This is a genomic window from Roseibium sp., from assembly GCF_965233565.1.
GTDB lineage: Bacteria > Pseudomonadota > Alphaproteobacteria > Rhizobiales > Stappiaceae > Roseibium.
In genome coordinates, this window is record NZ_OZ247494.1 from 734802 (window position 1) to 790682 (window position 55881).

The 55881-nt window shown below is 59.0% G+C and carries 56 protein-coding genes (2 of these 56 running past the window's edge); 35 read left to right on the forward strand and 21 right to left on the reverse strand.

The window, feature by feature from the left end; all coding sequences use genetic code 11:
- From ACO6TG_RS03525 to ACO6TG_RS03545, 5 genes are all read left to right on the forward strand, one after another.
- Nucleotides 1-655, forward strand: partial view of an RNA polymerase sigma factor gene (locus tag ACO6TG_RS03525; protein ID WP_422376887.1) — the 3' portion only. It extends 161 nt beyond the left edge of the window; the window shows 655 of its 816 coding nt (coding positions 162-816); the start codon falls outside the window, past its left edge; its stop codon occupies nt 653-655.
- Between the two features lie 65 nt (nt 656-720).
- Nucleotides 721-2805 (forward strand): S9 family peptidase, encoded by a 2085-nt coding sequence (locus tag ACO6TG_RS03530; protein WP_422376888.1) that lies wholly within the window; start codon nt 721-723, stop codon nt 2803-2805.
- 124 nt (nt 2806-2929) lie between these two features.
- A complete protein-coding gene (locus ACO6TG_RS03535) occupies nt 2930-4522 on the forward strand; it encodes an ABC transporter substrate-binding protein (protein WP_422376889.1) in 1593 nt (530 codons plus the stop codon).
- Between the two features lie 282 nt (nt 4523-4804).
- Nucleotides 4805-5884, forward strand: a complete 1080-nt coding sequence (locus ACO6TG_RS03540; protein ID WP_422376890.1) for a hypothetical protein — start codon at nt 4805-4807, stop codon at nt 5882-5884.
- A 191-nt stretch (nt 5885-6075) separates the two neighbouring features.
- Nucleotides 6076-6462: a hypothetical protein gene (locus tag ACO6TG_RS03545; RefSeq protein WP_422376891.1), complete on the forward strand. Its 387-nt coding sequence runs from the start codon at nt 6076-6078 to the stop codon at nt 6460-6462.
- On the opposite strand, the gene ACO6TG_RS03550 is transcribed toward ACO6TG_RS03545, so the two are convergent.
- Nucleotides 6459-7379, reverse strand: coding sequence for a LysR family transcriptional regulator (locus tag ACO6TG_RS03550; RefSeq protein WP_422376892.1), 921 nt, complete (start codon nt 7377-7379; stop codon nt 6459-6461). The genes ACO6TG_RS03545 and ACO6TG_RS03550 overlap by 4 nt on opposite strands.
- Nucleotides 7380-7477: 98 nt before the next feature.
- Between ACO6TG_RS03550 and ACO6TG_RS03555 the strand changes: the two genes are divergently transcribed.
- Genes ACO6TG_RS03555 through ACO6TG_RS03565 form a run of 3 tightly spaced genes read left to right on the forward strand, consistent with a single transcriptional unit; the run spans nt 7478 to nt 8408 of the window.
- Nucleotides 7478-7786 (forward strand): putative quinol monooxygenase, encoded by a 309-nt coding sequence (locus ACO6TG_RS03555; protein ID WP_422376893.1) that lies wholly within the window; start codon nt 7478-7480, stop codon nt 7784-7786.
- Nucleotides 7779-8012, forward strand: coding sequence for a DUF2798 domain-containing protein (locus tag ACO6TG_RS03560; RefSeq protein ID WP_422376894.1), 234 nt, complete (start codon nt 7779-7781; stop codon nt 8010-8012). The genes ACO6TG_RS03555 and ACO6TG_RS03560 overlap by 8 nt, the downstream gene beginning before the upstream one ends.
- A gap of 18 nt (nt 8013-8030) precedes the next feature.
- The gene (locus ACO6TG_RS03565; RefSeq protein ID WP_422376895.1) at nt 8031-8408 is read left to right on the forward strand and encodes a RidA family protein; all 378 of its coding nucleotides are present in this window, start codon (nt 8031-8033) and stop codon (nt 8406-8408) included.
- 292 nt (nt 8409-8700) lie between these two features.
- On the opposite strand, the gene ACO6TG_RS03570 is transcribed toward ACO6TG_RS03565, so the two are convergent.
- From ACO6TG_RS03570 to ACO6TG_RS03585, 4 genes are all read right to left on the reverse strand, one after another.
- Nucleotides 8701-9192, reverse strand: a complete 492-nt coding sequence (locus tag ACO6TG_RS03570; RefSeq protein WP_422376896.1) for a GNAT family N-acetyltransferase — start codon at nt 9190-9192, stop codon at nt 8701-8703.
- Nucleotides 9193-9221: 29 nt separating this feature from the next.
- Nucleotides 9222-10154 (reverse strand): c-type cytochrome, encoded by a 933-nt coding sequence (locus tag ACO6TG_RS03575; RefSeq protein WP_422376897.1) that lies wholly within the window; start codon nt 10152-10154, stop codon nt 9222-9224.
- 55 nt (nt 10155-10209) lie between these two features.
- Entirely contained in the window at nt 10210-10671 is a 462-nt protein-coding gene (locus tag ACO6TG_RS03580; RefSeq protein ID WP_422376898.1) for a c-type cytochrome, read from the reverse strand.
- A 201-nt stretch (nt 10672-10872) separates the two neighbouring features.
- Nucleotides 10873-11472 (reverse strand): superoxide dismutase, encoded by a 600-nt coding sequence (locus ACO6TG_RS03585; RefSeq protein ID WP_422376899.1) that lies wholly within the window; start codon nt 11470-11472, stop codon nt 10873-10875.
- A gap of 294 nt (nt 11473-11766) precedes the next feature.
- On the opposite strand from ACO6TG_RS03585, the gene ACO6TG_RS03590 reads away from it, so the two are divergent.
- Nucleotides 11767-12147 (forward strand): DUF1761 domain-containing protein, encoded by a 381-nt coding sequence (locus ACO6TG_RS03590; protein WP_422376900.1) that lies wholly within the window; start codon nt 11767-11769, stop codon nt 12145-12147.
- Nucleotides 12148-12217: 70 nt separating this feature from the next.
- On the opposite strand, the gene ACO6TG_RS03595 is transcribed toward ACO6TG_RS03590, so the two are convergent.
- Nucleotides 12218-12994, reverse strand: a complete 777-nt coding sequence (locus tag ACO6TG_RS03595) for a substrate-binding periplasmic protein (RefSeq protein WP_422376901.1) — start codon at nt 12992-12994, stop codon at nt 12218-12220.
- Nucleotides 12995-13083: 89 nt separating this feature from the next.
- Complete coding sequence (locus ACO6TG_RS03600; protein WP_422376902.1) at nt 13084-13785, reverse strand: substrate-binding periplasmic protein; 702 nt, start codon at nt 13783-13785, stop codon at nt 13084-13086.
- Nucleotides 13786-14072: 287 nt separating this feature from the next.
- On the opposite strand from ACO6TG_RS03600, the gene ACO6TG_RS03605 reads away from it, so the two are divergent.
- Nucleotides 14073-15242, forward strand: a complete 1170-nt coding sequence (locus ACO6TG_RS03605) for a YbfB/YjiJ family MFS transporter (protein WP_422376903.1) — start codon at nt 14073-14075, stop codon at nt 15240-15242.
- Between the two features lie 24 nt (nt 15243-15266).
- On the opposite strand, the gene ACO6TG_RS03610 is transcribed toward ACO6TG_RS03605, so the two are convergent.
- Nucleotides 15267-16124 carry a branched-chain amino acid aminotransferase gene (locus tag ACO6TG_RS03610; protein ID WP_422376904.1) on the reverse strand — a complete coding sequence of 286 codons (858 nt, stop codon included), beginning with the start codon at nt 16122-16124 and terminating at the stop codon, nt 15267-15269.
- Nucleotides 16125-16448: 324 nt separating this feature from the next.
- Here ACO6TG_RS03610 and ACO6TG_RS03615 point away from each other — a divergent pair, with 324 nt between their 5' ends.
- Nucleotides 16449-16865: a VOC family protein gene (locus ACO6TG_RS03615; RefSeq protein ID WP_422376905.1), complete on the forward strand. Its 417-nt coding sequence runs from the start codon at nt 16449-16451 to the stop codon at nt 16863-16865.
- A 112-nt stretch (nt 16866-16977) separates the two neighbouring features.
- Entirely contained in the window at nt 16978-17640 is a 663-nt protein-coding gene (locus ACO6TG_RS03620; protein ID WP_094071260.1) for a haloacid dehalogenase type II, read from the forward strand.
- A 95-nt stretch (nt 17641-17735) separates the two neighbouring features.
- Here ACO6TG_RS03620 and ACO6TG_RS03625 read toward each other — a convergent pair whose 3' ends face one another.
- Nucleotides 17736-18413 (reverse strand): outer membrane protein, encoded by a 678-nt coding sequence (locus tag ACO6TG_RS03625; RefSeq protein WP_422376906.1) that lies wholly within the window; start codon nt 18411-18413, stop codon nt 17736-17738.
- Between the two features lie 269 nt (nt 18414-18682).
- Here ACO6TG_RS03625 and ACO6TG_RS03630 point away from each other — a divergent pair, with 269 nt between their 5' ends.
- The 6 genes from ACO6TG_RS03630 (at nt 18683) to ACO6TG_RS03655 (ending at nt 21781) form a co-directional block, all read left to right on the forward strand.
- A complete protein-coding gene (locus tag ACO6TG_RS03630; protein ID WP_422376907.1) occupies nt 18683-19258 on the forward strand; it encodes a DUF2975 domain-containing protein in 576 nt (191 codons plus the stop codon).
- Between the two features lie 7 nt (nt 19259-19265).
- Nucleotides 19266-19847, forward strand: a complete 582-nt coding sequence (locus tag ACO6TG_RS03635) for a DUF2975 domain-containing protein (protein WP_422376908.1) — start codon at nt 19266-19268, stop codon at nt 19845-19847.
- A 19-nt stretch (nt 19848-19866) separates the two neighbouring features.
- On the forward strand, nt 19867-20448 hold the full coding sequence (locus ACO6TG_RS03640; RefSeq protein ID WP_422376909.1) for a DUF2975 domain-containing protein: 582 nt from the start codon (nt 19867-19869) through the stop codon (nt 20446-20448).
- Nucleotides 20449-20484: 36 nt separating this feature from the next.
- Nucleotides 20485-21066 carry a DUF2975 domain-containing protein gene (locus ACO6TG_RS03645; protein ID WP_422376910.1) on the forward strand — a complete coding sequence of 194 codons (582 nt, stop codon included), beginning with the start codon at nt 20485-20487 and terminating at the stop codon, nt 21064-21066.
- 27 nt (nt 21067-21093) lie between these two features.
- On the forward strand, nt 21094-21315 hold the full coding sequence (locus tag ACO6TG_RS03650) for a helix-turn-helix domain-containing protein (RefSeq protein WP_422376911.1): 222 nt from the start codon (nt 21094-21096) through the stop codon (nt 21313-21315).
- A 154-nt stretch (nt 21316-21469) separates the two neighbouring features.
- Nucleotides 21470-21781 (forward strand): hypothetical protein, encoded by a 312-nt coding sequence (locus ACO6TG_RS03655; protein ID WP_422376912.1) that lies wholly within the window; start codon nt 21470-21472, stop codon nt 21779-21781.
- A 69-nt stretch (nt 21782-21850) separates the two neighbouring features.
- On the opposite strand, the gene scpA is transcribed toward ACO6TG_RS03655, so the two are convergent.
- Together scpA and ACO6TG_RS03665 are read right to left on the reverse strand one after the other, a co-directional pair.
- On the reverse strand, nt 21851-24016 hold the full coding sequence (gene scpA / locus ACO6TG_RS03660) for a methylmalonyl-CoA mutase (protein WP_422376913.1): 2166 nt from the start codon (nt 24014-24016) through the stop codon (nt 21851-21853).
- On the reverse strand, nt 24016-26025 hold the full coding sequence (locus tag ACO6TG_RS03665; RefSeq protein WP_422376914.1) for a methylmalonyl-CoA mutase family protein: 2010 nt from the start codon (nt 26023-26025) through the stop codon (nt 24016-24018). Before ACO6TG_RS03665 ends, scpA begins: the two co-directional genes overlap by 1 nt.
- 503 nt (nt 26026-26528) lie before the next feature.
- Between ACO6TG_RS03665 and ACO6TG_RS03670 the strand changes: the two genes are divergently transcribed.
- Nucleotides 26529-27230: a helix-turn-helix domain-containing protein gene (locus ACO6TG_RS03670; protein ID WP_094074618.1), complete on the forward strand. Its 702-nt coding sequence runs from the start codon at nt 26529-26531 to the stop codon at nt 27228-27230.
- Between the two features lie 97 nt (nt 27231-27327).
- Here ACO6TG_RS03670 and ACO6TG_RS03675 read toward each other — a convergent pair whose 3' ends face one another.
- Both ACO6TG_RS03675 and ACO6TG_RS03680 read right to left on the reverse strand, forming a co-directional pair.
- Nucleotides 27328-27735 carry a DUF4332 domain-containing protein gene (locus tag ACO6TG_RS03675; protein ID WP_094071269.1) on the reverse strand — a complete coding sequence of 136 codons (408 nt, stop codon included), beginning with the start codon at nt 27733-27735 and terminating at the stop codon, nt 27328-27330.
- A 45-nt stretch (nt 27736-27780) separates the two neighbouring features.
- Entirely contained in the window at nt 27781-28173 is a 393-nt protein-coding gene (locus tag ACO6TG_RS03680; RefSeq protein ID WP_094071270.1) for a DUF2780 domain-containing protein, read from the reverse strand.
- 232 nt (nt 28174-28405) lie between these two features.
- Between ACO6TG_RS03680 and ACO6TG_RS03685 the strand changes: the two genes are divergently transcribed.
- From ACO6TG_RS03685 to ACO6TG_RS03710, 6 genes are all read left to right on the forward strand, one after another.
- Entirely contained in the window at nt 28406-29965 is a 1560-nt protein-coding gene (locus tag ACO6TG_RS03685; RefSeq protein WP_422376915.1) for a helicase HerA-like domain-containing protein, read from the forward strand.
- Between the two features lie 9 nt (nt 29966-29974).
- Complete coding sequence (locus ACO6TG_RS03690) at nt 29975-30922, forward strand: cation transporter (RefSeq protein ID WP_422376916.1); 948 nt, start codon at nt 29975-29977, stop codon at nt 30920-30922.
- A gap of 152 nt (nt 30923-31074) precedes the next feature.
- Nucleotides 31075-32943, forward strand: a complete 1869-nt coding sequence (locus tag ACO6TG_RS03695; RefSeq protein WP_422376917.1) for a mechanosensitive ion channel domain-containing protein — start codon at nt 31075-31077, stop codon at nt 32941-32943.
- A gap of 145 nt (nt 32944-33088) precedes the next feature.
- The gene (locus tag ACO6TG_RS03700) at nt 33089-34477 is read left to right on the forward strand and encodes a dipeptidase (RefSeq protein ID WP_422376918.1); all 1389 of its coding nucleotides are present in this window, start codon (nt 33089-33091) and stop codon (nt 34475-34477) included.
- 56 nt (nt 34478-34533) lie between these two features.
- On the forward strand, nt 34534-35115 hold the full coding sequence (locus tag ACO6TG_RS03705; protein ID WP_422376919.1) for a TIGR00730 family Rossman fold protein: 582 nt from the start codon (nt 34534-34536) through the stop codon (nt 35113-35115).
- A gap of 151 nt (nt 35116-35266) precedes the next feature.
- The gene (locus ACO6TG_RS03710; protein WP_422376920.1) at nt 35267-35857 is read left to right on the forward strand and encodes a DUF1131 family protein; all 591 of its coding nucleotides are present in this window, start codon (nt 35267-35269) and stop codon (nt 35855-35857) included.
- A gap of 513 nt (nt 35858-36370) precedes the next feature.
- Here the strand turns inward: ACO6TG_RS03710 and ACO6TG_RS03715 are convergent.
- Complete coding sequence (locus tag ACO6TG_RS03715) at nt 36371-37408, reverse strand: phytanoyl-CoA dioxygenase family protein (protein WP_422376921.1); 1038 nt, start codon at nt 37406-37408, stop codon at nt 36371-36373.
- A 188-nt stretch (nt 37409-37596) separates the two neighbouring features.
- On the opposite strand from ACO6TG_RS03715, the gene meaB reads away from it, so the two are divergent.
- Both meaB and ACO6TG_RS03725 read left to right on the forward strand, forming a co-directional pair.
- Nucleotides 37597-38595, forward strand: coding sequence for a methylmalonyl Co-A mutase-associated GTPase MeaB (gene meaB, locus ACO6TG_RS03720; RefSeq protein WP_422376922.1), 999 nt, complete (start codon nt 37597-37599; stop codon nt 38593-38595).
- Nucleotides 38592-39203, forward strand: a complete 612-nt coding sequence (locus tag ACO6TG_RS03725) for a peptidase C15 (RefSeq protein ID WP_422376923.1) — start codon at nt 38592-38594, stop codon at nt 39201-39203. Before meaB ends, ACO6TG_RS03725 begins: the two co-directional genes overlap by 4 nt.
- A 132-nt stretch (nt 39204-39335) precedes the next feature.
- Here ACO6TG_RS03725 and ACO6TG_RS03730 read toward each other — a convergent pair whose 3' ends face one another.
- Complete coding sequence (locus tag ACO6TG_RS03730; protein ID WP_422376924.1) at nt 39336-39911, reverse strand: TetR/AcrR family transcriptional regulator; 576 nt, start codon at nt 39909-39911, stop codon at nt 39336-39338.
- A gap of 206 nt (nt 39912-40117) precedes the next feature.
- On the opposite strand from ACO6TG_RS03730, the gene ACO6TG_RS03735 reads away from it, so the two are divergent.
- From ACO6TG_RS03735 to ACO6TG_RS03745, 3 genes are all read left to right on the forward strand, one after another.
- The gene (locus ACO6TG_RS03735; RefSeq protein ID WP_422376925.1) at nt 40118-40591 is read left to right on the forward strand and encodes a YHS domain-containing (seleno)protein; all 474 of its coding nucleotides are present in this window, start codon (nt 40118-40120) and stop codon (nt 40589-40591) included.
- 157 nt (nt 40592-40748) lie between these two features.
- On the forward strand, nt 40749-42119 hold the full coding sequence (locus ACO6TG_RS03740) for a TIGR03808 family TAT-translocated repetitive protein (RefSeq protein ID WP_422376926.1): 1371 nt from the start codon (nt 40749-40751) through the stop codon (nt 42117-42119).
- A 121-nt stretch (nt 42120-42240) separates the two neighbouring features.
- On the forward strand, nt 42241-43452 hold the full coding sequence (locus ACO6TG_RS03745) for a hypothetical protein (protein ID WP_422376927.1): 1212 nt from the start codon (nt 42241-42243) through the stop codon (nt 43450-43452).
- A 55-nt stretch (nt 43453-43507) separates the two neighbouring features.
- Here ACO6TG_RS03745 and ACO6TG_RS03750 read toward each other — a convergent pair whose 3' ends face one another.
- Nucleotides 43508-44308, reverse strand: coding sequence for a dimethylarginine dimethylaminohydrolase family protein (locus ACO6TG_RS03750; RefSeq protein ID WP_422376928.1), 801 nt, complete (start codon nt 44306-44308; stop codon nt 43508-43510).
- Nucleotides 44309-44320: 12 nt separating this feature from the next.
- On the opposite strand from ACO6TG_RS03750, the gene ACO6TG_RS03755 reads away from it, so the two are divergent.
- Entirely contained in the window at nt 44321-44770 is a 450-nt protein-coding gene (locus ACO6TG_RS03755; protein WP_422376929.1) for a GNAT family N-acetyltransferase, read from the forward strand.
- Between the two features lie 159 nt (nt 44771-44929).
- Here the strand turns inward: ACO6TG_RS03755 and ACO6TG_RS03760 are convergent, their stop codons facing one another.
- Nucleotides 44930-45958 carry an asparaginase gene (locus tag ACO6TG_RS03760; protein WP_422376930.1) on the reverse strand — a complete coding sequence of 343 codons (1029 nt, stop codon included), beginning with the start codon at nt 45956-45958 and terminating at the stop codon, nt 44930-44932.
- Nucleotides 45959-45995: 37 nt separating this feature from the next.
- Nucleotides 45996-47174 (reverse strand): aminotransferase, encoded by a 1179-nt coding sequence (locus tag ACO6TG_RS03765; RefSeq protein ID WP_422376931.1) that lies wholly within the window; start codon nt 47172-47174, stop codon nt 45996-45998.
- A 134-nt stretch (nt 47175-47308) separates the two neighbouring features.
- On the opposite strand from ACO6TG_RS03765, the gene ACO6TG_RS03770 reads away from it, so the two are divergent.
- Complete coding sequence (locus tag ACO6TG_RS03770) at nt 47309-49132, forward strand: hypothetical protein (protein ID WP_422376932.1); 1824 nt, start codon at nt 47309-47311, stop codon at nt 49130-49132.
- Between the two features lie 116 nt (nt 49133-49248).
- On the opposite strand, the gene ACO6TG_RS03775 is transcribed toward ACO6TG_RS03770, so the two are convergent.
- Complete coding sequence (locus ACO6TG_RS03775; RefSeq protein WP_422376933.1) at nt 49249-50001, reverse strand: substrate-binding periplasmic protein; 753 nt, start codon at nt 49999-50001, stop codon at nt 49249-49251.
- 126 nt (nt 50002-50127) lie between these two features.
- A complete protein-coding gene (locus ACO6TG_RS03780) occupies nt 50128-50877 on the reverse strand; it encodes a substrate-binding periplasmic protein (protein WP_422376934.1) in 750 nt (249 codons plus the stop codon).
- A 475-nt stretch (nt 50878-51352) separates the two neighbouring features.
- Here ACO6TG_RS03780 and ACO6TG_RS03785 point away from each other — a divergent pair, with 475 nt between their 5' ends.
- Nucleotides 51353-52891, forward strand: coding sequence for a SulP family inorganic anion transporter (locus ACO6TG_RS03785; protein WP_422378835.1), 1539 nt, complete (start codon nt 51353-51355; stop codon nt 52889-52891).
- A 154-nt stretch (nt 52892-53045) separates the two neighbouring features.
- Nucleotides 53046-54860, forward strand: a complete 1815-nt coding sequence (locus ACO6TG_RS03790; RefSeq protein ID WP_422376935.1) for an adenylate/guanylate cyclase domain-containing protein — start codon at nt 53046-53048, stop codon at nt 54858-54860.
- A gap of 85 nt (nt 54861-54945) precedes the next feature.
- On the opposite strand, the gene ACO6TG_RS03795 is transcribed toward ACO6TG_RS03790, so the two are convergent.
- A complete protein-coding gene (locus tag ACO6TG_RS03795) occupies nt 54946-55545 on the reverse strand; it encodes an MAPEG family protein (RefSeq protein WP_422376936.1) in 600 nt (199 codons plus the stop codon).
- 178 nt (nt 55546-55723) lie between these two features.
- Here ACO6TG_RS03795 and ACO6TG_RS03800 point away from each other — a divergent pair, with 178 nt between their 5' ends.
- Nucleotides 55724-55881 carry the start of a curlin gene (locus tag ACO6TG_RS03800; RefSeq protein ID WP_422376937.1) on the forward strand. Its footprint extends 277 nt past the window's final position, so 158 of the gene's 435 nt are visible here — the first part of the coding sequence; the start codon lies at nt 55724-55726; its stop codon lies beyond the right edge, outside the window.

Here is a 55881-nt window from a genome sequence, read left to right on the forward strand (position 1 = left end):
GGAGGTTCTGATCCGGCTGGCGACAAACCTGTCAACCTTTCGCGGCGACGCCCGGTTTTCGACCTGGGCCTGGACGATTGCCACCAGATGCATTCTCGATTTTCGTGGCGGCAAGGCCCGGCAGGCCCCGGTCAGCGCCGAAGGCTTCGCGTCGGACCTGCAAGACGGGCTGGATGTGACCGCCACGGACAATCCGGAAACCGCATTGCTGGTCGCCCAGGTCAAGCTCGGCTGCTGCCGGGCCATGCTGCAGGTACTCGACGGCGACCATCGGCTGGCCTACATCCTGGGCGAAATCCTTTGCCTTGATCAGTCTGAAGCCGCCGCCGCGCTCGGCCTGTCGCCAGCCAATTTCCGTAAGCGCCTGTCCCGGGCCCGGACAAAAATCCAGTCACTTCTGCGTGCCAGTTGTGGCATTGCCGCCCCCCAGAATGCCTGTCGATGCAGTCGGCGCGCTGCCCCGGCAACGCAGCTTGGAAGGCTGGATCCCAGGGACGCAGTCTCGCTGGACCTCCCGGCGTTGAGCCAAAAGATCGCTGCCCTCGACGAGCTTGAACGCACCGCCGCTCTTTTTCAGGCTGATCCCGACACCACGATCTCCGAACTTCTCCTGCCCCGCATCACCGCGGTTTTCGCGAGTGGAACACAGTCATAGGCACGCGGGACTTTGACAGCCTGCACCTCTTGCCATCGCCCCGCAAAGCGCCTACCTCCCAGACCATGAAACAGGATGCTTTTCCCCCGCGCGCCGAAGCGCGCCCCGCCACCTTTGAAACCCATGGCATCAAGCGGCAGGACGATTATGCCTGGCTGCGCGCCGACAACTGGCAGGAGGTCATGCGTGACCCGTCAGTTCTCGACGCCGATATCCGTGCCTACCTGGAAGCGGAAAACGCCTACCAGGAAGCCCAGATGGCTCCGACCAATGCGCTTCAGGAGCAACTCTTTGCCGAGGCGCGCGGCCGCATCAAGGAAGATGACAGTTCCGTCCCCTCTCCGGATGGCCCTTACGCCTATGGCCTGAAATTCGAGACCGGTGGCCAGCAGCCGATCTTCTTCCGCACCCCGCGGGACGGCGGCAGGGAAACCATCCTCCTGAACGGCGACCAGGAAGCCGAAGGCAAGGCCTATTTCAAGTTTGGTGGGGTCAGCCAGGCGACCGGCCACAAGCTTCTGGCCTGGGCCTATGACGACAAGGGCTCGGAATATTACACGCTGCGCCTGCGCGATACCGAAACCGGCCAGGATCTCGATGACAAGATCGAGGACACGGGTGGCGGCGGTGTGTTTTCGTCAGACGACAAATATGTCTTCTACATCCGCCTGGACGCCAATCACCGGCCATCGAAGCTGTTCCGCCACGAAATCGGTACGGACCCGGCAAAGGACGCACTTGTCTTTGAGGAAAAGGATGCCGGCTTTTTCATGGGGGTCGGCAAGACCCAGTCGGGCGACACGATCATCATCGACATCCATGATCACGAAACCTCGGAAGTCTGGACCATCCCCGCGGATGAACCGACTGCCGCTCCAAAACTGATCGCGGCGCGCGAAACCGGAGTTGAATACTCCGTCGATGATCACGGCGATCAGTTCTATATCCTGACCAACGCGGGCGATGCGGAAGACTTCAAGATCGTCACTGCACCGAAATCGGATCCGGGCCGAGACAACTGGACCGACCTGGTCGCCCACAAGCCGGGCTGCCTGATCCTGTCCCATTGTGTCTTCAAGACCTTCATGACCCGGCTGGAGCGGGAGGACGGCCTGCCGCGCATCGTCATCCGCCGCCTGGCGGACAATGTCGAACACGAAATCGCCTTTGACGAAGAAGCCTATTCCCTCGGTCTCAGCGACGGTTATGAATTCGACACGACCACGATCCGCTTCACCTACTCGTCCATGACAACCCCGTCGCAGACCTTCGACTACAATGTCGAGACGCGGGAAAGAGTGTTGCGCAAGGAACAGGAAGTGCCGTCCGGACACGAGGCGTCCGACTATGTCACGCGCCGGCTGATGGCGCCTGCGCCGGACGGGGAAACCGTGCCGGTGTCGCTGCTCTATCACAAGGACACCAGGCTCGACGGCTCCGCGCCGCTGCTGCTCTATGGCTACGGCTCCTACGGCATCACCATTCCGGCCAGCTTCAACACCAACTGCCTGTCTCTGGTCAATCGCGGCTTTGTTTATGCGATTGCGCATATCCGCGGCGGCAAGGACAAGGGTTTCCGCTGGTACAAGGATGGCCGGCGCGAGCAAAAGAAGAACACGTTCACCGATTTCATCGCCGCCGCCGATCATCTGGTCTCGGAGAAATTCACAACTCATGACCGGATCGTCGCCCATGGTGGTTCGGCCGGCGGCATGCTGATGGGAGCGATCGCCAACATGGCACCGGACAAATTTGGCGGCATCATCGCCGAAGTGCCCTTCGTTGATGTCCTCGCCACCATGCTGGACGACACGCTGCCGCTGACACCGCCGGAATGGCCGGAATGGGGCAATCCGATTGCCGACAAGTCGGCCTATGACTACATCGGTTCCTATTCCCCTTATGACAATGTCGAGGCAAAGGACTATCCGGCCATTTTCGCGATCGCCGGCCTGACCGACCCGCGTGTCACCTACTGGGAACCGGCCAAATGGGTTGCCAAATTGCGGGCAACCAAGACCGGTGACAGCCTTCTGATGCTGACCACCAACATGGATGCCGGCCATGGCGGTGCTTCCGGACGGTTCGATCGTCTGAAGGAAGTCGCCCGCAACCAGGCCTTCGCCCTGATGGTGACCGGCAAGACCTGATCGCCTTTCATCACGCGTTTTTGAAAAGAGGACCGGGTCCGCGTGCGGGCCCGGTATTTCTTTTGCCCTGAAATGGCTTAGGCTGATTTCCAACCACAAAGTCAAAACCACCAATGGGGATGTCATGACCAAGTCATCACGCCGAGCCGGACATGTTGCTGCAGGTTTTACACTCGCAGCTGCCCTGCTCTCTTCCGTTTCCGTCGCCTCTGCCGCCGAATTGCGCTGGTCGTCGCCGACCGACCCGCAGACGATGGACCCTCACGCCGTCAGCTCCGCGCCGGTGCTGGGCTTTCTGAACAATGTTTATGAAGGTCTTGTGCGGCGCGACAAGAACATGGCCATTGAAGGATCTCTGGCGGAAAGCTGGGAACCGCTTGGCGAAGACGGCTGGCGCTTCAAATTGCGTGAAGGCGTCAAGTTCCACGACGGCGCCGATTTCACGGCAGAAGACGTGCTGTTTTCCTATGAACGGGCTTCCTCGGAAGCGTCCGACGTCAGTTCCTGGTTTGCGCCGGTAAAGGAAGTCAAGATCGTGGACGACTATACCGTCGACTTCCTGACCCATGCGCCCAACCCGATCTTTCCCGATTCCATCGCCAACTTCATGATCCTGGACAAGGGCTGGGCTGAAGCGAATGGTGCGGAATTGCCGGCGAGAGACACGGAAACCTACGCCACCTTGAACACCAACGGCACCGGTCCCTTCAAGCTGGCGTCGCGCGAACCGGGTGTGGAAACCGTGCTGGAACCCTTCGACGGCTGGTGGGACGAGAAACAGCACAATCTGACAAAGGCAACGTTCCTGCCGATCGCCAACCCGGCAACTGCGGTTTCCGGCCTGCTCAGCGGTCAGGTGGACCTGATTGAACCGGTTCCGGTCCAGGATGTCAGCCGCATCGAAGATCAGGACGGTCTCACCCTGCACCGGGGCATCGAGGCTCGGGTGATCATGCTCGGCTTTGCCCATGGCCACGACGCCCTGAAATATTCCAAGGAAACGGCCGACAAGAACCCGTTTCAGGACGTGAAGGTGCGCACCGCCGTGCAAAAGGCGATCAATGCGGAAGCGCTTGTCGACAAGATCATGCGCGGCAATGCGGAAGTCGCCAGCCAGCTGGTCAGCCCGCAGATGAAAGGTTATAGCGCTGCTGCTTCCGAGCGCATTGGCTATGATCCGGAAGGCGCCAAGGCACTGCTGGCGGAAGCCGGTTATCCGGACGGATTTTCATTCGGCCTCAAATGCCCGAACGACCGCTACATAAACGACGAAGCCCTGTGCAAGGCCATGGCGGCCCTTCTGACCCAGTCCGGCATGAAAGCCAACCTGAATGCCATGCCAGTCAGGACGTATTGGCCGGAGCTGCGCGCGGGCAATTTCGACATGTATCTGCTTGGCTGGTCGCCCGGCACCTTCGACGCGGAGCACCCGGTCCGCTTCCTGGTCACCACCAAGAATGACGAGAAGAAGCTCGGCAGCTGGAACTTTGGTGGCTACTCCAACGCCCGGGTCGATGAACTCCTGCCGCAGATCCAGCGCGAAATCGATCCGGAAAAACGCCAGGCCATGCTGGAGGAAGTCGCGACAATTGTCCGCGACGACGTGGTTTATGTGCCCTTGCACATTCAGCCGCTGCTGTGGGGGTCAAAATCGAATATCGACCTGACACAGCGTGCGGACAATTTCCTGATGCTGCGTTGGGTGACGGTGAATTAAGCCCTCCCCGAGTACAAATCATGAAGAATCGGCGCTTCCGGCGCCGATTTTTTTATCTCGGTAGATTTCGCTAGATTTTTTCAAATATATCTTCGCTGGTGTTTTTCGTTTTCAGAAATTTCCTGATTTTTGTATCTGTCCTTTTTTCTTCGAACCGAAATATTTCCAATAGTTCATGAAACAAAGTTAAATTGATCGCACCACCTCTGCTCACCAACTCTAGGGCTCCGGACGAAACAAAATTTCAACCGGGCGCAACTTTCGAATTGGAGAGGAGACAACATGACCAAGCATCAAGTATTCGGCAACAGCACCCGCATCGACCTGGACACCCTGCTGGACATCGACCTGGAAACCGGCACGACATCGTCCCAAAATACGCCCCCCCCTGTACTGCATCTTACGGATCAAGACGGCGACCTTTACATCGCTCCAGTCGCCTCATCCTCCCAGAACCAGGACCTTGCACCGCCGGGTGACGGCGCCACCAACGATCTGCCGTTCCTGAACCTCGACCCCTATGATCTCGACGGCAAGGGGAACCTGCCCGGTGGTGAACTGGAAAAAGGCGCACAGGGCGGCATCAGTGCCCAGGTTGATTCTTCAAATGCTGCCGGAGAACAGCAATTGGGTTTCGGCCTTGAGATGATGGATTATACCTTCCGCACCTCGGAGGGAACGCTGGACATCATGACGCTGGCGGAGGAACGGGCGACCGAAATCAAGTCCAGTTTCTACAATGGCCAGGAAGTCCCCGTCGAATATCAGAGCGGCCTCATGCATGAGTTTGAGGGCAATTTCTACGACAACCAATTCAGACAGCTTTACATCGAAATGGCCTCCGAGGTCGGCACCACGATCCAGGCTGAAACCTTCAACGAACATGGCGACCCGGTCCTGACGGCCTTCGGCCAGGAGCAGATGCTTGAAATCTACGGCGAAGCGTTCGACTACGGGATTGAAGAATTCGAGATGGTCTTCGAATTGGCTGTCGAGATTCAACTGAACGATTTCGGTCAGTACGAAATGACCATGTCGGTTCTGTTCGAGGGTGAAATCGTCTACCTGAACGGCGCCGAACGGGCCTATCATTTTGAGTACGAAACGCCGTTCCCGTTCTACTTTTCCAGCCTCGACGAGATCGAGATCGGCGACCTGCCGCAAGGCTTTTACGAAGAAATTGCCCGGTTTGCGGCCGGCATGGGCGATGCCTGGGACGCGGTCGGAACGATCAGCGACCACCTGGAAGCCGTCTTGCTGCAGCTTCAGGAAGACGGCCACTACCAGCCGTGGGAAGATGCCGGCCAGGGACTGGAGAACCCCTTCGACTTCAATCTGCCCAATATCGATCCGTTTGCCTGACCCGGTCTGGCCGCTCCGGGAGCCGGCCGTCCACTGGCACTATCGGTCCCCCTTCCCGTCCCTCGCGCGCAAGTGCGGGGGGCTTCGTTTTCGTGACTTGATTTTGCCCCTGTCTTCGGCTCATCTGACGCAAAAGCAAATCAGTTTCTGAGATGGCCGCCAGTCGGCCGCCGCGATCACTGGAGCCCAGAATGCCCGTTTCGACACGCCTTGCCCGCCCCGACAGCTCCGGATTGAAGGCACGCCTGCGTGTCGTGGCAACACTGTCAGCGGCCCTTCTGATGGCCGGCTGCCAATCACAGTTTCAGCAGCCCTCGGATCTGCTGTTCGCGCCGACCTTCTCCAAAACCCGGCAGAACATTCCCTATACCTACAACACGCCCTACGATTGCCGGACATTCACCGGCAGCGGCTGGAAGGGCATTGCCAGCGGCAAGGTCAACAATTTCGACCAGAATTACCTGATTTCGCAGGCCGGCTGTTTCAAGACCCAGCAGGAATGCGAAGCCTGGATCTTCTACATGCGCGGCTATATCGACATCCCGCGTTTCATGCGCTGCAACACCTACACCGCCTAAAGCCGGGGGCCGCTCTCTGGCACCTCTCCGCGGAAGATCGGTCGTTCACTCAGATAGTCGGCGATGTAATCTCGCAGGCACTTTGCGCGGGCACTTAACAAGCGGCCTGTCGGCCAGACAGCGAAGATATCCCGCCTTTGGCCCTGCCACCCTGGCAGCACCGGAACAAGCCGGCCGGTTTGCAGGTCCGCCGACAATTCGCTGACGGGCAACAGAGCCAGTCCATGGCCGTCTGCGGCCAGTTGCCGGGCCAGGCCGATATCGTCGACCGTGATCCTGGCAGAGATGGGTATTCTTGCCCGCTCCCCGCTCGTTGTGTTCTGCAGCAGCCATTCCGGCAAGGCAGCCACGCGGATCTGGGCGTGGGATTCGATCTCTGCCGGATTGGTCGGCGTACCAGCCTGGTTGAGATAACCGGGTGACGCCACAAGGATCGTCGCAACGGTACCAAGGCGTTGCTGATACAGGCGTTCATCCGTTTGCGGTCCGGCGCGCAAGGCCAGATCCACCTGGTTGGCCAGAAGATCCTGGTTCTCGTTGCTCAGTGTCAGCGTCAGGCGGATGTCCGGATATTCCTTCAGAAAACCGGACCACATCGGCTGCAGGATACCAACGGAAATGTTGGTCGGGGCTGCCGCCTTCAGGCTGCCCTGCAAGGCACTCATATCGGTGTCCAGGCTGCGAAGCGTTGCCTCCGCGTGCTGCACCAGATCCGCAAAGGCCTCGAAATAGGCCTGCCCTGCCGATGTCAGGGCAAATTTGCGCGCCGACCGGTGAACAAGTTGCGCTCCGATCCGCTCTTCGAGCTTGCGCAAACGACGGGTAACGGTTGCCGGCGGCAGCCCGACCCGATCCGCCGCCGCCTTCAGGCTGCGCAGCTGGGCAATCTGAACAAACAGGGCAACATCATCCAACATGATTTCATTTTCTCAATTTAAACTCTCATTTACGCATATAGATTTTGAAAAATGAAATCAATATGTCTGTCTTGCACTCACACGCAAGGGAGATTGAAATGACCCGATATTTCATCAGTGCAGGCATTGAACTTCAGGACGGTGCGGACTTGAGGGAAACCGAAGCCGGACTGCGTGACCTGGCGTTACAGACACAGACTGAACCGGACTGCCATCTGTTCGAGATCAGGCAAAACCGGAAGGATCCGCGTAAATTCACTTTGTGGGAAAGCTGGACCGACAAGAAAGCACTGGAAGCCCATTTTGAAATGCCACACACAAAGGCGTTCCTTGCGCGCAACCTGACCAAAGTCAACTACATCGAGGAACTGTCAGAGATCGGTGCGCTTGAAGCAGCCGATGCCTGACCAGGTCCTGAAAACCCGGCTGATTGCAGCCCTGCTGATGTCATTCAGCCTGTCTTTGCTCATGTCCTGCTGGGTGACCTTCATCAATCTGGGCCTGACGGAAGCCTTTGTCGCTCAGTGGATGAAAGCCTTTCAGCTGGCCTGGCCAGCGGCTGCCCTCATCGCCTTTTTCCTCGGACCTGCTGTCCAGAAGGCAACAGCCTTCCTGGTCCAGCGTCTTTCCTGATCTTCAAAAGGAAGCAAGATGCCTGTCTCCAGACAGAATTTCGAACAGCTCGGCCTGCCGGTCGGGCCCTATACCCATGCCGTCGTCCATGGCGATACGCTCTATACGTCAGGCTTTACCGCCTTTGGCACGGATGCCCAGCCACTTGATGCCAAGGCACAGACCGCGGCCGTGCTCGATCAGCTTGAGGTCATTGCCGAACAGTACGAGCGTTCCTTGCGCGATCTGGTCAAGGTAACGGTCTTTGTCTGCGATCCCGCAGATATTCCCGGCATCCGGACCGCGCTGACGGAGCGCTATGGTGATGCCATTCCCGCCAGCTCGCTGGTCATGGTTTCCGGCCTGTTCGCGCCGGAGCTCCGTGTCGAGATCGAGGCCCTGATTGCCTTACAGTGAGCTTGCTCCCCGGCCCCACAGGCGCTGACAGACTGATTGCACCCGAGAACGGGTCGCAAATGCCGGGCAGTTCGGCAATTGAATTCATCCTTTGTTGAGGCTGGTTGAAAACTTGCGGGACATTGCAAGAAAACGTGATGTCCCGCGCCTGTTCCGGAATACACCCACGCCACAACCTGTGTTAGATTGGATTCGATTAAAAAGATAACTGTGCACGGGCAATGCGACCCAAAAAATAAAAAACAACAACTGACCACCTGCTTGCGGGTGGTTTTGTTTGAAGTGCGCCTGATCAGCTTACAATGCGTTTTCTGAAGAACACGGTCTCAGCGATGGGCGTGTCATAATAGGCATCGACCTTCTCAAATCCCGCCGCTCTGTAGAGTTTGATTGCACCCGTCATGGTCGGCAACGTGTCGAGCAGCATTTCGCAGTAGCCTGCTGTTTCCGCAGCTTCCAGAACAGTCGAAACAAGCCCGGCGCCGACCCCGCGCCCCCGCCCTTCCGGCAGAACGTAAAGCCGCTTCATCTCGCAGGCACCGGCGTCGCCGAACGGGCGCAGTGCCACGCAGCCCAGAACCGTGCCGATCCCATCCTTGGCCAGAAAAAGCCCGCCCGCCGGCGGCGCATATTTGCCGGGCAGTCCGGCCAGCTCTTCCTCGAAGCCCTGATAGCTGAGATCGATTGCCAGCCAGTCGACATAGGCCCGGAACAGGGACCGGATGGTCTCCAGATCCTCCGCCCGGTCGACCTGGCAAATGGAAAACGTCGGCGAACCGGTCATGTGGCAGCTAAATCCAAATGCGCTTGATCTCAGTTATTGGCAGGGTCGACAGCCGGGATGGCTTTCAGATAGGCAGCGATTGCCTCGCGGTCGCTTGCCGGCAGCCGCGCCATGTTTTCCTGAACATGCACCATCTCACCACCAAAGGAATCATAGTCCGGGGTGAAACCGCTCTCCAGATAATAGGCAATATCGGCTGCGCTCCAGCTGCCAAAACCACCTTCAACCGGAGTGATGTCCGGAATACGCCCCTCTCCTGTGGGCGCCGGCGCCCCTCCGAGCCAGCTGCCGAGGATCAACCCGCCGGCGAAGTCACGCGGCGTATGACATTCACCGCAGTGGCCTGGACCTTCAACCAGGTAACGACCCCGCGCCCAGAGGGCCGGGTCGACTTCCGGAGCCCCGACCGGTGAAGCTACGACCGGATCTGGATCCAGGAACATGCGCTTCCACAAGCCGAGACCACGTCTGATGTTGAAGGGAAAACCGAGTTCATGATCGGCTGCCTTGCCCGAGACGGCCGGCACGGTTTTCAGAAAGGCATAAAGATCGCCAAGGTCTTCGCCGCTCATTCGGGCATAGGACGTATAGGGAAAGGACGGATAGAGGTTCTGTCCGTCCGGCGAGGTGCCATGGGTCATGGCGTTGGCAAAATCAATGAGCGACCAGGCACCGATACCATCTGCCTCGCTGGCAGAGATGTTCGGGGCCACGAAAGTGCCAAAGGGCGTTTCCAGCCGGAGCCCGCCGCCCAGCTCCAGAAGTGCATCTCCTTCTGCGCCCTTGGCCGCATGGCAGGAGGCGCAGCCCCCTGCCCAGAACACCAGCTCACCCTTTTCAGGATCACCGGATTTCAAGGCCGATGCCTGAGTGTCAGACATGCGCGTCGGTGCAGAGAGGACCCAGCCGGCACCGGCGGCGATCACGCCGAACAGAATGAGGACTATGATCGCCTTTTTCAAAGGACCTCTCCAGGTTTCATACCGAAATCACCGGAAAGTCGGGACTGACTTCCGGTCAGTTCTTCTTACGGTACGTCTCGTGACAGGATTTGCAAGTGCCGAAGACAGGACCCATGGCAGCTTTGAATGCATCCAGGTCGGCAGGGCCGGATTTACCGGACGCTTCCATGGCCTTGCTCGCAGCATCCGCAAACTTGGCAAGTTCGGCGGAGAAACCGTCTGCGTTTTCCCAGATCGCCGGGGCTGCACCCGTGTTGCCCTGGTCGGAGCCGGCCGGAAAGAAGTCCCCGAAGGTCGCGGCGGCCGCGTTCATGGTTGCGATTGCGGCCTTGCCGGCAGCTGGGTTGTAGTCGATCTCGCCCTTCATCATGCCGCCGCCAAGTCCGGCTGCCGCGCCAACCGACGCCATGACGGCTTGCCGGGCTGCAACGGGATCATCAGCGGCCTGGGCCGTGAAACCGGCAAAACCAAGACCTGCGGCCAAACCGATCACTGCAATCTTCTGAAAAATGCGCATGTAGTTCTCCCTCTCGCAAACAAGGCGATCAAAGGCGCGTCGCGTCATCGCACCAAGGGGAGTACAGCGCATTTGCCTGCGGCGCGCTAAATCACGGTCCCGTGAACACGCCCGCTAAAATGTAACAAGATGTATGCCCGGATATGAAAAGGCCCCGGTTCGTCTGAACCGGGGCCCCTGATTTCGCGAATGCCGGAAACGTTATTTTGCGGCTTCGTACATCTCCAGGACGTAGTCCCAGTTGATCATGTTGTCGATGAAAGCTTCCAGATACTTCGGACGCGCGTTGCGGTAGTCGATGTAGTAGGAGTGCTCCCAGACGTCGCAGCCGAGGATCGGCGCCGCGCCGTGAACCAGCGGATTTTCACCGTTCGGCGTTTTCATGATTTCAAGCTTGCCGTCCTTGACCGCCAGCCAGGCCCAACCGGAGCCGAACTGACCGATACCGGCGGCAATGAAATCGGCGCGGAACTTGTCGTAACCACCCAGATCGCTGTCGATCGCAGAGGCCAGGGCTCCCGGCAGCGACGTGCCGCCGCCGTCCTTCTTCATCCACTTCCAGAAATGGATGTGGTTATAGTGCTGACCGGCATTGTTGAACAGCGGCGCGTTCTTGCCGTAGCTCTCCTTGACGATCTCTTCCAGAGACTTGCCTTCCAGGCCACTGCCGGCGAGCAGCTCGTTGCCTTTGGTGACATAGGCCTGATGGTGCTTGTCGTGGTGAAACTCAAGCGTCTCGGCAGACATGTAGGGTGCCAACGCGTCATAGGCATACGGCAGGTCAGGCAATTCGAAAGACATGACAATCTCCTCAATGGGTCTGGGACCGGCGGCCGGGCAAAACACCCAAACAGACCGCGTCGAGCGGCAAAATAGGATCGCCAAGGCCGGTCGGCAAGCGGCGATCTTCAAAATAAAGAAATTTTTTTCTTTTCAAAACACACCTTCGACGGAAAGCGGGGCAATTGACCTGTGCGCCCCCCTCTTTCCCTGACCTTGGCTGCAAGCAGACAGTAAACTAAACCATTTGGTTGACTATTATCCGCTTCATCGGTACATTTCCTGAGGTTGGACAACAGCAAGCCGGGGGAAAAGATGGAATTCGACTCTGTAAACTGGATAGCCGTGATCGTGGGGGCCATTGCCGCGTTTTTGTTCGGTTGGCTCGTTTATTCGCCCTTGCTGTTTTTCAAGACCTGGGCAGAAGGCTCCGGTGTTGAACTGACGCCGGACAGCAAACCTCCGATGGGGGCCATGCTCGCACAAATTGTCGGTTTGCTTTTTCTGGCCACCGTGATCGGGGTTACGGCAACCCACGATGCCCTGTTAACCGCCCTTCTCGCCATTCTGGCCGCAGCGAGCCTGACGGCGTCAAATGGCGGTTTCAGCGGCAAGTCGACGGCCGCCATCGCCATTGACGCCGGCTATATTATCGGGGCCGGTATACTCATGATCGTGGCACAGGCCCTGATTTGAGGTAGAACGTACCTGTCGGCACCTCGCCAGGATCGCGGCGGGAGAATCTTGCCGTGATCCCTTGCCGGTTTCAGCCGCCAGTCGCAGATCCCTGCCGGATGTCCTGATCTCCGTCGATGCTCTCAGCCGTTAGATCCTTGTCGGGCATTTGACTGTTGAAGATCTGGCGCGCCGCCCGTCCGGCAGCAGAGTTTTCAAAACAGACATAAAGGCCATGCTGAACCAGGAGCTTGTCGTGAAACTCGAGCTCTTTGGCAACCTTGGCCACAACTTTCATTTTTGACTTCAGATACTCGAAGACCAGACGATCGATGACGATGGCATCGGTCCGCTGCGCTGCGACCTGTAGAATATTCTGCGTGTCATCTTCCGCAAGCTGGGCGGTGATCTCACCCGCTGCAATCATATGATCCAGACGGTCTTCGTTCACATATCCGCGCACCACGCCGATGACATAGTCTTTCAGGTCTTCATGGCTGGACCAGGTAAAATCCGACTTCCGCCGCTTCAGGAAGCCGACGGGGCTGACGCCGAAGGATTTGGAGAACAGGCAACGGTCGCCGCCCTTTTCCGCGTCGATGTCCTCTGAATAGTATTCCGGGTAAACACCAATCCACTCAGGATCATCGGCGGCCAGCTTGATGGCCCGGTTCCAGGGAAACACCTGGTGTTCCATGTCGACGCCGCCCCTGGCAAAGATCTCGCGCACTGTATCCGTGTTCGGTCCCGATCCGTCCTCAAGAACGTAGGGCGGCCAGTTGAGCGTCGTCAGCTTCAGTTTTTCCGCCGACGCAGCCGGAAAAACTGCAAGGACTGCAGTAAAAACGCTCGCTAGAACCGTACGCATGAATGCCTCTTGCGAGACAGGCCCGCTGTCAGGCCTGCCATTGCCCCTTCGGGTGGAGACCGCCCTGTCAGGGCGTCTCCGCTATTAGCTTACAGGGCAGAATTGAATTTGTCGCGTGCCGCCCGGCCCGCGTCGCTGTTCTCGAAACAGATGTACAGACCGTGTTCAATCAAAAGGGTGTCGTTGAAAGTCAGATCACCCGCGACTTTGCCAACCGCCGGATCGTTTTGTGCCAGATGCTCAAACACGAGCTTGTCGATCACGCCGGCGGCGGCGCGCTTGCCGGCCACTTTCAGAATGTTTTGAGCATCGTCATCGGCTTCCTCGACCTTGATGTCGCCGGCCGCCACCATCGCATCAAACTTTTCCTCGTTGTTGTAGCCGCGCACAACACCGATGGAATAAGCCTTCAGGTCGTCATGACTGCTCCAGGTAAAGTCGGAGTCCTTGCGCTGGATAAATCCAACGGGGCTGACACCGAACGACTTGGAAAACAGGCAGCGGTCGCCCCCTTTCTCAACATCGCTGGCTTCTGAATAATATTCCGGATAGACACCGATCCAGGCCGGATCCTTCTGCGCCAGGTTGATCGCCCGGTTCCAGGGAAAGACTTGTACTTCCGCCGAAACACCCGCCTTTTCGAAAGTCGATTTGACCGCATCGGTACTGGGGCCGCTGGCATCTGCCGTCACATAGGGCGGCCATTCCAGAGTTGTCAGTTTCACGGTTTCAGCGGCAGCCGGTCCGGCAAAGGCCGCCAGAATCGCCGTAGCAGTAAGGAGATGACGCATGTCTCTATCCTGTCCGTTTTTTTTGAATACTCCAAGGGCAGCACAAAGTATCAATCAGGAATGAACAACTGCTTTCTCTTCAACTTCCGTAAATACGACAAGATTAAACGTCAAACACCATCGTAAATAACCGCAATAGATCGAAACTAAGAAGAAAGTCAAAATTATTTAACCGGCAAACCATCGGACGCGGACGCCGAAAATGACAATTCCCCGGAAAGATGGCATTTTGCCCGGGAACCACGTCCCGCCCCGCCACACCTCCCATCGCGATCCGGAACCCAAACATGACGACACCTGCCCGATCCCCGGTCGCGCTCGCCTTTGGCGGTCTTCTGGCCCTTGCTGCAGCCATGGGCATCGGCCGCTTTGTCTATACCCCGATCCTGCCTTTCATGAGCGAGGGCCTGGGTTTGCCGGCAGATGATGCAGGCCTGATCGCCTCGGCGAACTTTCTGGGTTATCTCGCAGGTGCCTTGCTGGGCGCGTCCAGGTTCCTGCCCGGCAGCCCCCGCTTCTGGTTTTTAAGCGGTCTTGCCGTCAGCGCACTGACCAGTGCCGCTATGGCCGCAACCACCGCCCTGCCGGCCTTTCTCCTGATCCGGTTCATCAGCGGTATCGCCAGCGCCTTTGTGCTCGTGTTTTCAACAAGCCTGATCCTCGAACGCCTCGCATCGTCAGGCCGCGCCAGCCTGTCTGCCCTGCATTTTGCAGGTGTTGGATGCGGCATTGCCTTTTCTGCCCTGCTGGTCGCAGCCCTGGCACATCTTTCCGCCGATTGGAAGCTTCTCTGGCTGGCGAGCGGCAGCGTCACGCTGGTCTTTTTCCTTCTTGCCGCCTGGCTGGTGCCAGCTGACAACACCCGGAGAGCTGGCTCAGCGGAAAACGGGGACAAGCCAGCTGCCTCGCCCTTTTCCAGCGGCAGCAGGGTGCGTCTGATCCTGGCATACGGTCTTTTCGGCTTCGGCTACGTGATCACGGCGACATTCGTGAACGCCATTGCCCGTGCCACGCCCGCTCTGCAGCCGACGGAGCCCTTTGTCTGGCTGACGGTCGGGTTATGCGCGGCGCCGTCCATTTACGTCTGGAACAGGATTGCGGGGCGTCTTGGCACCCGGAAGGCCTTCGCTGTGGCCTGCGTTCTGGAGGCGGGCGGTGTGGCGTTGACGGCCGTCACGCTGCAACCCGTGCTGTTCCTGCTCGGCGCAGGCCTGCTCGGAGGCACATTCATGGGCATCACCGCCCTTGGGCTGATGGAGGCGCGGCGCGAAGCGAGCGACGGCGGTGCCGCCGCCATCCGTCGGATGCTCGCCGTGCTGACGGCAAGCTTCGGGCTGGGGCAGATGGCGGGTCCCTGGTTTGCCGGACAATTGCATCACGCCACGGGATCCTTCTCGGCAGCCTCGCTTGCGGCTGCGGCCTCCTTGATGGTCGCCGCAGCCCTCGTTGCCCGGTAACCGGTTCAACGCTCCAGCACGTTATCAGGCGTGCGAGAATTCCCAGTAGAGTTCGCGCGCCCGTGCCGCAATCGGACCCGGCTGGAGGTCACGCTCCTCGATACGCTTGACCGGCGTCACCTTGTTATAGTTGCCGGTGGAGAAGATCTCGTCCGCTTCCAGGAATTCGCCATAATCCATGGTGCGCTCAAAGACGTCATAACCGGCGCTCTTCAGCAGCTGGATGACCCGTTGGCGGGTGATCCCGTTCAGGAAGGTGCCGTTCGGCGCCGGCGTATGCACCTTTCCCTCCTTGGCCATGAAGATATTGGCCGAGGTCAGTTCCGCGACATTGCCAAGCATGTCGCGCACCACCGCATTGTCAAAGCCGCGGCCCTTGGCTTCCACCATGGCCCGGGCGTTGTTGGGATAAAGACAGCCAGCCTTGGCATTGACCGGCATGCATTCCATCGTCGGGCGGCGGAACGGTGACAGCGTAATGCTCATCGCCGCGTCCCTGGGCGCCATTGGCGCGTCGAACAGGCACAGGCAGAAACGGGTGCTCTCCGGGTCGCCGACAATCACGCCAGGACCGTCCCCCTCTACCCAGTACATGGGTTTGACGTAGATCTGCTGGTCGCTCTTGAACTTGGCACAGCCCTCTCGCGTCAGCTCAGCCATTTCCCCCACCTGCATCGTTGGCTTCAGCCCGAGTGCAAGCGCGCTGTCATTCACCCGCTGGCAATGCAGATCGATATCGGGCAAGACCCCTTCGAAAAACCGGGCGCCGTCAAACACACTCGATCCGAGCCAGGAAGCGTGAGTACGCGGCCCCATGATCGGCGGATTTCCCTCGTGCCATGCCCCGTCAATCCAGGTCCAGGTGTCGCTCCATCCGCTCATGTCTCTTCCCTTTTTGCCGCTGATTTGCTGGTCTTGCGCCGACACAACACCGCCCGCCGTTCAAGGTCAATAGCTTACCGCAGAATTCCAGAAAGTTGCCGGTTTTCTTCGTCCTTCCAGCCGAGATCGAGAAGAAATTATTCCCACTACGCCTGTTTCCGAATACAATTTTCCACTTCCCAGCAACTCTTCTACGCGCAACCGCGCAGGCTTTCGGGGACACCGACAACGCGGCCTGCAAGCAACCGGCAATTGACATTCCCCTCCAAATGTTCTCTTTATGTTCCAACCTGAAAGGCAGATACGATGCAGCAGCGAATTTCAATGACCACGCTCGTGGTTGACGACGTTTCCGAAGCAAGGCGCTTTTTCGAGGATGGTCTCGGCTGGCAGGTCAATGCCGCCCCTTCCCCGGAAGTCGTGTTTTTCCAGGTGCTCGGCGGTGTGTTTGCACTATACGGCCGGCAGGCTCTGGAACAGGAAATCGGCAGGGACGTTACCGGTGACAGAACAGGGGCTGTCACACTTGCCTGGAACACGGCGACTGCAGACGAAGTCGATACGGCGTTTCAGGAGGCGCTCGCGGCCGGTGCAAAACCTGTCAAACAGCCGGAAAAAGCCTTCTGGGGCGGCTATTCCTCCTATGTCGAGATCCCGGGCGGTCATTTACTGGAGATTGCGCACAACCCCTTCTGGACGCTCGGTCCCGACGGCTCTGTCACTTTGCCGCCTGCCCAATGAGACCGTAAAAATTGCCCTTGCGACTTTTGTCGCAGATGCCAGTGCTTGACGCAGCTGCTCCCAGCCTGTTCTCTTCCGCGGTTCCCGCAGAATGGCTTGGAGAGTTTGAAAGATGGCACATGCCGCGTTTGTGTTCGATGCCTATGGCACCTTGTTCGATGTGCATGCCGCCGTCAGAAAACACGCTGAAAAACTTGGGCCGGACGCCCAGAGGCTGTCCTCGCTCTGGCGTGAGAAGCAGCTGGAATATTCCTGGGTTCGTGCCCTGATGGGGCGCTATCAGGATTTCTGGGAACTGACGCAACAGGGACTGGATACCGCGTTTGCGCTTGTCCCGAGCGCGGACAAGTCGCTGCGTGACGATCTGCTCAGCGCTTATTGGGAGCTCGATTGCTACCCGGAAGTTCCGGAAGTTCTGACCGCTCTAAAGGCCACGGGCGCCAAGATCACGATCCTGTCCAATGGATCGCCAGCCATGCTGGAAGCCGCTGCCAAGGCCTCAGGCCTGACCGAGCTCTTCGACGAGATTTTTTCGGTTGATGAACTGAAGACTTTCAAGACCGACCCGCGCACATACGAAATGGTGACCACCCATTTCCGCATCTATCCGGAAGAGGTCTCTTTCCAGTCATCCAATCGCTGGGACGTTGCAGGGGCCACCGCCTTTGGCTTCCGCACCGTGTGGATGAACCGCACAGGCATGCCGGACGAATATGCAGACCTTGCCCCCAAGGCCGTTCTGGCCGACCTGACCGGGCTGGCCGCACTTAGCTGAACCGCCCGAAAAGGGAGTGTTTTGAAAAGCACCCGCGCCCAGTGGGATCAGACGCGGGTGCCTTGGGTTGCCTGACGGTCACGTCCGGCAACAACTCAGAACGAGCGGGAGACGCCGATCATCAGTCGGTGATTGGCGGACGTGCGTTTGACGTTGGCACCGCCATAACGCGCCGTGTCGTCGATGATACCCGTGACAGAATAGTCCGCCCGGATGTGCCACTCTTCGGTCACGGCCACTTCCAGGCCGCCGCCGAAAACCGGTCCGATCGACACAGAATTCTTCTCGGTCCCGTTGGCTTTCAGGCTGTGCTCCGTTGCTGCGATACCGAGGCTGAGATAGGGCATGAAATTATTGATCGGCAGACCGGCCCGCGCCTTGGCGCTGACAGTCCATTTCGCGCCGGTTTCAACGGTTCCGAGCGTCGGATGGCGGCCCTTCTCGCGGCCGCCGAGATAGGTTGCACCACCCTCAACGCCCAGAACGAAGCGCGAGACTTCCCAGTTGTAGCCACCGAACAGACCGAACGCCGCGTCGACCCGTGACAGGTCTTTCGAGCGCCCTCCGGACTTGACGTCGGTCACGGTCTGGGAAATGCCCGTCTCGAAACCGAGATAGGGCCCGGCCCAAAGCGAATGCGGTGCCGGAGACTGAAAGACCGGCTCCTGATAGGGGTCGAGATCCGCCGCGTAGGCGCCGGAGATCAGCACGAACAGCAAAGCACACAGAATAAGCGGTTCGAGCACCCAGTGACTGCGCAGAATGCGCCGCACAATTCCCTGTTTTGTCCTCGGGCGGTTGGAACCGGTCCGCTCACGAGCAGGAAAATCATAATTGGCAAAAGAACTTACCATCAGTGAACTCACTTCATTTATGACATTTTCAACGCAACACAAACTTGATTTTTTATTGTGAAACGATAATTTGCAAAATGCCTGCATTAATTTTTTTGTCAACCACTTTGTTTTGCGCTTGCAAAAAAACTGGCTTCGGAGTAGTCAGCGCGATGGGCACTCAGCGAAAAAGATTGCGTGAGACACCGATGAGCAGCTTGGAACTGGAACGACACAGCCGACTTGGCAGGATCCGCCGTCTTGCCGGGATTATGAAATGGGCCGCGGCTGTGGTGATCGCGCTCCTGGTGCTCGCGGGCGTTTTCCTGGTGGCTGCCCTGATCTGGCCGGAACCTTTTGGAGCGGAGACCGAAACCATCGACTTTGGCACGCTTGAGCGCCCCATTGGCGAGCTGCCCCTGCTGCAACGGCTCGGTCTGGCAGCGCTCACCGGCGTTGCCTTTCTGCTGCTGACGGGAGCCTTCTGGCACGTCCACCGGATATTTGCGCAGTTTCAAAAGACCGACTTCTTCTCGCCCCTGACGCTTTCAACCGTCTTCACCTTCGGCATCTGGCTCATCGCATTCGGGCTCCTCGACGCTGCCAATGACCCGATCAGTTCATTGCTGGCGTCCATCGATCTGCCGGAGGGGCAGCGGATCATCGAAACGGAAATCACGGGCGGCGAGATCTTTTTCATAGTGCTCGGCACCTTGATGTTGCTGTTTGGCTGGATCCTGCGTGAAGCGGCCGTGATCGCGGACGAAAACAAGCAGTTCGTTTGAGGTCCCGATGACACAGAGCAACACCGCCACCAGGAAAAAACAGCTGAGACGGATCCAGCTAACGTCAATGATCATGAAATGGACGAGCGCCGTGATGCTCGCCGTTCTGCTCGTTTTCGCGGCCGTTGTCGTGATTGGCGCCGCCTTGCCGAAAGATCAGATGCTTTTGGCGGATGAAGTGATTTACTTTGAAGAGAGTGAACGCCTGCTCGCAGACGTGCCCCAAACGCAGCGAATTGCCCTCTCCTTTCTGAACGCGTTTTCCTTTGCCATGCTGATTGGCGCGGCCTGGAATGTGCACCAGATCTTTCGGGGATTTCAGAATGCTGACTTTTTTGCTCCAAGAACGCTATCCAAAATCAGCGCGTTCGGCCTGTGTCTGATCGTATTTGCCGTCTTCGAGCTCCTTGGCCAGCCGGTCGCGTCTTTCGTCATCACCTATGACTACCCTCCGGCCGACCGCAGTTACGACATCGAGTGCGATGGCGGAGAGGTCTTTTTCTTCATTCTGGGCACCTTGATGTTGTTGTTCGGCTGGATCCTGCGTGAAGCGGCCCTGATCGCGGATGAAAACCGCCAGTTCGTATGAGACCTTTGGAGTTACCCGCATGACCGTTTCAGAAACCGCGGATAGAGAACGGCGCCTCACCCGCATTCGCCGGGTCTCGGGCATCATGAAATGGGTGGTGACCGTTGTTTTGGCAGTGATCTTCATCTTTGGCGTTTTCGTGACCGTTGGCATTGCCTTGCCGAACGACTTCATGTTCGCGGCTGACGAAACACTCGACGTGGCGGATGTAGAACGCACCTTTGGTGAGGTTCCCCATCTCCAGCGCGTCGGCATCGCTGCCCTGGCAGCGATAGCCTTCACGCTGCTCATGATTGCGGGCTGGAACATCCGCCAGGTCTTCAAGCGGTTTCAGCAGATGGAGTTCTTCTCACCCAAAACGCTTGCCAATGTGATTGCGTTCGGCACCTGGCTGATCGCCTTTGCCGTGTTCGACCTGATCAGCGATCCCCTGGGGTCCTTCATCCTGACCTTTGACCTGCCCCCGGGCGAGCGCCAGGTCGATATCACGCTGGATGGTGGTGAAATCTTCTTCCTGATTCTCGGTGCCTTGATGCTTCTGTTTGGCTGGATCCTGAGGGAAGCCGCTTTGATCGCCGATGAAAACCGGCAATTTGTCTGAAGACCGTAGGCATGGGAACAGTCTCGTGAGGTGGGTATGACAACCATGGAAGCAGAACTGAGAGACAAACGGCTGCGCCGCATTCGGGGCTGCGCCGGCTTTGTAAAATGGCTTCTGACCCTGAGCGCCATTGCGCTGCCGATCATGGGTCTGGGCCTGTTTGTTTCAGTCCTTTTTCCAACCTGGCCTTCCATCAACGGCGAAGAATCGATTGTAGTTGGAGACATTGAACGCAGCTTCCTGCACATGTCGTTCCTGCAGCGTGCCTTGCTGTCACTGCTGGTCGCCATTTCGTTCTTCCTGCTCATGAACGCGCTTTGGAGCCTGCGTATGTTGTGTGCCCGCCTCCAGAACATGGACTTCTTTTCAGCCAACACGCTGAAACGGCTGATCATGGCGGGTGTCTGGCTGATTTCCTACGCCTTTTTTGATGTCGCCAGCGACCCTGTCGCGGCCCTCATAACAACAATGGACTATCCGGAGGCACAAAGGATAGTTGACGTAACGGTCGATGGCGGTGAAGTATCCTGCCTGATTCTTGGGGCTCTCATGCTGGTGCTTGGATGGATCCTGCGCGAGGCCGCCCTGCTCGCAGAAGAAAACAGACAAATAATATAGCGACAGCGCGCCGGGGACCCAACCACCATGCCGATCATCATTGAACTGGATGTAATGCTCGCCCGCCGCAAGATGCGCTCGAAAGAGCTTGCAGAACGCATCGGCATCACCGAGCAGAACGTGTCGTTGCTCAAGTCAGGCAAGGTCAAGGGTGTGCGTTTCGAAACCCTGGAAAAGATCTGCGATGTGCTGGACTGCCAGCCTGGCGACATTCTGATTTACGAAGCCGATGGATCCGGCGAAGAATGACCTAACCCCTTCACGTTCCTAATCCTTACCCCGATAGCTAAAATCAGATTCAAACCTGCATAGCCGGCTCAAACCTTCCAAAAGTTTCCTGCGTTAATAGTCGCCCTCGGTAAATTCTACACTGATTGTAATTCGGATCACCGAGGGCCGTAACGTGCATATGAAAGACGCCAATACCGGTAAACGAACGGTCCCCGCGACGCGGGCACGTCTTCGCGCCGGCAAACTCAGGACCCTGTCGCAGGACCTCATTGGTCCCTGCACACTTTATGATCTCAAGAACGGCAACACGGGATTGATCCTGCCCGGCGATGCTGCCGACCTCCCCGACACTTTTTACATCGAGGACGAGGGAGACATGTGCCTTGGATTGGCTCACGTCCAGCAGCGCGCACGGCCCCATATCGAGATTGCGTATCTTGAGACGCCGGCACCGCTACACACACTGACCAAGCGCTCTGCCTGAGAGCGCCCGGCAAACCTCATGAAATGAATAAAGTCGGCACGTGACGCCTAAGCGCCACGGCCCTTTTCGTCATTCCGCAGCTTCTGCCGACCCGTAGCCGAGTTGTTCGTTCAGCTTGCCGACCAGTCCGATCGCGGCTTCCGCGATCACGGTGCCCGGCGGGAAGATGGCAGCGGCACCGGAGTTGTAAAGCTCGTCATAGTCCTGCGGCGGCACCACACCGCCCACCACGATCATGATGTCTTCCCGCCCCTCATCAGCCAATGCCTTCTTGAGCGCCGGCACCAGCGTCAGGTGACCGGCGGCAAGTGACGAAACCCCGACAACGTGGACGTCGTTTTCCACAGCCTGACGGGCGGCTTCTTCCGGTGTCTGGAACAAGGGTCCGATATCGACGTCGAAGCCGAGGTCGGCAAAGGCCGATGCGATCACCTTCTGGCCGCGGTCATGCCCATCCTGGCCCATCTTGGCAACGAGAATGCGCGGACGGCGTCCGTCATTGTCCTCGAAGCGTTCCACCAGTTTCTGCACTTTTTCGATCGTGTCGGACATGGCACCGGCCTCTCGTTTGTAGACCCCGGCAATCGACTTGATCTCGGCTTTGTGCCGGTCGAAGACCTTCTCCATCGCGAGCGAGATTTCGCCGACGGTTGCCTTCGCCCGGGCGGCCTTTACGGACAGGTCAAGAAGATTGCCTTCGCCGGAAGACGCGCAGTGTGTGAGGGCATCCAGCGCGGCCTGGGTTTCGGTTTCATTGCGCTCGGCCCGCAGCCGCTGCAACTTGTCGATCTGGGCGGCCCGCACCTGGGCATTGTCCACCTTCAGAACGTCGATCGCCTGTTCACTCTCCGGCTTGAACTTGTTGACGCCGACGACGGTCTGGGCGCCGCTGTCGATCCGGGCCTGGGTCATGGCCGCGGCCTCTTCGATGCGCAGCTTCGGGATACCCTTTTCGATGGCCTTGGCCATGCCGCCGAGTTCCTCGACCTCGCGGATATGCGCCATGGCCTTTTCGGCGAGATCGGCTGTCAGCTTCTCGACATAATAGGATCCGCCCCACGGGTCGATCACCCCGGTCGTGCCGCTTTCCTGCTGCAGGAACAACTGCGTGTTGCGGGCGATCCGGGCAGAGAAATCCGTCGGTAGCGCCAGCGCCTCGTCGAGTGCGTTGGTGTGCAGTGACTGGGTATGTCCCTGTGTTGCCGCCATCGCTTCCACACAGGTGCGGATCACATTGTTGAAGACATCCTGGGCGGTCAGCGACCAGCCCGATGTCTGCGAGTGGGTCCGCAGCGACAGGGATTTCGGATTTTTCGGCTGGAAGTTCTCTTCCATCAGCGTCGCCCAGATGAGGCGTGCGGCGCGCAGTTTGGCGACTTCCATGAAGAAATTCATGCCGATCGCCCAGAAGAATGACAACCGCGGTGCAAACTGGTCGATATCCATGCCGGCGGCTACGCCTGCGCGGGCATATTCGATGCCGTCGGCGATCGTATAGGCAAGTTCCAGATCCGCTGTCGCCCCGGCTTCCTGCATGTGATAGCCGGAAATCGAGATCGAGTTGAATCGCGGCATGTTCTGCGAGGTGTACTTGAAGATGTCCGAGATGATCCGCATCGAAGGTTGCGGCGGATAGATATAGGTGTTGCGGACCATGAACTCCTTCAGAATGTCATTCTGAATGGTGCCCGACAGGTCCTTCTGGGCGACGCCCTGCTCTTCGGCCGCGACTATGTAAAGCGCCAGCACAGGAAGAACAGCCCCGTTCATGGTCATGGAGACACTCATCTTGTCCAGCGGAATGCCGGAAAAGAGCGTGCGCATGTCATAAATGGAATCGATTGCGACGCCGGCCATGCCGACATCACCGGCCACACGGGGATGATCGCTGTCATAACCGCGGTGGGTGGCCAGGTCGAAGGCCACTGAAAGCCCCTTCTGACCGGCCGCCAGATTGCGCCGGTAGAAGGCATTGGAGTCCTCTGCCGTCGAGAACCCTGCATATTGGCGCACGGTCCAGGGTTGCTGGACATACATAGTCGGATAGGGTCCGCGCATGAAGGGTGGCAATCCGGGCCAGGTGTTCAGGTGTTTCAGGCCGTCGAGATCGGCAGCGCCATACACCGGCGGCACATCTATGCCTTCCGGTGTTTCCCAGGCAGCCTTGTCGCCCCGCTCGGCTTTCGGCAACCGGTTTTGAAACGGTGTTTTTGCAAAATTCGGGATCCGACTCATTACTGGACCTCCAGATCTGACAGCTCGGCGCCGTAGCACGCCTCCAACAAGTCATGGGCGTTGCCAAGCAGCTCCAGGAGATCGCATCCTGCAAACAGGAAGGCGCCGATCCCGGCCGCGCGATACGTTTCTTCCTGCTCTCCCGGTCGCCCAGCAAGATAAAGATGACGGGCTCCGGCCGTCTTCAGTGCCTCGGCAACGGACCCTGCCTTTTCTGTATAGACATCATCGGATGACACGAGACAGGCCAAGACCGCACCGCTATTGCGGAACGCCGTGATCAGGTCGTCCATCGTATCATACACCTCCTGGCCAACCGGCTGGAAACCACCGGCGGCAAAAGCATTCGCCGTCCAGGTGCCACGCGCGGTGAATTGCGGCAGACTGCCGAGCGTTGCTAGAAAGATTTTCGGTTCGACCGCGTTCTGCGCCTCGAATGCCTCTGCCCGGGTGCGAAGCTTCTCGAAGGGCTCGGACAACCGCGCGCCGCCGAGCGCAGGATAGCTCGTGTCGCGCGGCAGCTGATCGAGGCGCATGCCAAGATCCTGCATCGGCCGCCCCTCCAGGGCCAGTTTCCGGAGAGCCGCAAAGCGTTCTCCGTTGCCAGGCTCAGGCAGGTCCGCGGGCGGCGATGCCAGACCGGCCAGTTCCGGCGCGGGCTGTTCCAGCACCGCAACGCCGGTTTCCTTCAGATCCGGGAACTCGCTGACCCCCGTGATCGGACGTTTGCGGCGGGCGACATCCTTGTCCCGATCTTTGCGCGATGCCTCGATGCGGGTGTGCACAACACCTTCGTGAAGCGCCTTCATCAGACCACCTGCTGCTTCGATTTCCTGAAACAGTCCCCACGCCCCTTCGCAAAGTGCATCCGTTCGGGCTTCGATCGCTCCCGAACCGGCAGCCGGGTCCGTAACCTTCGCCAGATTGCTCTCTTCCAGCAGGATGGATTGTGTGTTGCGGGCAAGCCGGCGGGCAAAGCCATCCGGCAGTCCAACGGCCAGCGTGTGCGGCAACACGCAGATGCTGTCGGCACCGCCCACACCTGCCGCGAAGACGGCCACCGTGTTGCGGAGCAGGTTCACCCAGGGATCGCGCCGGGTCAGCATTCTATAAGAGGTGCTCATGTGAAGCGGCACGGCGGCTTGTGGCAGGCCCGCTTCCGCCAGCACGCTGGACCATAACGCGCGCAAGGCCCTGGCTTTGGCGATCGTACCGATCTGATCTGCATCGGCGATCAGGCTGAACGAAATCTTCCGGGCCCAGGCGTCCGGCGCGAGCCCGGTGCCTTCCAGCATTCTGAGATGTTCGGTCGCAGAGGCCAGAACAAGTGCAAGTTCTTGCGCTGGCGTCGCGCCGGCCTCATGCCAGATCCGCCCCTCCGCCTTCATCATGCGCAGCGGGCTACCGAGCTGATCCGCGGAAACAATCGCATCCCGGAAATGCCGGAAGGCCTGCTCCATATCCGCAAGGGCAACCCCATTTGCCGCAATCCAGCCATAGGGGTCGAAACCGGCAGTAATTTTCACCTTTGCCGGGTCGATCTGATGTTTTTCCAGATAAGCCAGGAGAAGTGCCAGAACCTCGATGTTTTCCCGCCCGGCTTCGAAGCGCAGATCGATCAACTCCAGTTGCACGTCCGCCAGCAACGTCTCCAGACCGGCAAGATCCTCGATCCGGATGCCATGGCCATAGGCGGCCGAAGCACCGGAGAACACCAGATCAAGCCCGCTGGCACCACCAGTCAGGTCTTCCAGAAGTTGAGCATTTGCATCCCCGACGTCGGGAATGTCGATCCGCTGCACAAGCGACCAGTCTCCCTGACCCTGCCGCAGCTGGCGGGCAGGACCGTCCTGTCGACGCGCATAAAGCGGAGCGATCTGGGCCCCGTCTTCCGTCGTTCCGAAGAGCTTCTGCCGCGACGCCCCCTTGAGCGCCTTGTCGACGGCACTCCACCAGGCATCTTCCTCCGCGGTGTAAAAATGATCAGGACCGGTAAAACTGTTGGGCATGGATATTGTCTCCCTGTGCCCGTTTTAGTCCCTGCCCGCAAAGCTTGGCAACTCAGCAGAAAGGGTAAGGTTTTCGAGCGGAGCAGCCCTTCACGCGACGCGCGCCTCGCCAGGTCCGGAAAGAATCAAAACGGCCTATACTTAATTTGGAACGCAAAATAATCAGCAACTGCTCAATAAGCACGCCTAACAACGACAAATCAACAATACTGACCTATTCCAGGCCCGCCAAACAGAGCGTGTTTTGTTGTAATTTGCCAAATTTTTGGCGGAATAAGCTAAATTTGCCAGTTTTCCCTATTGGTACGATCATCAATTGTATTGTAGCGTATGAGTGCTGACGCATGGGAATTTCTACCCTCATAAGAAATGCGCGGCAAACGACTCCGGCAATGACCTGAAAGGGTTATCGCGGGAAGCGGTTTCACCCATCAGCGGCTGTCCCGGCGTCCGTCGGAACAGACGCAAAAAAGCGGCGCCTCAAGCCGCAAAGGATGTGCACAATGCTTGATCAAACGGAATTGAAGAGCAAACTGAGAGCCATCTCAGAAGCAAATGCCGCCCATCATGTTCTCGATATCTTGGAATCCAATCTCCGCCGCATGGGGGCGACGCATATCCTCATAACCGGCCTGCCGATGCCGAACCGTCCGATTGACAATCTCGTTCAGCGGTTCCGCTGGCCGGATCAGCGCAACGACGGCATCGAGAGCACGTCCCTGTCCGCAAATGACAGCGCGCTCATGCTGGGCCTCGGCTCCAACAGGGCCAGGGTCTGGACCATCACTGCAGGCGACATGGAACACTCCGATCTTCTCGCGTCCGCCGGCGAGGGCAGCCAGATCGTCGTGGTTCCGGTGACGGAACTCTACCCCTTCCAGGCCTTTGTGTTTGCAAGCGGACCGTCGCTTCAGGTCAACAAGTATGACCTCTCCAATCTGGAAGTCCTGTCGGCTGCCGCCTTCTCGCGCCTGCGGGAACTCGGCGTCATTTCCGGCCAGCGTCCGGGCGCCCTGTCGACCCGCGAACGCAGGGTTCTGGAACTGACGGCTTATGGCAAGACGGCCGGAGAAATCGCCGATGTGCTCGACATTTCGCAGCGGACTGTCCACGCACATTTGCAAAATGCCAGTGTTAAACTGAACGCTTCAAACAAGACGCACACCGTGGTTGAAGCACTTCGCTACGGACAGATCAGCGTCTAACACTGGCCAAAGCAAGGCTGATCCAATTTCAGGGGCTAATAAAAGGCGCGCTTGCAGGCGCGCCTTTTCTTGTTTTCAGTGATCTGATGAACTGACCTTAATAGGTCATCATCGGAGCAAGTTCCTTGGCCTGGTCAACCCACTTGGTGACCTGGCTCTCGCTCGGCACCTGGCGAACAAGTTTCTTGTCCTCGTTCACCTCGGCCATCTTCGCCGCCAGGTTGGCCGCATTGCGGTGTTTGAGTTCTTTCACGGTATCGACGCCCGCAGCCTCCAGAAGCTCGGAATATTCCTCACCGACACCACTGATGCGCATCAGGTCGGCCATGTTGGCCCATTTCAGGATCCGCTTGCCATCGATTCCCGTTTCGTCTTCCAGCGCCTTGCGTCCTTTCGGGTCTTTCGCCCGTTCCAGATACGCTTCGGTGGTCTTGATGCCGATTTCGCCCAGCTTGGCCGCATAGGTCGGGCCGATGCCCTCGATTTCGTCGATGGAATAAGACATCCGCACAGAACTCCCTCAATCACCGGCAGCCGAACCCTGGGGCAATCAGACGATTTGGCTCAACCCCGGAATTTGTGAAACCACTTCATTCACAACGTCATCCCCTGCTTTTTCCTTAGCATAGGAAATGAGTTCCTTGGCAACACTTTGCACACCGCTCATGTCCAGACCGATGCCATTGAGTTCGGTAAGTGCGGCCATGGCGCCCATCTGGCCACCCATCATGCTGCCGAGCCCACCCAGGAGGCCACCGCCGCCGCCGGCTTCTTCGCGTGCTGCCACCAGCTCCTGGGCACCGGGCAAAGCGTCGAAAATCAGCTGCATCTTGTCTTCCGGACCTTCCTTGTTGAGGAAACCTAGAATAATGCCGATCGCGCTCTTTGCCGTGTCTGCGTCAATGCCGGCTGCCGCCATCATCCGGTTGATGAGCTCTTCCATGGAAATCTCCTGCCTAATCCCTGTACGCCCGTCTCCCCGGCGCTTCTTTGCTTTCTATACAGGTGCCGAACGGCATCCGTCGATGATCATTTCAGGCAGTGCACCGCAATGCCGCAGCTTCCCGTGCGTCCAGGGTTTCACGCGGTTGTCGCAGGAGCCGGTTAACTGAGCGGTTCTCTCAGCAGGCGAAACATTCTAGGCTGCCGCAAGGTGGACGGATTCGGGGGAACACGTGACGGCGACAGACAGTATCTTCATCGGTGCCAGCACCAGGGACGAAACCCTTGCCCTCAAGCTTGCCAACCGGCACGGGCTGATCGCCGGTGCAACGGGAACAGGCAAGACAGTGTCTCTCCAGATCCTCGCGGAAGGGTTTTCAAAGGCCGGGGTGCCGGTCTTCTGCGCCGATATCAAGGGCGACCTGTCTGGGCTCGCTGCTGAGGGGGTGTCCAAGGACTTCCTGGAAAAACGCGCCAAGGATGTCGGCATCAGCAAGTCCTATTCCTACGAGGCTGTCCCGGCGGTTTTCTGGGATCTGCTAGGCGAACAGGGGCATCCGATCCGAACCACCGTCTCGGAAATCGGCCCCCTGTTGCTCGCCCGGTTGCTGGAACTCAACGACACCCAGGAAGGTGTTCTGAATGTCCTGTTCGAGCTGGCCGACGATGAAGGCCTGCTGCTGCTCGACCTGAAGGACCTCAGAGCCATGCTGGCCCATGTCGCAGAACGTGCTTCCGAGCTTTCCACGATTTACGGCAACGTGTCCAAGTCCTCCATCGGTGCCATCCAGCGGCGTCTTCTGGTTCTGGAACGTCAGGGAGCGGAGGCCTTCTTCGGCGAGCCGGCACTCGACATCCGGGACTTCATCCGGACCGCTCCCGACGGGCGCGGCGTTGTCAACATCCTGGCTGCAGACAAACTGATGTCCGCCCCGCGGCTTTACGGAGTGTTTCTGCTCTGGCTGCTGTCGGAGCTGTTCGAAGAGCTCCCGGAAGTCGGCGACCCGGAAAAGCCGCGACTGGTGTTTTTCTTCGATGAAGCGCACCTGCTGTTCTCCGATGCGCCCAAGGCGCTGATCGAAAAGGTCGAGCAGGTGGTTCGGCTGATCCGCTCCAAGGGCGTCGGCGTCTATTTCGTTACCCAGAACCCGCTCGATGTGCCGGAAACCGTGCTCGCCCAGCTCGGCAACCGGATCCAGCACGCGCTCAGGGCATTTACCCCGCGCGACCAGAAGGCAGTCCGCGCCGCTGCAGAGACCTTCCGGCCCAATCCGGATCTCGATACAGAGCGTGTCATTACCGAGCTTGGCGTCGGTGAGGCACTGGTCTCGACACTAGAGGGAAAGGGCATTCCTTCCATTGTCCAGCGCACGCTGATCCGTCCCCCCTGTTCTCGCCTAGGCCCTGTGACCCAGGCTGAGCGGCGCACCCTGATCCAGTCGAGCCCGGTCTTCGGTCTTTACGACCGGCCCAAGGACCGCATTTCGGCCTATGAAGTGCTTCAGCAACGCGCCGAGGAAGCCCAGCGGCAGGAACAGAAACGACAGGACAAGGAAGACCGGCACGCCAGGAAACACGGCGAACCGCGCCGGTCCCGCTCCGGCTTCCAGTTGCCTGACTTTGGCCGCGACGACCGCCCGCGACGGGAAAGCCGAAAGCGGCGCAGCAACCGGCGCAGCCAACGCGACACCGTTCTGGAGGCCGGTCTGAAGTCGGCTGCGCGCAGCCTCGGCAATTCGCTCGGCCGCGCCCTTGTCCGAGGCCTGCTCGGCTCCCTGAAGCGGGGCAACTGAGCAACCATCATGAGCGACAGCGCGGCACAGCACCGGGATGTGGAGCGCAAGGCACTCGCCCTCGGCAAATGGGCCAATCTATTCATGGCCTTTGCCGGTATCGCGACGGCCTGGGCGTCGCGGTCCGACGCCATGCTCGTGGACGGGCTCTATTCCGCGGTCAATTTCGTGTCGGCCATTGCGGCAGCCCGGATCGGAGCCCGTGTCGGCCTGCCCCCGACCCGCAAACGCCCATGGGGCCATGATTTCGACGAGGTGCTCTATGTCACCTTCCGCAGTCTGATCCTGATCGGTGTTCTGGTCTTTGCAGCGGTTGTTTCCGGCAGCAAGATCTGGACCTTCTTTTCCGGCGGCAGCGTGCCAGAGCTGATCTTCGGTCCGATCGCCATTTATGCAGTGGTCATCGTGCTGATTTGCCTGGGACTGGCATTCAATTTTCACAGGGCCTACCGCAAGACCGGCAAACGCAGCGCCATTTTGAAGACCGAAGCCCGCGCCGCGCTCATCGACGGTGCGCTCAGTCTCGGCTCCGGAGCAGCCCTTCTGTCCCTGCCCTTCCTGAAAGGTACGGTTCTCGCCCCCTATGTGCCGATCGGCGACGCCGTGATCGTGTTGATCCTGATCCTGGCGATCATCTGGCAGCCGCTTTCCTCCTTCCGGACAACACTCGCCGATCTCGCCGGCGTCAGCGCGCCGAGTGGTACCCATGCAAAAGTCGCCCGGGCCGCTAGAGCTCTTGCCCGGGAGAAACAGTTCCGGTTTCACCGGGCCGCCGTCCTGCAGGCCGGACGCATGCACTGGGTTGTTGTCTATCTGGACCCCGAACGCCCGATCGAGGCGCGTGCCGTCGACGACTTCCGGGACATGCTGGCAGCCCGGCTGGAGGATACGGTTGGCCCGGTGCGCGTGGAAATTGTCATAACAGCCAGCGACGGACTCAGCCCCTCCAGCGGCTAGTCCTGCGCACGCGCCGCTCTTGCTTAAGTAACAGGATAGTTACCCAACAGCGCTAAACCTGCGGCAGGATCAACCACAGGTGGCACGAAATGCAAATTCAGGATAGTTGGAGAAGCTGTTCGGGAAGCTTCAAACGCCGGAAATCTGGGCTCTTGCCAAAAGCGACACTTCTCATTTGCGGCCTTGTCCTGTTTCTGGTTTTTGCCAGTCAGCAGACCGTGTCCTTTGCCCAGGAAACGGCAGAATCGGGTTTGGAGGAAGGTCCTGGCGCACTCGATCCAAATCGGGTTGATCGGGCACGCGCCTATCTTCGAGACAATCCGATATCACCACCTGACACGACAAGCCCTCGGGCGACCCTGGAAAGCTTCGTCTACATCATGAATGAAGTGAACGCCTTGTGGCTGGCCGTTCGACAATCCTACGACGACAGCAACCGATTGTTCCTGACTGCCGAGGAGCGCGAAAAACTTGTCCTGGTCAAAGCCTTGTTGGAAAAGGCAGCGCAGACTTTTGACCTCAGTGACATCCCTGTCACCTCACGCGAGAACGCCAGCATCGAAATCGCGTTGCAGCTTCAGGAGATCCTCGACAGAATCCCGACTCCCGTCTTTTCGGACATTCCAGGGTCGCCTGCAGGCGGTTTCCTGAGCACCGGTGGCGCTTCGGGACTTCCCGGGCATTGGACAGTACCGGGCACGAGCATTCGCATCTTTCGGCAGGACACGGGAGAGGCGCGCGGACACTATTTGTTTTCGAAGGAATCGGTTGCCCGCATTCCCGATGACTATGCTGTTGTGCGGGTGCTGCCGCTCAGGGCCGACCGGGGAGAAGACCTGTTTGAGTATTACATCTATACGCCGGGCAACCTGATCGCACCGCAATGGTATGACGTGATCGAGGCCGGCCCGTCCTGGCTCCACAATCACCTCTCCGACCAGGCCTACTGGCAATGGCTGGCCCTGATCTTTCTGATTGCAAGTTACGTGCTCCTGTTGGGCGCCTATGTGCGCTGGCGCAGGTGGCGCGCTGTTTCCGTCAACGAAGTCAGACGGATCTTCATGGCTCTGCTCGCGCCTGTGATCGTCATTTTGGCGGCCAACCTGTTCCGTTACCTTTGCGAAGACCAGATCAACATCACCGGCACGCCGCTCGTTGCAATCGGCACGACCACAACGGCCATCGTCTGGTCGGCGACCGCCTGGCTTGTGTATCAGACATTGCAGTTTTTCTATGTCTGGCTTGCGAACTCGGCCGGATCTGCACAACAGGGCCTTGACGCCAGCTTGCTGCGCACGGGGTTCCGGGTCTTTTCATTGGCGATCGCCCTGATCGTGCTCGGCTATGGTGCCACACGTATCGGCATTCCGATTTATGGCGTCATCGCCGGCCTCGGTGTTGGAGGCCTTGCCATAGCGCTTGCGGCGCAGCCGACCATCGAGAACCTTATTGGTGGTGTCATCCTTTACGCGGACCGCATGGTTCGCGTCGGGGAATTCTGCCAGTTTGACGATCTTGCCGGCACGGTTGAATCCATCGGCATCCGCTCGACACGCATTCGCGCGCTCGACCGGACGCTGATCACGGTGGCCAACGCGGATCTCGCCAAGCGCAAGATCATCAATTACAGCCAACGTGACCAGTTTCACTTCCGGCACCGGTTCGGGCTGCGCTATGAGACTGGCCCGGAGGAGCTGAAACACATTCTGTCTGCGCTGCGCGACTATCTGACAAAGCATGACAAGGTGCTCTCCGAGACCATGCGTGTGCGCATGATCGGCTACGATGACTACGCCGTGACGGTCGAGGCCTATGCCTACGTGCTCGCCCCCTCCTACGCGGATTTTCTCGGCATTCAGGAAGACATGCTGTTCGACATGCGTGCCCTGATCGAGACCAACGGTTCCGAATTCGCGTTTCCGTCGACAACCGTCTATCTCTCCCGAGACAAGGCGCCTTCCGAGATGGACGACCTTGAGGCAACCGCAGTCTCAGGAGATGAAGACACTCGGGCGGCCTGACACAAGGGCCTATAGACGCAACGGTATATCGGCAGCGTGCGAATATCCATTTGCGCTGCCCGCTGCGTTGTGGCCTGTTAGGGCCTTCTCAAGGGCCTGAGTCTTCGGGCCCGATCCATTCAGTTCCAATTTTTGAGGATCCGTCATGAGTTCCATCGACAAGGTCCTGGCACGCATCGATGCCAATCTCGACCAGAGCCTTGAGCGTCTGTTTGACCTTCTCAAGATCAAAAGCATTTCCACCGATCCCGAATTCAAGGCCCCCTGCCGCGAAGCCGCCGAATGGCTCGCGAAGGAGCTGACCGACATCGGTATCGAGGCGTCCGTGCGCGACACCGCCGGTCATCCGATGGTCGTGGGACACCGCAAGTCCGGCAAACCCGGCCCGCACGTGCTCTTCTATGGCCATTATGACGTTCAGCCGGTGGACCCGCTCGAGCTCTGGAACCGCGATCCCTTCGACCCGGTCATCGAAACGCGGGAAGACGGCAGCAAGATCATCGTTGCGCGCGGATCGTCCGACGACAAGGGCCAGCTGATGACGTTTGTCGAGGCCGCCCGGGCCTTTATCGAAGAGACCGGCGACCTGCCGGTCGATGTTTCGATCCTGTTCGAGGGCGAAGAGGAAAGCGGCTCACCATCGCTGCATCCGTTCCTGGAAGCCAACAAGGACGAACTTTCCTGTGACCTCGCCATGGTCTGCGACACCGGCATGTGGGATGCCAAAACCCCGGCCATCTCGGTGATGTTGCGCGGCATGGTCGGCGACGAGATCATCGTCAAGGCCGCCAGCCGGGACCTGCATTCGGGCATGTATGGCGGGTCGGCCCAGAACCCGAACCACATCGTCGCCAACATCATTGCAGGCCTGCACGACGAAAACGGCAAGATCACCCTGCCCGGCTTCTATGATGGTGTCATTGAGATGCCGGACGACGTGAAGGCGATGTGGGACACGCTGGGTTTCTCTGTCGAGGAATTCCTTGGCGATGTCGGCCTGAAATATCCGCGCGGTGAAAATGACCGCACGCCCCTGGAGCATATCTGGACCCGGCCGACCGTCGAAGTGAACGGCATGTGGGGCGGCTATCAGGGAGCCGGTTCCAAGACCGTGATCCCCGCGGAAGCCCATGCCAAATTCACCTTCCGCCTTGTCGGTGACCAGGATCCGGACAAGATCCAGGAAGCCTTCCGCGCCTATGTGCGCTCCAAGATCCCGGCCGATTGCAGCGTGGAGTTCATCGCCAAGGAAGGCAGCCCCGCCCTGCGGCTCGATTTTGCAATGCCAGTCCTGGAAAAAGGCAAGAAGGCGCTTCAGGACGAATGGGAAACCGATGCGGCCCTGATCGGCATGGGCGGTTCCATTCCGATTGTCGGCGACTTCAAGCGCATGCTGGGCATGGATTCGTTGCTGATCGGCTTTGGACTGGAAGACGACCAGATCCATTCGCCGAATGAGAAATACAACCTGACCAGCTTCCACAAGGGCATTCGCTCCTGGGCGCGGGTCCTGAAGGAACTGGCCGAGGACTGATCGTCAGACGGCGCGCGGGTCTGCCGCGCGCCCGGCTCGTTCGACGGAGATCACACATGAAAACCATTTGCGTCTTTTGCGGCTCGAGCTACGGCACACGCGACAACTATGCCGAGGCAGCACGCACCACCGGACGGGCCATTGCCGAAAACGGTTATGCGCTGGTCTATGGCGGCGCCAGGGTCGGCCTGATGGGAACGGTCGCGGACGCAGCGCTGGAAGCCGGGGGCAAGGTCATCGGCGTCCTGCCGCGCGCGCTTCAGGAGAAGGAAATCGGTCACGAGGGACTGACCGAACTTCACCTTGTCGGGTCCATGCACGAACGCAAGGCGATGATGGCCGACCTGTCCGATGCCTTCATTGCCCTGCCCGGCGGCGTCGGCACGCTGGAAGAGATTTTCGAGGTCTGGACCTGGGGCCAGCTTGGCTACCACCAGAAACCCTGCGGGTTTCTCAATATCGACGGCTACTACGATCACCTGATCCGGTTTCTCGATCACCAGACCGAAGAGGGTTTCACCAAGAAGGTGATGCGCGACATGGCCCAGATTGCGGACACCCCGGAAGGCATGCTCGACCTGTTCAATGCCTATGAGCCGCCATCTGCGCCCAAATGGATCAAGCGCGACGAAACCTGAGCATTCTCCGGCCAACCCCCGAAAGCCCCTACGGCACCTGTCAGGAACTTTCCACAGGGGTCTAAAGTCGCCTTTGCAAACAGGGCGTTACTTGGTAAATCCCTCGAGGCTCGCTGAAAGCGAAGCAACGTCCACATGTCCGAGTATCGTTATGCGTCTGAGTGCCCTTGGTATTGCGTCTGTTCTTGCCGTCACGGCTGCGGCCTGTACACCGACCGGAGAACTCGACGGCGCGTCCAGCCGTCTGGTGCGCACCTCGAACGAAACGCTGGTCCAGATTACTGAGGATCGGATCGGTGGCATCAACAGCGAAACGACTTACGGCCAGAAAGCGATCGAGGCTGCCCTGCCCGGCTTCACCACCGAGGGCATCCAGACCGCCGTTGAAAACAACACCGAATGGGCGCTGGCCGCGTTCAACAGCGACGGCTTCCAGGTGCTCCAGGTGTTCAAGGGCCAGAATGGCAAGGTTCGCACCGTTCATGGTGTGACCCACCATTTGCAAGGTCCCAACGGCGAACGCATCGGCATGACCTTCTCGGAAATCGGAACATCACGCGCCGATTGCCGAGTGGGCAAGAATCTCTGGCGCGGCATGGCGATCTGCCAGTCGACCGGCCACCCGAATGTCGAGCTGGTCTACGCCATTCCGGGCTACCAGGGCCCGTTCGACCGCCTGCCGGCTGAAAACGATCTGTTTGACGCCGAACTGCAGCGCATTCTATGGACGCCGAAAAGCTGAACAGGCTTGAATTTCGATAGTCAGTTGACTGGCTACAGAACCTGCCAACCCAGTTCTTATTTTGCAGCATACCGGAAGTATGACCAGAGTAGCATAAACAAGATAGCGATCAGGATGACTGCCAGGTTGATCGCTCGACCTAGCCAACCCGAATAGCGGTCGAAGAACAAACTCCAAAAGAAATCGATTACAAGCCCGACAATGCTGTTGCTGCTGATGGTTTTGAACAGATCGAGATGGGTCAACGCGAAGGCCCTTCAAAAACTTCATGCCTAGTGGAGATGGTGGTTCTGAAAACCTGCCGCAACCATGCGCATGCTGTGGGATTTGTTCTATTCAATGACGCGCAACACAATAGACCTCATCCTGAGGAGGGCCGTCAGGTCCGTCTCGAAGGATAAGCAGCTTGTTCAGGAATGTGTATCTGACCCTTCGAGACGCGCGCAGGGCGCGCTCCTCAGGATGAGGCCGAAGTGCCTGACTGGTGCCTGAAAACGCCGTAACCAGACCGCTTCAAACATGCGCCTTTGAGCGCACCTTCACGTCCCCAACCGGCCGCCAGACGTTGCGCTTTTTCAGTGTTTTTTCAGCGGCATCGGCGAGATCCATAAGCACTGGCATGCCCCGGTCTTTCAAGAAAGGCAGGGACTTGAAATCACCGCCGGTCCAGGGAAGGAACGGGTTGCGGCGCATGTGCCAGTGGATCTCCGAACGCATGGTCGGTTTGTCGGAGGGCGTGCGGCCGTGAAACGCGAACGTATCGGCCACCACAAGGGTGTTTTCCGGCACCGCCATCTTGACCGGCTGAGGCAGGCCAAGAGCGGCCAGCTCGTCTGTGCGAATGCGGAATGAACCGCTGGCATGGTGCGAGCGCGGATCCCTGGCGGCTGTCAGCGAACACTCGTATTCCCATTCGAGCCGCTCCCTGGTGAGCTTGTGCGAGCCCGGAACAAAAAAGAAAGGTCCCTCGTCCTCGGCCACATCCTGCAGGAACAGCCAGGCCTTTGAGGTGGCGTGGAACGTATCCGCATGCGCGTCGGACTGCGGATCCTTCTTTTTCACCTTTTGCGGTTCGACCAGGACGGTCTGGAGGAAGTTGAGCGGCTGACCGCCTTGCGACGCCGCGTAACGAAGCATGTTGATCGCGCGTGGATCACGCACGGCCTGCGCAATTGCCGGGTTCTTGCCAAGCACCTTGGGCGGCAAAAGGGTCATGCGTGTCACCGCCTGCCCCTGACGCATTTCCCTGGTCGGAAATGTCTGATTGAACACCTCTTCCTTCAGCTGGGCAAACACCTCGTCGGCCAGGAAATTCCTGACCAGGAAATAGCCGTTCTCGTCGAAAAACGCGCGCTGTTCCGGATCCAGCAGGCGGGCGAGCCGGGCGCGCCGGGAAGCCGCCAGACTGGCAGCGAGAGCGACGCGTTTTTTATGCAGCCCCCAGCTGTTGAGCTTTTCGCTACCCAAAAGCGGGTTCTTGCGCGTCGACTTGTCGGTTCCGGCAAGACCCAGAACCCAGAACGGGGCTTTCAGATAAGACAGGGGTGTCATGCTGCACCAAGGTGGAAACGTTTCTTTTCAATCGGGCGTATCTAACACGGATTTGGCCCGTAACATCAATCCTTGAGCATGGCCTTGAGCTTGGCATAGGTCAAAAAGTCCGGGACTGTTGCCTTGCCGTCCGCCTTCTCCCTTTAGGGACCGTGACCTTTGCCGCGACCTGCGGTAAAGCCATTGAAATGACCGCCAGACCAAACGCACTTGACCCAGCCCGCCTTGCCGAGGACCTGCGCAACGGAAAACGCGCAGCGCTTGCGCGCGCGATCACGCTCGTGGAATCAAAAAAGACCGAGCACCGCCAGATTGCTCAACGGTTGCTTCAGGATCTGCTGCCGTTGACCGGAAAAGCGCTGCGTGTCGGTATCACCGGCGTTCCTGGCGTGGGCAAGTCGACGACGATCGATACGCTCGGCTCCAACCTGACGGCTGCCGGACACAAGGTCGCCGTGCTCGCGGTTGACCCCTCCTCCACACGCACCGGCGGCTCCATCCTTGGCGACAAGACCCGCATGGCACGCCTGGCGGTCGACAGGGATGCATTCATCCGCCCCTCTCCGTCAGCCGGAACCCTTGGTGGTGTCGCCGCCAAGACACGGGAGACCATGCTGCTCTGCGAAGCGGCGGGTTTTGATGTGATCCTCGTGGAAACCGTGGGTATTGGTCAGTCCGAGACAACCGTTGCCGACATGGTCGATTTCTTCCTGGTGCTGATGTTGCCCGGAGCCGGCGACGAGTTGCAGGGCATCAAGAAGGGCGTTCTGGAAATCGCCGACATGATTGCCGTCAACAAGGCTGATGGCGACGGCGCCACGCGTGCACGCTCGGCAGCCTCGGATTATCGGGCTGCGCTGCATATTCTGGCGCCCAAATCCCCCAATTGGACGCCGCCCGTCATCACGGTCTCCGGGCTTGCCAATGAAGGTCTTGACCAGCTCTGGCAGCAGATCGGTATTTACCGCGAACGCATGGAAGCAAGCGGCGAATGGGCAGACAAGCGCAGCCGGCAACAGGTCGCCTGGATGTGGGATATGCTGCAGCAGCGCATGATGGAAGCCCTGAGAACCAACAAGCGCACCAGCCAGCGCTTGACCACGCTGGAAGCAGAGGTGCGCGGCGGTACAACAGCTGTTTCCCTGGCCGTTGACGAACTGGCAGATCTGATGGGACTGAATGAATGACTGAAGCTGATCGCAAGACAATTCTGGTCACCGGCTTTTCGCCCTTTCCGGGAGCCCCAGTCAATCCAACGCAACAGCTGATGCAGTCCCTGCCTGACCGGTTGGCCGCGCCGCCGCCAGGCATTCGTTTCTCGTTTCATGTCCTGCCGACCACCTGGACCGGACGGCAGGACGTGACGGATAAGCTGCGCCAGGACATCAAGCCGGTCGCGATTGTCCATTTCGGTGTCGACGGCACCCGTCCCGAAATCAATATCGAGACCCGTGCGGTGAACAAGACCGACCAGGTGCGTCCGGATGCAGCTGGAAAGCTGCCGGACGAACCGGAGCTGGCTGCTGGAGCCGAACAGGCTCGTGCCTCGACCCTGCCTGCAGAACCGCTTCGCGCTGCAGCCTGTCTGGCAGACGCCCCCGCTGTGTTGTCGGACGATGCGGGCACCTATCTGTGCAATGCCACGCTCTGGGATTCCATCGGCTCCGGCATTCCGAGCATTTTCGTGCATGTGCCCAAGCTGCCGGACGGTCCGGATGATCAACGACCCGAGTTTTCCAAGGTGGAAAATGCCGCGGTGCTCATCCTGGAGGAAGTGGCCAGACAGATGGTGTGAGATGCATTTGTCCTGCGTCTTCCAACGGGCTTCCGGGCAAGTGCGCAATCTTCGAAGTGGCGCTTTCGCGTTTCCTCAAGATGTGCTGCCGTCAGTCCCTCCTGCCTTGCCCATGCACGTTGTTTTACTCCCTCAATCGGGCTTCAGCAGCCGCTCTACCTGACCGATGCAGTCAGCTGCCATGTCTGACGACAGACCGGCACGCCCGAGAACCCGCAGACCGAAATAGGCCGACAGAATGCCTCTGGCGGTCCGTTGAGCCGTTTTGGTGTCCCAGCCGTCATCCAGAAGCGCGCGTTGAAAGGCCCCTTCCAGCCGGCGCGTCATGGCCTGTAACCTGGCCTCGGCTTCGCCGCCCCCGGCCTTGTCGATCATGGCGTTGCACAGGAAACAGCCAAGCCGGTCGCCGTCGCGCTGGACCGCCTCGGAAATCCGGCCGAACAGGCCCAGAATACGGTCACAGCCGGTGCCTTGGCTGACGTCCGTCAAAAAAGCAACCGTACCGCTGACAACCTGGTCATTGTAGCGGTCCAGGGCCGCCAGATAGATAGACTGCTTGTCCTGGAAAGCCTTGTAGAACGAGCCCTTTGTGATCTCCATCGCCGACAGAAGCTCCGCCAGCGACGCTTCTTCGTAGCCGACATCCCAGAAGAGGGCCATTGCCCGATCCATGGCGATCTCAGGATCGAACTCACGCGGTCTGGCCATGTTTCTCCATCCTTGGCTGTATCACGATCTCTTCACCGACATCTCACGCGCTTGTGTTTTGTACCAAACGGTTCCTAACTCTATGTCTAACGCACCGGCTGAAACGCGGCTCTGCACCCAATTAGGAACCAAATGGTACCGAAAAAAGGCAAGCAGCACAATCCGCAAACGGCCGGCCAGCTTCAACCCCTCGGGAGTGTCTAGAAATGATTGCCAATCTGATCCGCGGCTCCGTTGCCGCCTTCGTAATTGTTACCGGCCTTGTCTCCAGCGCATTTGGCGCCGGCTTCGACGTCAATGCAACGGTGACCGGTCTGGCCCTGCGCGGTGTCGACCCGGTTTCCTATTTCACCAACGGCGCACCGCAGGATGGTGACTTTGCCATCACCGCCGTCCACAATGGTGCCACCTATCGTTTCGTTTCGGAAGAAAACCGCGATCTCTTCAAGGAAAATCCGGACCAGTACCTGCCGCAATATGGTGGCTTCTGCGCCTTCGGAACGGCCATGGGCGTCAAGGTTGATGGTGACCCGGACCTCTGGAAGATCGTCGACGGCAAGCTCTACCTGAACCTGTCTGCAAGCATTCAGGAACGCTGGAACGGCGACATCCCTGGCTTCATCGACGCCGCTGACGGCAAGTGGGGCGACCTGAAGGACGCCGACCCGGCTGAACTCTGATCCCCTGTGGCCCCATACGACCGAAAAGCCGGCCGGGTTCTTCCCGGCCGGTTTTCTTTTGAAATGATGCCGCCAGTCGGCACGAGACTTGCGATTTCCGGACCAGACACCGAACCGCATCCCGAACCGGGACGCAAATTGAGTAAATGGCTGGCCGATGACCCGTTTCGTACCGAATCTGAACCGCCGCGCGTTTCTTGCCGGGACAGCACTGTGCCTTTCCGGGACAGTTGCCCATGCCCAGATGAAGGTCGCCGATCTGCGCGGCTCGATCGATTCGGAAGATCTCGGCCTGCTCCCGAATGCGGCCAACGACCAGACCGCTCAATTCCAGAATGCCGTCAACCGGGCCGTGGAGCGCGGCCGCGCGCTGTTTCTGCCGGCCGGAACCTACCCGGTTGCCAACCTGCGGCTGCCGTCAGGTACCTTGATCGTCGGCGTTCCGGGCCGAACCCGTCTCGTCTATCAAGGTGGTGGTGGCCAACTCATCCGTGCCGAAGGCGTTTCCAACATCGGCCTGACCGGCATTACCTTTGACGGCGCCAATCGCTCGATCGGTGACTTCACTGAAGGCCTGCTGCATTTTATTGGCTGCCGCAACGTGACACTCGACAATTGCGAGATCACGGGATCGACGAAGATGGGCCTCCTGATGGACCGCTGCTCCGGACGTGTCGAGAACTGCCGAATTTCGGGCGCTGCCGAGGCCGGTCTGCGCTCGAACGAGGCGACCGGGCTCGCGATTATCGGCAACACGGTGACCGATTGCGCCAATGGCGGCATCTGGGTGCATCGCTGGCGTGAAGGCGAAGACGGCACCATTGTCTCCGGCAACCGCGTCGAACGCATCGGCGCCCGCTATGGCGGCACCGGCCAGTTCGGCAATGGCATCAATGTCTTCCGCGCCCATGGCGTGATGGTCTCCAACAATCGCGTCGCAGATTGCGCCTTTTCCGCGATCCGGTCCAATGCCGGCTCCAACGTCCAGATAATCGGCAATTCATGCCTGCGCTCTGGCGAGACTGCCATCTATTCCGAATTCGGCTTCCAGGGCGCAGTCATTGCCAATAACATTGTCGACGGCGGCACGATCGGCATTTCGATTGCCAATTTCATGGACGGCGGCCGCATGGCCGTTTGTTCCGGCAATCTCATTCGCAACATCAAGAAAGACGGCCCCTACCCGCCCGAAGTGGCCGGTTTCGGCATCGGCATAGCGGTGGAAGCCGACACGACCCTGACAGGCAATGTGGTTGAAGGTGCACCCAAATTCGGACTGATGCTCGGCTGGGGCCCCTATATGCGCAACGTCGCCGCTTCGCAGAATGTCATTCGCGACTGCGGCACCGGCATTGCGGTAACAGTTGTCGACGGGGCCGGCGCGGCGGTGATTACGGGGAACATCGTTCAGGGCTCGAAGTCGGGTGCCATCAACGGCTACCGATGGCTGGAAAAAGCCACCGGGGAGCTCAACAATGCCTCAGAATTTGCCAACCTGACCATCCATGGCAACCAGATCGCAGCCTGAATCGCAGAAGCGGCGACGTAAATCATAGGATGCAGGGCAGAATTTCACCACCCTCTTTTAGAGTGCATTAGGACTTTCACATCACCATTGGTTGCATTTCTTGATTGACAGGGGGCATCCAATGGCCGACGTACTGACTGCAGACGTAACCGTATCCGTCTCGAGTGAGACGGAGTTAAATGCCGCAATTGCGAAAGTGAACGCCGGAGAGACGAACACAATCGACATTGTGGCGTCCTTCTCGCTGAGCGCGGACACAACGGCTTTCCAAAAAGACGCAACCGTTACAAGTTCGACGGACAGCGAAATCCAGGATGGCGGCTTTGCGGTCCTGACGGTCGAACAGGGTGCCGCCGTCACCTATGGTGTCCGGGCCAGCGGCACCGGCAGAAGCATCATCAACGGCAACGGCAGCAACTCCAGGCTCAAAGGCGTCACCGGTGGTGCCCTGCCAAACCTGACCGTCGGCAACGATGCCGGGTTCGAGATCCCCGCCGGTGAACGGTTCACCATCGACGGCAACCTGACTCTGGGCGTATATGGCGGGCTTATCCTGGGCGGGATCCTGTTCAACAGGCTTCCTGTTGTGACGGCGCAATCCATCATCACCGTCAAGGGAACGCCGGAAGGCCAGTCCGGGCGAAGCTGCCTGGACGAGGACCTGAAACTCGCACAACCCGCCATGGGTCCGCTGACCCTGGAGGACGAGTCGTTCCTGAAAATCGACCCGGGTGTCTTCTTCATTGTGGGCCGAACCGCAATCGACAAGATCTGCCAGGTCTCCTCCGATGGCACCGCCTGCCTGTGGAGCAAGGACACGATCGAGGTGGTTGGAAACAACTTTCAGGATCCGGGCAGCATTCAGGGGACGAATGTCCACAAGATCGAGTTGAAAGACGGCGGCCAGTTCTGCGGTGTCGTCAGCGACAGCCACCCGCACGGGGTCTTCAACGGCAACAGCGCCCACACCATCATCAACACCAGCGGTGATTTTCAGATGGGGGCGACCGGCACCTGTTCGGTCAGGAATTACCAGCAGTCCGGCGGCAACCTGAAATTCCAGATCGACAATTTCAAGGGTCTCAATGCACACCTCACCCTGACCGACACCGTTGACGTGTCCGGCGGCACGCTCGAGATCAATGCAGGAATTTATTTTGTCCCGGTTGGAACCAAGTCCACGGTATCGACATTGATCACCGCCCCCGGTTCGTCGGCAGGGCTGCAGAGCCTCGCACAGCGGGCCAGGTTCAATGCCTTTCCGGACGGTATCACGCCATCCGTCCGGATCAGCGGAGATGCACTCGAACTTGTTCTGACCGTGTCATCGTAACAGGCTTTTCAGAAACAGTTCCCGTCCGGATGCGCGTTATCCGGTCGGGAACCTCCTAGGTCAGGGCAAACCGCAAGGACAGGCAGGACAATCCACCATCGACCTTGCGGGCTTCATGGGTCGGCAGAACGACCGTCCTGAAGCCGGCCGCCTCGATGGCAGCGAGCGTCCTGGGATAACCTTCCGGTACCAGCACCACATCATTCACCCGAATGACATTCGCCGCGTAGTCTTCGCCTTCCGGCACCACGACGGTCTTGCGTGGGCCAAAGAAACCGCTGTCGGCCATCACCTTTGTGGCCAGGATCACATCATCGCCAAGCGTCGAACACGCGGTCTTGAAATGCAGAACGCCTTCGGGTGTCTCGCAGACTTCGGCGTTGTAACCCCAGTCTCCCAGCACCTTGGCAAAGGCTTCTGCCCCGTCGCGATCGGTGCGCGCCGACAGGCCGATCAGGATGACATCGTCCAGCATCAGCACATCGCCGCCATCGACATGGCCGGCCCCGGGCAGTTCGACGACCTTGCCGAAACGATTGTCGAGTGCGGCGCGGATTTCCTTGCCTTCCCCTTCCCGACTCGCTGTACCCGGCCTGAGCTGAATGGCGCCTTCGGGCAGGCAGAATGCCGGATCCTCGACGAAACAGCTGTCTGGAAACGACTCCAGCGCCGGAAGAACGTCAACGGTCAGCCCTGCCTCTTGCAGCGCCGACACATAGAGCCCATGTTCCTGCCGGAATTTTTCACCACTCGGATCTCCGGCATCCACCGCCCGGATGCCATTGGCAACACTGTCGGCTGGCGTGCGGGTGATTGCGTGGGTGAAACGGAAAGACAGACCGGGACGATGCGCCATGAGAGAGCTCCAATGACAAAGACAAGCGCCCACCCAGCCATTCGAATGGCAAAAATGCAAGACGCGGAAGCCTTGAAAACCTGTATCGACCGTGCCTATCAACCGGTAAAATCGGCGTTGCCCGACCTCCCCGACGTCTCTGCGGGCGTTGCGGAAGACATTGAGGCGCACAACGTCTTTGTGGCTGAACTCGAAGGCCGGATTGCCGGTTGTGCAATCTTAAGTCTGACCGATGCCACCGCACATTTGATGAACATCGCCGTCGACCCGGCCGCCAAGGGCAAGGGTCTCGGCCGTTTGCTGATGGAGCATGTCGAAGAATTCGCCCGCGCCGGTGGTGCGCAGGAAATCCATCTGGCCACGCATGTCGCCATGCCCGGCAACGTCGCGCTTTACAGCCACCTCGGCTGGAGCGAAACTTCAAGAAAAGGCAACAAGGTTCTGATGAAGAAAACTTTTTGACTGAATAAGATCACCACATAAATGTCCTCATCCTGAGGAGGCCCGCCAGATCCGTCTCGAAGCATAGGTTGCTCATTGGATTGAAGCTGACGATGCTTCGAAACGCCGCTACCGCGGCGCCTCAGGAAGAGGCGTTGGGTGAAGCCTCTCAGTTGAGCCCTACGGCAGTTCCGCCTTCAAGGCTGCCAGAAAATCCTGCCGCGGCTTGATGTGGCCGGACTGAATGCCGCGCCGGTTCAAAACCGGAGGGTTGACCAATCCGTCCAGCAACGCGGCTTCCTCGTCGTTCAGGTCGAGCATGGCTTCAAGAACTGTTGCCATCATCACCTCGGCCGCACGCGTTGCGCCATCATCGCATTTCAAAGCGATACCGAGACCGAGTTCGGGAACAGCGCCACAGAAAACACCTTCTGCCCCGGTTTTCACGAAGACGCGACCGCGAAAGGTCTCCATCACCCTGGTGCAGAACCGGTCGGCGCCGGCGACCATATAGGGTTCGTTGATACAGGCATCATAGATCCGTTGCGCAGCATCGGCGCGCAATGGTTCGAGCCCCTCACCGGAGCCAAACGCCGCAAACGCGCGGGCAAAGCTCTGCATCGGCGATGCATAGGTCGGTATGGAGCAGCCATCGACACCACAGACATCTTCAGACAGCTTGTCGCCCGTCATCTGCTCGATGGCCAGTTTCACCTCTCGTTGAACCGGGTGACCCGGCTCCACATACCCCTTGGTGTCAACACCCATCACCCTGGCAAGCCCCAGAAAGCCCGCATGTTTGCCGGAACAATTGTTGTGCAAGCCACAGGGTGTCTCATCGTCCAGGATCAGGCGGGCGGCATCTTCCATGCGTTTCGGCCATTGCGGACCGCATTCCAGATCGTCCTCGGTCAGGCCGGCTTTCATCAGCATCACCCGCGCCGAATTGGCATGGATCTCTTCACCGTTATGAGAGGCGCAGGCCAAAGACAATTCGGCGTCTGTCAAATCGAGCGCATCGGCCGCACCCGACTCCACCAGTGGCAGGGCCTGAAGGGCCTTGATCGCGGAGCGCGGAAAAACGCGGGCCTCCACGTTGCCAATCCCGAAAACAAGTTTCCCCTGCGTGTCGACAACGGCGACGCTGCCCCGGTGAAGACTTTCGGTGAGGTTGCCTCTCGTGACATCGACCAGGGCGGGATTGTCCATGTAATTTCTCATTTCAGACGACTTGCATGGTGACAGGCTAGGCGGATTCGGCGCGTTCGGCAGTCAAAAATGCCGACAGGCGCGCCAGGGCTTCGTCAATGACCTCTTCTCTCTTGCAGAAGCAGAAGCGGATAAAGCCCGTCGGCGCGTCTGAGCCATAGAAAGCCGAAACGGGAACGGCAGCAACGCCCGCATCGCGCACCAGCGTCTCGCAGGCCTCCACATCCGTTGCGCCAAGCCCCAGCCCCCCTATGCCGCAGGTCAGGAAATAGGTCGCCGCGCAGGGCAGAACCGAAAAGCCGAGCGCGGTCAGGCCAGCTGCCATGCGGTCCCGCTTGGCCGTCAGGTCGCCGGCAAGACCGGTGAAATAGCTGTCGTCCTTGGCAAGCCCATAGGCCACCGCCTTCTGCAGGTTGGGCGGTGTGGTGAAGGTGACCCACTGGTGCGCCTTGGCGATCGGGTCCATCAGCGCCGCAGGACCGGTCACATAACCGACCTTCCAGCCGGTCAGCGAAAAGGTCTTGCCCGCGGAGCCGATCCGCACGGTACGCCCGCGCATGTCGTCAAAGCCCATGAGCGGCAGGTGCCGGGCACCATCGAACACCAGATGTTCATAGACCTCATCGCAGATGGCATAGGCGTCGCGTTCGACACACAGGTCGGCAATCAGCTGCAACTCGCTTTCGGTAAACACTTTGGCCGTCGGGTTCATCGGGTTGTTGATGAGAATGGCCTTGGTCTTTTCTGAAAATGCCTGCCTGAGCGCCTCCCTGTCGAGATCCCAGGTGGGTGGCGTCACGCGCACACGGACGGGAACGCCGCCAGCCTGCTTCACCAGCGGCAGATAACAGTCATACAGCGGCTCGATCAGGACAACCTCGTCGCCGGGAGACACCAGCGCGAACAGGCAGTCGGCCAGTGCTTCGGTTGCACCGGAGGTGACCATGACTTCAGAGCCCGGATCAACATCCAGACCATAAAAACGCTTGTTGGCATCGGCGACGGCCTGTCGCAACGCGGGCAGGCCGAGCATGGGTGGATACTGGTTCGGACCGGCGATCAACGCCTCCGCGGCAACAGTGCGGATGTCTTCCGGGCCATCCACATCCGGAAAGCCCTGACCGAGATTGACGGCCTCGTGCGCCATGGCCAGACGGGACATGGTTTCAAACACGGTCGTGTCGATGCCGGTAAAGACCGGATTGGTCGGTTTCATGTTTCCTCCCGGGCCTGTTTTTGCAGGTTCTAATCCTCCACCAATGGTCCGTCGAGCGAATTCCGCGCTCCCCATGATCAAAAACCCGGAAATTCCGGGCACGGGATTTGACTCCGCCCGCTCCCGGCGATCTGATGAAACCTAGGTCTGAAGCCATGCGGGAGGGCGCTGCAATGCTCGGTGTGATCGTTGGAATTGTCGCAATCGTTCTGGGTGCAGCCATTATATTGCGCAAGACAGCTGCTCCCTCCGGCGGGCATAGGCTTCTGCGTGTCTTCGCCAGCCGGTTCATGGGCATCGCCCTGGTCCTGGTCGGCGCATTCATGCTGCTGTCGACCTCCTTCATCTTTGTCGACGCCAATGGTGTCGGTCATCTGAAACGCATCTATGCCTTCAAGGAACTTCCCGAGGGCCGCATCATCGCCCTCGACGGCGAAAAGGGCCCGCAGGCGCAGATCCTCGGACCGGGCTTCCATTTCATTCCGCTGGTGCGCGTTCTCTATGACTTCGAGGAATGGGAAGTCGTTACCATTCCGGAGGGCTACTATGGCCAGCTGACCGCACTGGACGGCGCGGCGATGCCATCCGGCATGTTCATGGCACCGGCCATACCGGACGAAAGTGTCGGAGACATGCTGAAGGCCGACAGTTTCCTGACCAAAGGCGGACTGCGCGGCCCCCAGGAAACCGTCCTCAAACCCGGACAGTATCGCCTCAACCGCTATCTGTTTGATGTGCGTCTCGACGAAAACACCGACGCAACCATCATTCCGGCCGGCCATGTCGGTGTCGTGAAATCCAATGTCAGCCAGCCGGGCATCAACTGTGTCGAAGAGGAGGTCTCCGCTTCGGCGGTGTCCCGCGAGGCTCTGACGGTGCCCCTCGTGCCTCGCGGTTGCGTCGGCATCTGGAAGGAGCCCCTGTTTCCGGGCGCCTACTATCTCAACAGACAGGCCTATGAAGTCACCCTCGTCGACACGCGCGTCCAGACCTGGGAATACAAGGGCGGCTACACCAAGCGCATCATCGATCTCTCCGTCGACCAGCAGGGCAACATCCAGCAGAACGAACGCGCGGAACAGGAACAGATCCCCGGTGACGCCGCCGACCGCGCGGTCTTCGTCAAGGTCGAGGGCTGGGACATCCCCCTGGAATTGCGCGCCCTGGTGCAGGTTGATCCTGACAACGCCCCGGTCGTGGTCGGCTCTGTCGGCGGTCTCGATGAAATCGAGAACCGCATTCTGACCCCTGCAATCCGTTCCATCGTGCGCAATGTCGCCGGCGCCTCGATCCGGGTTCCGGACAAGAATCCGGACGGCACGGTGAAACAGCCGCCAAGCTTCACGGTGCGCCCGACACGGGTGCTCGATCTCATCGAAAACCGGGATGCGCTCGAACAGACCATCGAGCAGCAGATCAAGGTGGAGGGCAACAAGGCTGGAGTCGATATTCGCGAAATCCGACTGGGAGAACCTGCCATCCCGCCCGAACTTCTGGTCTCGCGCCTGCGCGTTCAGCTCGCCGATCAGCTGTCGACCGCCTATGAGCGGGAAACAGACGCACAGCAAAAACGCATTGAAACCGAGCAGGCCAGGTCGACGGCGGACGAGCAGCCACGGCTCGTGGAAGCCCAGATCGCCGTGCAGGTGGCCAATCAGCGCGAGCAGGAACGTGCCGCGCTCGGCCGTGCGGAACGCCAGTATCTGGAAGAACTTGCCCGCGGTCAGCGCGCCCAGGTCGATGTTCTCGGTCAGGACCGTGTGGCTCTGCTGCAAGCGCTTGAAAAACTGCTGACCTCACTGGAGCGCAAACCGGAACTGGTCGGGCTGGTCGGCAAGCTCGTGCCCAACACCGTTGTCGGCGGTGACAGCGGGTTTGCCGGCGCTGCGGCGCTGTTGGGCGCCAGTCTTGGCCAGTCACAGCAGCCTGCAGCTCCGCGCACCCCGGCCGGGCAATAGGCGGTCTATTATCGTCGGGACGGGACCTCTCCCTCCCGACGCTGCATTGAAAAGCACAGGTTTTCCTGCACCGGGGCCTGCCAGTCGGCGATCAGGAGGCAATGATCTTTCGAGGGTCAGGAATGGGTCCCGTAATAATCTTGCGAGATCTGTTCGACAAAACCTTCATCGACGAGCTCCTTGACCACCTTGTTGAGGAGATCAAGTTTCTCGGCCCAATCGGATTTTTTCGAGACACCAAGGTAAAGGTCGACGGAATTGCCGGGAACGTACGGCGTCTTCTCGATCTTTCCGGCAAAGCCCTGTTCCTTGATGAAATAGTCGACCTGGCAGTCGGTTCCGATCATGACACCGAAGCGGCGGCGCATCAGCATCTCGATCAGGATCTGCTCCTGGGCAACACCCACCTTGTCGAGGGACTCGTCATTGTCGAACCGGTCGAAATAGGCGGAGTGCAGCACATAGCCGACCTGATGGTCCGCCAGGTCCTCATAGGTCTGAATTTTATCCGCAAGGCCCGCAATCGTATAGAACGCGGTTGAACACTTGAAATAGGGCGTGTCGGTATAGGCGATGTATTCGGCGCGTTCATCCCTGTAGGCCAGGCCTGTCATCACATCGACTGAGCCGGACTGCATCGATGTCAGACCGCGTCCCCAGGGCATCTTGGAAACGGTCAACTCCGCACCGGCGCGGCGAGCAACTTCATCGATGAAATCGAGATCAAGTCCCACAAGGCCATGTTCGGTCGAAATCCGGAAGGGTGGCCAGTCGTCTGTGGCCATGACCATATTGTCAGCGCGCGCGGGGAGCAGAGCTGCTGCGAACACCGCAAGAACAAGAAGCAACCTGATAGAGGATACAAGCAAATCAACAACCTCCGGTTACATTTTTATTTGTTGTTTTCTCTGATTTGGAGGATAGCAGCAACAACAGACCCAAAACATTGTAACTTTTGACCGGAACACCAAGAAGTTACCTAAGTATTTCGAGCCTCACTGCTTTTCTGCATTCAACGCTGGACTGACGCTTCCCATCATGGCGGTTATCTCGGCATCAATCAGGGCCTGCAACTCTCCTGTTTCGCGCATATGTCTCAGTACCCGTGTCAGTTTCGGGACGAGGTGGGCGTGCTTTTCATGAAGGAAGTGATAGAGGTTCTCCCTCTCCAGGGGCGGATCGAGCTCTTCAATTCCCTTCAAGCCCAACTGCTTTGCTGCGATACGGCCTGCAACGGACGCGCTGACAACCGCCTCCAGATGACCGGCGGCAAGCATTCCGAACAACTCGGTGTTGGACCCCGCCTTCCAGACGTCGTCAAAACCTTGCGTGAGCTGGGCAAGTTTTACGGCTCCCGCCAGATGACCAATCCGGAGCGTGGACAGATCCAGGACGGCTACTTCTGATACATCCGACTGGTTGACGAAGACCGTAATCGCAAATTCGATCAGGGGCACGTCGACCCGCAGAAGCGTCGGATGCAGGTCGCCAATAAGCTTGAAGCGGACAACTTCACCATCCAGAACACCTGCCGAGGACTGAAGCAGGCCACGCTTGCCGGAGGTTTTGTAAATGTCGGCCTCAATGCCAAGGCGTCCATAAGCCTCTTTTAAGATGACAGCGCCTATTCGCCCGTTTGGCGTGTTTTCAATCGTTGCAAAAACAAGCCGTTCCTGCGCCTGTGCCATCATTGAGGAGGCGAGAAGGAAGACGACGACAAAAAAGGGTCCGAGACGCCAGAGCAACACTATCCCCTCGAGCACACAGGCTATGTCCGGCTTCCAACGGTTGCTTCGCGGAGAAACTAGCTGTCATGTCCCGGGCTTTGCCTTGACCGCTCCTTTGAGCGGCCTCTTTGCACGCTGAAAACAAAGATAAATGAAATTGTTTACAAAAGGGAAAAACGCAATCTATTGACAAACATTACGTAAAGAAAGGAAAATTAATAGTTTAATCTACCATAAATTCAATTCTGAATTGCACAAAGTTACGCTTCTTCGAAGGTAATCGAAATACGAGGGCACGCCTGGCGTCTGCATAGCAGCTATCCGATGGCAACCTTGCTGCGTTGCAAAAAATCAACTAAAAGGTCGCAGCTTGATTTTGGTCAAGGAGTCAGACGCGGGCAGATCTGGCACCGGCCTTCTAAACCACACGAATTAACTGGAGCAGCTCGTGTCAGCACGCGCGGAAGGCCTTGCGCCTGTCAAACCTGTAAAAATGGATGCCATGCGCATCAAGACCGAGCTTCTTGCCGGTCTGACCGTGGCCCTTGCGCTTGTGCCGGAGGCGGTTGCCTTCGCCTTTGTCGCGGGTGTCAATCCGCTTGTCGGCCTTTACGCAGCGTTCTTTGTCGGTCTCATCACCGCCTGCATCGGTGGCCGTCCGGGCATGATCTCCGGCGCGACCGGCGCCCTCGCCGTGGTGATGGTGTCCCTGGTCGCCCAGCACGGGGTTGAATACCTGTTTGCGACGGTTGTCCTGATGGGCGTGATCCAGATCGCTGTCGGCCTGCTCCGGTGGGGCAAGTTCATCCGCATGGTGCCGCATCCGGTCATGCTTGGTTTCGTGAATGGTCTGGCCATCGTGATTTTCCTGGCCCAGCTCGGCCAGTTCAAGGTGCCGGACGGCGCCGGAGGTCTGGCCTGGATGACCGGATCCCAGCTTTACCTGATGCTCGGCCTGATCGCCCTGACCATGGCCGTGATCTGGTTCCTGCCACGGTTCACCAAGGCCTTCCCGGCCCCCCTGGCCGGCATCCTGGTCGTGACCGGCCTTGTTCTCGGCTTCGACCTCGACACGCGATCGGTGGGCGACCTCGCCTCCATCGCCGGTGGCCTGCCCGAGTTTCATATTCCGATGGTGCCCCTGACCTGGGAAACGCTCCAGATCATCTTCCCTTATGCGGTCATCCTGTCCGCGATCGGCCTGATTGAATCCCTGCTGACGCTGAACCTTGTTGCTGACCTGACCAACACCAAGGGCGGCGCGTCCAAGGAATGTGTTGCCCAGGGCACTGCCAATATCGTCACCGGCTTCTTCGGTGGCATGGGCGGCTGCGCCATGATCGGCCAGTCGATGATCAACGTGAAATCTGGTGCCCGCACCCGCATCTCCGGCATCGCGGCCGCGCTCTTCCTGTTGTCCTTTATCGTGATCGCCTCGCCGCTGATCGAGCAGATCCCCGTTGCAGCGCTCGTCGGTGTCATGTTCATGGTGGTGATCGGCACCTTTGCCTGGGCCAGCCTGAAGATCGTGCACAAGATCCCGCTCACCGATGCGCTGGTCATGGTCGTGGTCACCTGTGTGACCGTCTATGCCGACCTGGCTGTCGCCGTGGTTGTCGGCGTCATCATCTCGGCGCTCGCCTATGCCTGGAATGCCGCCAGCCGCATCGACGCGCGTATCGGCACCAGCAAGGAAGGCTGGAAGGTCTATCGCCTCAGCGGCCCGCTGTTCTTCGGCTCCACCACCGGCTTTGTCGATCTGTTCGATCCGCAGAAAGACCCGGAAGACGTGGTCGTCGACTTCATCGACAGCCGGGTGGTCGATCACTCGGGCCTGGAAGCGATCGATGCCCTGGCGTCCAAATACGAAGCCGCCGGCAAGCGTCTGCATCTGCGGCACCTGTCGCCTGACTGTCAGAAACTGCTGCACAAGGCCGGTAATCTTGTGGAGGTCTCCGTTCTGGAAGACCCCGACTACGAAATCGCCGTTGATTACGGTCACACGTTCGATCCGCAGGAAAAGACGTCCTAGGCCTGACCACCGACTTGAAAACCGGAAAAGCCCGAGCGGTCAGCCGCTCGGGCTTTTGTTTGAGGCATGTCCACGGTCCCGCATTGCCCTGACCGCCGGAATTTGGAACAGATACACAATGTGAAATCCACCGATCCTGATCCGGGTTGCCATTGTGTCTCGACAAACGAAACTCTTCATCACGCCGACACTTGCCACCGTCATCGGAACATTTGTTCTGATCACGGCAGCCGCCATTCTGCTGATACAGGCCTTTACCTCTTCGACTGTCGTGCGCCAGCTCGGGGGAGAAATTGTCGACATTGGTATGGATTCGGCCGAGATCGCTTTTGTCGAGCAGCTTCACGCGGTCACCGAGGCCTCCGAATACACGGCCCTTTCCTGGGAAGCCGGTGAGCTGCCCTTCGACGACCCAGACCTGCTGGTGACCTATCTTTTTGGTGTGCTGGCACCGGTCCAGCAGGTTTCCTTTCTGGTGATGGTCGACGACCAGGATTTGGGCGTGGATGTTGACCGAGGAGATGCCGACGGAAAACTGCTCGGCGGTGATGTCGATCTTGCAAAAGACATTCCCGAACTCATCAAGCTGACTGACCAGGCCAGACAAGACAAAGAGCCGTTCTGGAGCGCTCCGCTTTACATGAAGGAGCGCAAACACACCTATTTCGTCTATGTCCGGCCACTCTATGAGGACACAACATATCGCGGCAGCCTGATGGTTGGCATGTCTCTGGACAGGATGTCCGAAATCACCTGGTACATCTCCACCGACGACATCAATGTCTTTCTGATGAAGGAAGACTCCCATGACATCATCGCTCACCCGACGCTCGATCAGGCTTTCGACTCCTTGAGCGAATCCATGCCGCTGTTTCCGGTCAAGCACGTGCCGGATGCCTTTCTCGCCAGGTTCGAACAGATGCCGAAACTGGACAATGCCTCCTTCGATCTTGGCGAGGATCTCGATCTTCATGTCGGTCATACCGAAGACGGTCAGAAGCGGTTTGTCGTTCTGGAACAGAAGAACGAGAACCTGCTGGGGTTGCCAGCGCGGATCGGCGTGCATTTCCCGGCCGAATTCCTGGACCAACCGTTGCAGCAGGTCCTGTTTGCCGTCCTGGTAGGGACCGGACTGCTGTTCATCTCGCTGATCGGCGCCGTTCTACTGGCTCAGCGGATTGCACGGCCGGTCCAGCGTGCCTCAAGCGCTGCCAAGGAGGTCGCCAACCTGAACCTTGCCGCTGTCCCGCCGCTCCCTTCCAGCGTGATCCGGGAACTGGACGACCTGTCGAAAGGCTTCAATGCCATGGTCGGCGGGCTGACGGCGTTCAACCGATATGTGCCCACAACTCTTGTGCAGAAGCTCTTGAGCGAGGGCCGTGCCGACGCCCCGCCGGAAGAGCGCGAGGTGGCGGTGCTCTTTACCGATATTGCCGGTTTCACGTCCGCTTCTGAAGGCATGTCGGCGACCGAGACGGCCGCCTTCGTCAACCACCATCTGTCGCTGCTAGGTGCCGAGATCACAAGGGAAGGCGGCACCATCGACAAATATATCGGCGACAGCGTCATGGCCTTCTGGGGCGCTCCGGAACGGCTGGAAAATGCGGCGGCCCCGGCGGCCAGGGCGGCACTTGCCATGGCCCGCGCCGTCATGACCGACAACCAGGCCCGTATCGAACGCGGTGAACTGCCCGTTCGCTTCCGCATCGGGCTTCATATGGGGCCGCTTGTTGTCGGCGACATCGGCGCGCCTGAGCGCGTCAACTACACCGTGATCGGCGACACGGTGAATGCCGCCTCGCGCCTGGAAAGCCTGGGCAAGGAAATCGATGCAACTGCCGAAGTCGTGATCCTGGCCTCCGAGGAGATCGCTAGGAAACTGGGAGAAGACCTCGCACAGCAGCCAATCGGGCCGCAAAAGGTCAAGGGAAAAGCCGAACCGCTCAACGTCGTCCGGCTACTCGTTTGATCCCCGCAAGTTCCATCAGGTCTCTGTGCAGGGCGCTGTCGGCGAGGCTGATTGATCGATGCCTGCAGACCCTGGTCCGGCTTCTTTAATGAAGCAGAGCAAGCACAAGATAGCTTGCCAAGCCATAAAGGCTCAGGAGCCCGAGGCTCATGAATGCACCGCGCATCCCGGACCTACCCGAGAGATACGCATAGGAATAACCGAGCCGGGCCAATCCGAATCCGCCGATCCAGGCAACGACTGCCGGGAATGACGGCGTCACGAAAGCCATCAGCCCGGCCAGGAACACAAAATAGACGGCGTTCTCGGTGGTGTTGCGATGGGCGTTCTGACACCGCCCGACTTCCGCTATCCCTTCCGCCGACGCTTTGGCGCTCTCCTTCCGGGCTGCCTGCCATTCCTCGGGCGTCGCATACAAATCGTACCGGCTTCTGGTCAGCTCGGTCTGCGTCATCAGCCAGGAATGGTTGACCAGCAGCAAAACGGCTGACGCCGCCAAAACCGCTACAACCTCCTGCGATGGCAACGCCATGGCGAGCGGAGCAATACCGAGCAGAAACACGTTCGCGGCAAGGGCGATCAGCGTCAGTGCAAAGGGATAGACAATGACGACAAGACGCAGCCGCCGCTTGCGCTCTACTTGCTCAATATTTGGAGCGGGACGTCCCTCCTGAACCTGCAACATCTGAAAAATTCCTCCGAATAACACGCACAAGATAAGGGCTTTTGGGCCTGAAACCAGACAGAATCGGCTCGATGAACACTTCCTGAATGCAACATTCAGCGTCGGTTCCGCGCATGCCGGTTAGCGTCCACCTGTCTTCAAAACAACGGCACAGCCGACCCGACAGGAGTTCGTTCAAATGTTTCGCAAGCTGATCATTACCACCGCCACTGCCCTGACCTTCTCCGCCGCCGCCCTGCCCGCAAGCGCCAACGGCATCAATATCGAGCAATTCGGTTTTGGCCATGTCACCGGCGGAACCCAGAACGGCTTCGACAACCTGATCGGCATCTTCCA

What these genes read in the sequence shown, in the direction of transcription:
- meaB (WP_422376922.1), top strand. Translation starts at nt 37,597, where the DNA reads ATGACCGCCAGACCAAACGCACTTGACCCAGCCCGCCTTGCCGAGGAC.
- ACO6TG_RS03645 (WP_422376910.1), top strand. Translation starts at nt 20,485, where the DNA reads ATGACAACCATGGAAGCAGAACTGAGAGACAAACGGCTGCGCCGCATT.
- ACO6TG_RS03535 (WP_422376889.1), top strand. Translation starts at nt 2,930, where the DNA reads ATGACCAAGTCATCACGCCGAGCCGGACATGTTGCTGCAGGTTTTACA.
- scpA (WP_422376913.1), bottom strand. Translation starts at nt 24,016, where the DNA reads ATGAGTCGGATCCCGAATTTTGCAAAAACACCGTTTCAAAACCGGTTG.
- ACO6TG_RS03630 (WP_422376907.1), top strand. Translation starts at nt 18,683, where the DNA reads ATGAGCAGCTTGGAACTGGAACGACACAGCCGACTTGGCAGGATCCGC.
- ACO6TG_RS03670 (WP_094074618.1), top strand. Translation starts at nt 26,529, where the DNA reads ATGCTTGATCAAACGGAATTGAAGAGCAAACTGAGAGCCATCTCAGAA.
- ACO6TG_RS03610 (WP_422376904.1), bottom strand. Translation starts at nt 16,124, where the DNA reads ATGAGCGGATGGAGCGACACCTGGACCTGGATTGACGGGGCATGGCAC.
- ACO6TG_RS03690 (WP_422376916.1), top strand. Translation starts at nt 29,975, where the DNA reads ATGAGCGACAGCGCGGCACAGCACCGGGATGTGGAGCGCAAGGCACTC.
- ACO6TG_RS03600 (WP_422376902.1), bottom strand. Translation starts at nt 13,785, where the DNA reads ATGCGTCATCTCCTTACTGCTACGGCGATTCTGGCGGCCTTTGCCGGA.
- ACO6TG_RS03740 (WP_422376926.1), top strand. Translation starts at nt 40,749, where the DNA reads ATGACCCGTTTCGTACCGAATCTGAACCGCCGCGCGTTTCTTGCCGGG.
- ACO6TG_RS03745 (WP_422376927.1), top strand. Translation starts at nt 42,241, where the DNA reads ATGGCCGACGTACTGACTGCAGACGTAACCGTATCCGTCTCGAGTGAG.
- ACO6TG_RS03795 (WP_422376936.1), bottom strand. Translation starts at nt 55,545, where the DNA reads ATGTTGCAGGTTCAGGAGGGACGTCCCGCTCCAAATATTGAGCAAGTA.
- ACO6TG_RS03675 (WP_094071269.1), bottom strand. Translation starts at nt 27,735, where the DNA reads ATGTCTTATTCCATCGACGAAATCGAGGGCATCGGCCCGACCTATGCG.
- ACO6TG_RS03750 (WP_422376928.1), bottom strand. Translation starts at nt 44,308, where the DNA reads ATGGCGCATCGTCCCGGTCTGTCTTTCCGTTTCACCCACGCAATCACC.
- ACO6TG_RS03765 (WP_422376931.1), bottom strand. Translation starts at nt 47,174, where the DNA reads ATGAAACCGACCAATCCGGTCTTTACCGGCATCGACACGACCGTGTTT.
- ACO6TG_RS03560 (WP_422376894.1), top strand. Translation starts at nt 7,779, where the DNA reads ATGCCTGACCAGGTCCTGAAAACCCGGCTGATTGCAGCCCTGCTGATG.
- ACO6TG_RS03540 (WP_422376890.1), top strand. Translation starts at nt 4,805, where the DNA reads ATGACCAAGCATCAAGTATTCGGCAACAGCACCCGCATCGACCTGGAC.
- ACO6TG_RS03565 (WP_422376895.1), top strand. Translation starts at nt 8,031, where the DNA reads ATGCCTGTCTCCAGACAGAATTTCGAACAGCTCGGCCTGCCGGTCGGG.
- ACO6TG_RS03580 (WP_422376898.1), bottom strand. Translation starts at nt 10,671, where the DNA reads ATGCGCATTTTTCAGAAGATTGCAGTGATCGGTTTGGCCGCAGGTCTT.
- ACO6TG_RS03595 (WP_422376901.1), bottom strand. Translation starts at nt 12,994, where the DNA reads ATGCGTACGGTTCTAGCGAGCGTTTTTACTGCAGTCCTTGCAGTTTTT.
- ACO6TG_RS03570 (WP_422376896.1), bottom strand. Translation starts at nt 9,192, where the DNA reads ATGACCGGTTCGCCGACGTTTTCCATTTGCCAGGTCGACCGGGCGGAG.
- ACO6TG_RS03650 (WP_422376911.1), top strand. Translation starts at nt 21,094, where the DNA reads ATGCCGATCATCATTGAACTGGATGTAATGCTCGCCCGCCGCAAGATG.
- ACO6TG_RS03590 (WP_422376900.1), top strand. Translation starts at nt 11,767, where the DNA reads ATGGAATTCGACTCTGTAAACTGGATAGCCGTGATCGTGGGGGCCATT.
- ACO6TG_RS03760 (WP_422376930.1), bottom strand. Translation starts at nt 45,958, where the DNA reads ATGGACAATCCCGCCCTGGTCGATGTCACGAGAGGCAACCTCACCGAA.
- ACO6TG_RS03640 (WP_422376909.1), top strand. Translation starts at nt 19,867, where the DNA reads ATGACCGTTTCAGAAACCGCGGATAGAGAACGGCGCCTCACCCGCATT.
- ACO6TG_RS03700 (WP_422376918.1), top strand. Translation starts at nt 33,089, where the DNA reads ATGAGTTCCATCGACAAGGTCCTGGCACGCATCGATGCCAATCTCGAC.
- ACO6TG_RS03585 (WP_422376899.1), bottom strand. Translation starts at nt 11,472, where the DNA reads ATGTCTTTCGAATTGCCTGACCTGCCGTATGCCTATGACGCGTTGGCA.
- ACO6TG_RS03615 (WP_422376905.1), top strand. Translation starts at nt 16,449, where the DNA reads ATGACCACGCTCGTGGTTGACGACGTTTCCGAAGCAAGGCGCTTTTTC.
- ACO6TG_RS03620 (WP_094071260.1), top strand. Translation starts at nt 16,978, where the DNA reads ATGGCACATGCCGCGTTTGTGTTCGATGCCTATGGCACCTTGTTCGAT.
- ACO6TG_RS03785 (WP_422378835.1), top strand. Translation starts at nt 51,353, where the DNA reads ATGGATGCCATGCGCATCAAGACCGAGCTTCTTGCCGGTCTGACCGTG.
- ACO6TG_RS03555 (WP_422376893.1), top strand. Translation starts at nt 7,478, where the DNA reads ATGACCCGATATTTCATCAGTGCAGGCATTGAACTTCAGGACGGTGCG.
- ACO6TG_RS03715 (WP_422376921.1), bottom strand. Translation starts at nt 37,408, where the DNA reads ATGACACCCCTGTCTTATCTGAAAGCCCCGTTCTGGGTTCTGGGTCTT.
- ACO6TG_RS03705 (WP_422376919.1), top strand. Translation starts at nt 34,534, where the DNA reads ATGAAAACCATTTGCGTCTTTTGCGGCTCGAGCTACGGCACACGCGAC.
- ACO6TG_RS03550 (WP_422376892.1), bottom strand. Translation starts at nt 7,379, where the DNA reads ATGTTGGATGATGTTGCCCTGTTTGTTCAGATTGCCCAGCTGCGCAGC.
- ACO6TG_RS03680 (WP_094071270.1), bottom strand. Translation starts at nt 28,173, where the DNA reads ATGGAAGAGCTCATCAACCGGATGATGGCGGCAGCCGGCATTGACGCA.
- ACO6TG_RS03755 (WP_422376929.1), top strand. Translation starts at nt 44,321, where the DNA reads ATGACAAAGACAAGCGCCCACCCAGCCATTCGAATGGCAAAAATGCAA.
- ACO6TG_RS03725 (WP_422376923.1), top strand. Translation starts at nt 38,592, where the DNA reads ATGACTGAAGCTGATCGCAAGACAATTCTGGTCACCGGCTTTTCGCCC.
- ACO6TG_RS03635 (WP_422376908.1), top strand. Translation starts at nt 19,266, where the DNA reads ATGACACAGAGCAACACCGCCACCAGGAAAAAACAGCTGAGACGGATC.
- ACO6TG_RS03605 (WP_422376903.1), top strand. Translation starts at nt 14,073, where the DNA reads ATGACGACACCTGCCCGATCCCCGGTCGCGCTCGCCTTTGGCGGTCTT.
- ACO6TG_RS03730 (WP_422376924.1), bottom strand. Translation starts at nt 39,911, where the DNA reads ATGGCCAGACCGCGTGAGTTCGATCCTGAGATCGCCATGGATCGGGCA.
- ACO6TG_RS03545 (WP_422376891.1), top strand. Translation starts at nt 6,076, where the DNA reads ATGCCCGTTTCGACACGCCTTGCCCGCCCCGACAGCTCCGGATTGAAG.
- ACO6TG_RS03665 (WP_422376914.1), bottom strand. Translation starts at nt 26,025, where the DNA reads ATGCCCAACAGTTTTACCGGTCCTGATCATTTTTACACCGCGGAGGAA.
- ACO6TG_RS03710 (WP_422376920.1), top strand. Translation starts at nt 35,267, where the DNA reads ATGCGTCTGAGTGCCCTTGGTATTGCGTCTGTTCTTGCCGTCACGGCT.
- ACO6TG_RS03530 (WP_422376888.1), top strand. Translation starts at nt 721, where the DNA reads ATGAAACAGGATGCTTTTCCCCCGCGCGCCGAAGCGCGCCCCGCCACC.
- ACO6TG_RS03735 (WP_422376925.1), top strand. Translation starts at nt 40,118, where the DNA reads ATGATTGCCAATCTGATCCGCGGCTCCGTTGCCGCCTTCGTAATTGTT.
- ACO6TG_RS03770 (WP_422376932.1), top strand. Translation starts at nt 47,309, where the DNA reads ATGAAACCTAGGTCTGAAGCCATGCGGGAGGGCGCTGCAATGCTCGGT.